This is a genomic window from Polaromonas sp. LjRoot131 (assembly GCF_964252805.1).
In the GTDB taxonomy this organism is placed as follows: domain Bacteria; phylum Pseudomonadota; class Gammaproteobacteria; order Burkholderiales; family Burkholderiaceae_C; genus Polaromonas.
Window position 1 is genome coordinate 2,019,585 of sequence record NZ_CAXUPF020000001.1, and the last position, 53,788, is coordinate 2,073,372.

At 65.5% G+C, this 53,788-nt stretch carries 56 protein-coding genes and 1 riboswitch (2 of these 57 only partly in view); of the genes, 33 read left to right on the top strand and 23 right to left on the bottom strand.

The window, feature by feature from the left end; translation table 11 throughout:
* The 3 genes from ACSQ27_RS09495 to ACSQ27_RS09505 form a co-directional block, all read left to right on the top strand.
* Positions 1-109, top strand: partial view of a tripartite tricarboxylate transporter substrate binding protein gene (locus ACSQ27_RS09495; protein ID WP_436155196.1) — the final stretch only. The gene continues 857 nt to the left of window position 1, outside the view; 109 of the gene's 966 nt are visible here — the last part of the coding sequence; its start codon lies beyond the left edge, outside the window; it ends in the stop codon at positions 107-109.
* A 115-nt stretch (positions 110-224) separates the two neighbouring features.
* Positions 225-677 carry a RidA family protein gene (locus ACSQ27_RS09500; RefSeq protein WP_436155197.1) on the top strand — a complete coding sequence of 151 codons (453 nt, stop codon included), beginning with the start codon at positions 225-227 and terminating at the stop codon, positions 675-677.
* Positions 678-789: 112 nt separating this feature from the next.
* Positions 790-1,035: riboswitch (FMN riboswitch) on the top strand.
* A 125-nt stretch (positions 1,036-1,160) separates the two neighbouring features.
* Positions 1,161-1,676, top strand: a complete 516-nt coding sequence (locus ACSQ27_RS09505; RefSeq protein WP_436155198.1) for a 6,7-dimethyl-8-ribityllumazine synthase — start codon at positions 1,161-1,163, stop codon at positions 1,674-1,676.
* A 39-nt stretch (positions 1,677-1,715) separates the two neighbouring features.
* On the opposite strand, the gene parC is transcribed toward ACSQ27_RS09505, so the two are convergent.
* The 4 genes from parC to ACSQ27_RS09525 all read right to left on the bottom strand — a co-directional run bounded on the left by parC (position 1,716) and on the right by ACSQ27_RS09525 (position 8,158).
* Entirely contained in the window at positions 1,716-4,073 is a 2,358-nt protein-coding gene (parC, locus tag ACSQ27_RS09510) for a DNA topoisomerase IV subunit A (RefSeq protein WP_436155199.1), read from the bottom strand.
* 141 nt (positions 4,074-4,214) lie between these two features.
* Entirely contained in the window at positions 4,215-5,012 is a 798-nt protein-coding gene (locus ACSQ27_RS09515) for a lytic transglycosylase domain-containing protein (RefSeq protein WP_436155200.1), read from the bottom strand.
* A gap of 72 nt (positions 5,013-5,084) precedes the next feature.
* Positions 5,085-6,182 (bottom strand): hypothetical protein, encoded by a 1,098-nt coding sequence (locus ACSQ27_RS09520; RefSeq protein ID WP_436155201.1) that lies wholly within the window; start codon positions 6,180-6,182, stop codon positions 5,085-5,087.
* A gap of 5 nt (positions 6,183-6,187) precedes the next feature.
* A complete protein-coding gene (locus ACSQ27_RS09525) occupies positions 6,188-8,158 on the bottom strand; it encodes a DNA topoisomerase IV subunit B (protein ID WP_436155202.1) in 1,971 nt (656 codons plus the stop codon).
* Positions 8,159-8,347: 189 nt separating this feature from the next.
* Between ACSQ27_RS09525 and ACSQ27_RS09530 the strand changes: the two genes are divergently transcribed.
* The 6 genes from ACSQ27_RS09530 to ACSQ27_RS09555 all read left to right on the top strand — a co-directional run bounded on the left by ACSQ27_RS09530 (position 8,348) and on the right by ACSQ27_RS09555 (position 14,130).
* Positions 8,348-9,568, top strand: coding sequence for an MFS transporter (locus ACSQ27_RS09530; protein ID WP_436155203.1), 1,221 nt, complete (start codon positions 8,348-8,350; stop codon positions 9,566-9,568).
* Positions 9,569-9,752: 184 nt separating this feature from the next.
* Complete coding sequence (locus ACSQ27_RS09535; RefSeq protein WP_436155204.1) at positions 9,753-10,565, top strand: SDR family oxidoreductase; 813 nt, start codon at positions 9,753-9,755, stop codon at positions 10,563-10,565.
* A 1-nt stretch (position 10,566) separates the two neighbouring features.
* Positions 10,567-11,145 (top strand): class I SAM-dependent methyltransferase, encoded by a 579-nt coding sequence (locus tag ACSQ27_RS09540; RefSeq protein WP_436155205.1) that lies wholly within the window; start codon positions 10,567-10,569, stop codon positions 11,143-11,145.
* 101 nt (positions 11,146-11,246) lie between these two features.
* Positions 11,247-12,131, top strand: coding sequence for a 4-hydroxy-tetrahydrodipicolinate synthase (dapA, locus tag ACSQ27_RS09545; protein WP_436155206.1), 885 nt, complete (start codon positions 11,247-11,249; stop codon positions 12,129-12,131).
* Positions 12,132-12,216: 85 nt separating this feature from the next.
* Positions 12,217-13,311 (top strand): outer membrane protein assembly factor BamC, encoded by a 1,095-nt coding sequence (gene bamC / locus ACSQ27_RS09550; protein ID WP_436155207.1) that lies wholly within the window; start codon positions 12,217-12,219, stop codon positions 13,309-13,311.
* Positions 13,312-13,356: 45 nt separating this feature from the next.
* Complete coding sequence (locus ACSQ27_RS09555) at positions 13,357-14,130, top strand: MBL fold metallo-hydrolase (protein WP_436155208.1); 774 nt, start codon at positions 13,357-13,359, stop codon at positions 14,128-14,130.
* 53 nt (positions 14,131-14,183) lie between these two features.
* Here ACSQ27_RS09555 and ACSQ27_RS09560 read toward each other — a convergent pair whose 3' ends face one another.
* From ACSQ27_RS09560 to ACSQ27_RS09570, 3 genes are all read right to left on the bottom strand, one after another.
* Positions 14,184-14,441: a hypothetical protein gene (locus ACSQ27_RS09560; protein ID WP_436155209.1), complete on the bottom strand. Its 258-nt coding sequence runs from the start codon at positions 14,439-14,441 to the stop codon at positions 14,184-14,186.
* Positions 14,442-14,649: 208 nt separating this feature from the next.
* Positions 14,650-15,162: a hypothetical protein gene (locus tag ACSQ27_RS09565; RefSeq protein WP_436155210.1), complete on the bottom strand. Its 513-nt coding sequence runs from the start codon at positions 15,160-15,162 to the stop codon at positions 14,650-14,652.
* Positions 15,163-15,201: 39 nt separating this feature from the next.
* On the bottom strand, positions 15,202-16,416 hold the full coding sequence (locus tag ACSQ27_RS09570) for a cupin domain-containing protein (RefSeq protein WP_436155211.1): 1,215 nt from the start codon (positions 16,414-16,416) through the stop codon (positions 15,202-15,204).
* 14 nt (positions 16,417-16,430) lie between these two features.
* Between ACSQ27_RS09570 and ACSQ27_RS09575 the strand changes: the two genes are divergently transcribed.
* Positions 16,431-16,955, top strand: a complete 525-nt coding sequence (locus ACSQ27_RS09575; protein WP_436155212.1) for an FKBP-type peptidyl-prolyl cis-trans isomerase — start codon at positions 16,431-16,433, stop codon at positions 16,953-16,955.
* 58 nt (positions 16,956-17,013) lie between these two features.
* Here the strand turns inward: ACSQ27_RS09575 and ACSQ27_RS09580 are convergent, their stop codons facing one another.
* The 4 genes from ACSQ27_RS09580 to coaBC form a co-directional block, all read right to left on the bottom strand.
* The gene (locus ACSQ27_RS09580; RefSeq protein WP_436155213.1) at positions 17,014-17,547 is read right to left on the bottom strand and encodes a glycine zipper 2TM domain-containing protein; all 534 of its coding nucleotides are present in this window, start codon (positions 17,545-17,547) and stop codon (positions 17,014-17,016) included.
* Between the two features lie 198 nt (positions 17,548-17,745).
* A complete protein-coding gene (dut, locus tag ACSQ27_RS09585) occupies positions 17,746-18,192 on the bottom strand; it encodes a dUTP diphosphatase (RefSeq protein WP_436155214.1) in 447 nt (148 codons plus the stop codon).
* A 3-nt stretch (positions 18,193-18,195) separates the two neighbouring features.
* A complete protein-coding gene (locus tag ACSQ27_RS09590) occupies positions 18,196-18,624 on the bottom strand; it encodes a hypothetical protein (RefSeq protein WP_436155215.1) in 429 nt (142 codons plus the stop codon).
* A complete protein-coding gene (coaBC, locus tag ACSQ27_RS09595) occupies positions 18,621-19,913 on the bottom strand; it encodes a bifunctional phosphopantothenoylcysteine decarboxylase/phosphopantothenate--cysteine ligase CoaBC (RefSeq protein ID WP_436155216.1) in 1,293 nt (430 codons plus the stop codon). Before coaBC ends, ACSQ27_RS09590 begins: the two co-directional genes overlap by 4 nt.
* A gap of 187 nt (positions 19,914-20,100) precedes the next feature.
* On the opposite strand from coaBC, the gene ACSQ27_RS09600 reads away from it, so the two are divergent.
* The 6 genes from ACSQ27_RS09600 (at position 20,101) to ACSQ27_RS09625 (ending at position 25,385) form a co-directional block, all read left to right on the top strand.
* A complete protein-coding gene (locus ACSQ27_RS09600) occupies positions 20,101-21,792 on the top strand; it encodes a CTP synthase (protein ID WP_436155217.1) in 1,692 nt (563 codons plus the stop codon).
* 2 nt (positions 21,793-21,794) lie between these two features.
* On the top strand, positions 21,795-22,652 hold the full coding sequence (gene kdsA, locus ACSQ27_RS09605) for a 3-deoxy-8-phosphooctulonate synthase (protein ID WP_436155218.1): 858 nt from the start codon (positions 21,795-21,797) through the stop codon (positions 22,650-22,652).
* A 112-nt stretch (positions 22,653-22,764) separates the two neighbouring features.
* Entirely contained in the window at positions 22,765-23,055 is a 291-nt protein-coding gene (locus ACSQ27_RS09610) for a DUF1330 domain-containing protein (protein WP_436155219.1), read from the top strand.
* 46 nt (positions 23,056-23,101) lie between these two features.
* Complete coding sequence (gene eno, locus ACSQ27_RS09615) at positions 23,102-24,385, top strand: phosphopyruvate hydratase (RefSeq protein ID WP_436155220.1); 1,284 nt, start codon at positions 23,102-23,104, stop codon at positions 24,383-24,385.
* Positions 24,386-24,605: 220 nt separating this feature from the next.
* Positions 24,606-24,881, top strand: a complete 276-nt coding sequence (locus tag ACSQ27_RS09620; protein WP_436155221.1) for a septum formation initiator family protein — start codon at positions 24,606-24,608, stop codon at positions 24,879-24,881.
* A gap of 45 nt (positions 24,882-24,926) precedes the next feature.
* Complete coding sequence (locus ACSQ27_RS09625; protein WP_436155222.1) at positions 24,927-25,385, top strand: hypothetical protein; 459 nt, start codon at positions 24,927-24,929, stop codon at positions 25,383-25,385.
* Between the two features lie 3 nt (positions 25,386-25,388).
* On the opposite strand, the gene ACSQ27_RS09630 is transcribed toward ACSQ27_RS09625, so the two are convergent.
* Both ACSQ27_RS09630 and ACSQ27_RS09635 read right to left on the bottom strand, forming a co-directional pair.
* Positions 25,389-26,357, bottom strand: coding sequence for an Hsp33 family molecular chaperone HslO (locus ACSQ27_RS09630; RefSeq protein WP_436155223.1), 969 nt, complete (start codon positions 26,355-26,357; stop codon positions 25,389-25,391).
* A gap of 47 nt (positions 26,358-26,404) precedes the next feature.
* A complete protein-coding gene (locus tag ACSQ27_RS09635; RefSeq protein ID WP_436155224.1) occupies positions 26,405-26,929 on the bottom strand; it encodes a gamma carbonic anhydrase family protein in 525 nt (174 codons plus the stop codon).
* Between the two features lie 112 nt (positions 26,930-27,041).
* On the opposite strand from ACSQ27_RS09635, the gene ACSQ27_RS09640 reads away from it, so the two are divergent.
* Both ACSQ27_RS09640 and ACSQ27_RS09645 read left to right on the top strand, forming a co-directional pair.
* Positions 27,042-27,860, top strand: coding sequence for a ferritin-like domain-containing protein (locus tag ACSQ27_RS09640; RefSeq protein ID WP_436155225.1), 819 nt, complete (start codon positions 27,042-27,044; stop codon positions 27,858-27,860).
* Between the two features lie 94 nt (positions 27,861-27,954).
* Positions 27,955-29,235 (top strand): class I SAM-dependent methyltransferase, encoded by a 1,281-nt coding sequence (locus ACSQ27_RS09645; protein WP_436155226.1) that lies wholly within the window; start codon positions 27,955-27,957, stop codon positions 29,233-29,235.
* Positions 29,236-29,575: 340 nt separating this feature from the next.
* On the opposite strand, the gene xerD is transcribed toward ACSQ27_RS09645, so the two are convergent.
* Positions 29,576-30,478 carry a site-specific tyrosine recombinase XerD gene (xerD, locus tag ACSQ27_RS09650; RefSeq protein ID WP_436155227.1) on the bottom strand — a complete coding sequence of 301 codons (903 nt, stop codon included), beginning with the start codon at positions 30,476-30,478 and terminating at the stop codon, positions 29,576-29,578.
* Positions 30,479-30,554: 76 nt separating this feature from the next.
* On the bottom strand, positions 30,555-31,535 hold the full coding sequence (locus ACSQ27_RS09655) for a tripartite tricarboxylate transporter substrate binding protein BugE (protein WP_436155228.1): 981 nt from the start codon (positions 31,533-31,535) through the stop codon (positions 30,555-30,557).
* Between the two features lie 112 nt (positions 31,536-31,647).
* On the opposite strand from ACSQ27_RS09655, the gene ACSQ27_RS09660 reads away from it, so the two are divergent.
* Positions 31,648-32,553: an AEC family transporter gene (locus ACSQ27_RS09660; protein ID WP_436155229.1), complete on the top strand. Its 906-nt coding sequence runs from the start codon at positions 31,648-31,650 to the stop codon at positions 32,551-32,553.
* Positions 32,554-33,204: 651 nt separating this feature from the next.
* Here the strand turns inward: ACSQ27_RS09660 and ACSQ27_RS09665 are convergent.
* Together ACSQ27_RS09665 and queG are read right to left on the bottom strand one after the other, a co-directional pair.
* The gene (locus ACSQ27_RS09665) at positions 33,205-33,558 is read right to left on the bottom strand and encodes a hypothetical protein (protein WP_436155230.1); all 354 of its coding nucleotides are present in this window, start codon (positions 33,556-33,558) and stop codon (positions 33,205-33,207) included.
* A gap of 45 nt (positions 33,559-33,603) precedes the next feature.
* Positions 33,604-34,656, bottom strand: a complete 1,053-nt coding sequence (gene queG, locus ACSQ27_RS09670; protein ID WP_436155427.1) for a tRNA epoxyqueuosine(34) reductase QueG — start codon at positions 34,654-34,656, stop codon at positions 33,604-33,606.
* 15 nt (positions 34,657-34,671) lie between these two features.
* Here queG and tsaE point away from each other — a divergent pair, with 15 nt between their 5' ends.
* The 3 genes from tsaE (at position 34,672) to ACSQ27_RS09685 (ending at position 37,118) form a co-directional block, all read left to right on the top strand.
* A complete protein-coding gene (gene tsaE, locus ACSQ27_RS09675) occupies positions 34,672-35,190 on the top strand; it encodes a tRNA (adenosine(37)-N6)-threonylcarbamoyltransferase complex ATPase subunit type 1 TsaE (protein ID WP_436155231.1) in 519 nt (172 codons plus the stop codon).
* Entirely contained in the window at positions 35,187-36,581 is a 1,395-nt protein-coding gene (locus ACSQ27_RS09680; RefSeq protein ID WP_436155232.1) for an N-acetylmuramoyl-L-alanine amidase, read from the top strand. The genes tsaE and ACSQ27_RS09680 overlap by 4 nt, the downstream gene beginning before the upstream one ends.
* Positions 36,582-36,905: 324 nt before the next feature.
* Positions 36,906-37,118: a glycine zipper 2TM domain-containing protein gene (locus ACSQ27_RS09685; protein WP_436155233.1), complete on the top strand. Its 213-nt coding sequence runs from the start codon at positions 36,906-36,908 to the stop codon at positions 37,116-37,118.
* Positions 37,119-37,249: 131 nt separating this feature from the next.
* Here the strand turns inward: ACSQ27_RS09685 and ACSQ27_RS09690 are convergent, their stop codons facing one another.
* The 3 genes from ACSQ27_RS09690 to ACSQ27_RS09700 form a co-directional block, all read right to left on the bottom strand.
* Positions 37,250-37,741, bottom strand: coding sequence for an aromatic-ring-hydroxylating dioxygenase subunit beta (locus ACSQ27_RS09690; protein WP_436155234.1), 492 nt, complete (start codon positions 37,739-37,741; stop codon positions 37,250-37,252).
* Positions 37,738-39,069 carry an aromatic ring-hydroxylating dioxygenase subunit alpha gene (locus ACSQ27_RS09695; RefSeq protein WP_436155235.1) on the bottom strand — a complete coding sequence of 444 codons (1,332 nt, stop codon included), beginning with the start codon at positions 39,067-39,069 and terminating at the stop codon, positions 37,738-37,740. The genes ACSQ27_RS09690 and ACSQ27_RS09695 overlap by 4 nt, the downstream gene beginning before the upstream one ends.
* 99 nt (positions 39,070-39,168) lie before the next feature.
* Positions 39,169-39,828, bottom strand: a complete 660-nt coding sequence (locus ACSQ27_RS09700) for a DedA family protein (protein ID WP_436155236.1) — start codon at positions 39,826-39,828, stop codon at positions 39,169-39,171.
* Positions 39,829-39,913: 85 nt separating this feature from the next.
* Here ACSQ27_RS09700 and mutL point away from each other — a divergent pair, with 85 nt between their 5' ends.
* The 7 genes from mutL to ACSQ27_RS09735 all read left to right on the top strand — a co-directional run bounded on the left by mutL (position 39,914) and on the right by ACSQ27_RS09735 (position 47,773).
* Entirely contained in the window at positions 39,914-41,842 is a 1,929-nt protein-coding gene (mutL, locus tag ACSQ27_RS09705; RefSeq protein WP_436155237.1) for a DNA mismatch repair endonuclease MutL, read from the top strand.
* Between the two features lie 265 nt (positions 41,843-42,107).
* Positions 42,108-42,950: an alpha/beta hydrolase gene (locus tag ACSQ27_RS09710; RefSeq protein ID WP_436155428.1), complete on the top strand. Its 843-nt coding sequence runs from the start codon at positions 42,108-42,110 to the stop codon at positions 42,948-42,950.
* Between the two features lie 189 nt (positions 42,951-43,139).
* On the top strand, positions 43,140-44,471 hold the full coding sequence (locus ACSQ27_RS09715; protein WP_436155238.1) for an ammonium transporter: 1,332 nt from the start codon (positions 43,140-43,142) through the stop codon (positions 44,469-44,471).
* 25 nt (positions 44,472-44,496) lie between these two features.
* Entirely contained in the window at positions 44,497-44,859 is a 363-nt protein-coding gene (locus tag ACSQ27_RS09720; RefSeq protein WP_436155239.1) for a hypothetical protein, read from the top strand.
* Between the two features lie 54 nt (positions 44,860-44,913).
* Complete coding sequence (locus ACSQ27_RS09725) at positions 44,914-46,158, top strand: multidrug effflux MFS transporter (protein ID WP_436155240.1); 1,245 nt, start codon at positions 44,914-44,916, stop codon at positions 46,156-46,158.
* A gap of 56 nt (positions 46,159-46,214) precedes the next feature.
* The gene (miaA, locus tag ACSQ27_RS09730; RefSeq protein WP_436155429.1) at positions 46,215-47,123 is read left to right on the top strand and encodes a tRNA (adenosine(37)-N6)-dimethylallyltransferase MiaA; all 909 of its coding nucleotides are present in this window, start codon (positions 46,215-46,217) and stop codon (positions 47,121-47,123) included.
* On the top strand, positions 47,120-47,773 hold the full coding sequence (locus ACSQ27_RS09735) for an ABC transporter ATP-binding protein (protein WP_436155241.1): 654 nt from the start codon (positions 47,120-47,122) through the stop codon (positions 47,771-47,773). Before miaA ends, ACSQ27_RS09735 begins: the two co-directional genes overlap by 4 nt.
* Positions 47,774-47,777: 4 nt before the next feature.
* Here ACSQ27_RS09735 and ACSQ27_RS09740 read toward each other — a convergent pair whose 3' ends face one another.
* Complete coding sequence (locus tag ACSQ27_RS09740) at positions 47,778-48,314, bottom strand: hypothetical protein (RefSeq protein ID WP_436155242.1); 537 nt, start codon at positions 48,312-48,314, stop codon at positions 47,778-47,780.
* 250 nt (positions 48,315-48,564) lie between these two features.
* Between ACSQ27_RS09740 and ACSQ27_RS09745 the strand changes: the two genes are divergently transcribed.
* Entirely contained in the window at positions 48,565-48,765 is a 201-nt protein-coding gene (locus ACSQ27_RS09745) for a YqaE/Pmp3 family membrane protein (RefSeq protein WP_436155243.1), read from the top strand.
* Positions 48,766-48,789: 24 nt separating this feature from the next.
* On the opposite strand, the gene ACSQ27_RS09750 is transcribed toward ACSQ27_RS09745, so the two are convergent.
* The gene (locus tag ACSQ27_RS09750) at positions 48,790-49,761 is read right to left on the bottom strand and encodes a threo-3-hydroxy-L-aspartate ammonia-lyase (RefSeq protein WP_436155430.1); all 972 of its coding nucleotides are present in this window, start codon (positions 49,759-49,761) and stop codon (positions 48,790-48,792) included.
* Positions 49,762-49,911: 150 nt separating this feature from the next.
* On the opposite strand from ACSQ27_RS09750, the gene ACSQ27_RS09755 reads away from it, so the two are divergent.
* The 3 genes from ACSQ27_RS09755 to ACSQ27_RS09765 all read left to right on the top strand — a co-directional run bounded on the left by ACSQ27_RS09755 (position 49,912) and on the right by ACSQ27_RS09765 (position 53,516).
* A complete protein-coding gene (locus ACSQ27_RS09755) occupies positions 49,912-52,461 on the top strand; it encodes an FtsX-like permease family protein (RefSeq protein ID WP_436155244.1) in 2,550 nt (849 codons plus the stop codon).
* A 170-nt stretch (positions 52,462-52,631) separates the two neighbouring features.
* Entirely contained in the window at positions 52,632-53,102 is a 471-nt protein-coding gene (locus ACSQ27_RS09760; RefSeq protein ID WP_436155245.1) for a hypothetical protein, read from the top strand.
* A gap of 186 nt (positions 53,103-53,288) precedes the next feature.
* Positions 53,289-53,516, top strand: coding sequence for a hypothetical protein (locus ACSQ27_RS09765; RefSeq protein ID WP_436155246.1), 228 nt, complete (start codon positions 53,289-53,291; stop codon positions 53,514-53,516).
* A gap of 23 nt (positions 53,517-53,539) precedes the next feature.
* Here the strand turns inward: ACSQ27_RS09765 and ACSQ27_RS09770 are convergent, their stop codons facing one another.
* Positions 53,540-53,788, bottom strand: the end of a protein-coding gene (locus ACSQ27_RS09770; RefSeq protein WP_436155247.1) for a LysR family transcriptional regulator. It continues 663 nt past the right edge of the window; 249 of the gene's 912 nt are visible here — the last part of the coding sequence; the start codon falls outside the window, past its right edge; it ends in the stop codon at positions 53,540-53,542.

The window sequence follows — 53,788 nt, forward strand, 5'->3', positions numbered from 1 at the left end:
GGGCATAGAGCTCAAGGGTTCAAGCCGCGACGAGCTGCGCGCCTTCATGCGCAGCGAGGTAGACCGCTGGGGCGCTGTGGTGCGCAAGGCCGGCATCAAGCCCGAATAAGCCCCCGCCCTGCATCACTTCCTTTCATGCCGCTACAGGCTCGCCCGCCGGCGGGCCCGCCCTACAATTCCCTGCACACCCCGCCTGCGGGAGCCTTCAACCAAAGGGAAACACCATGAGCGCCTACGACAAGCTGAAAGCACTGAACATCACCCTGCCCCCCGTCGCGATCCCCGTCGCCGCCTACCTGCCCTTTGTGCAGACCGGCAATCTGGTGTTCCTGAGCGGCCACATCGCCAAAAAAGACGGCAAGCCCCTGGTCGGCCAGCTCGGCAAAAACATGACGACCGAAGAGGGCAAGGCCGCCGCGCGTTCGGTCGCCATCGACCTGATGGGCACGCTGGAAGCCGCCGTCGGCCTGGGCAAGGTCAAGCGCATCGTCAAGCTCATGAGCCTGGTCAATTCGACCGGCGACTACACCGAGCAGCACCTGGTGACCAATGGCGCCAGCGAGCTGTTCGCCGAAGTCTTCGGCGACGCCGGCAAGCATGCGCGCAGCGCGTTTGGCGTGGCGCAGGTGCCCATGGGCGCTTGTGTCGAGATCGACCTGGTTGCTGAAGTCGAGTAAATCCCTGCAGCTGCGGCGAGCATCCGCAATCACCGTGGGGCCGGCAAACCGGCAGCAAGCACCGGTTCGCGCGGCAGCTTAAACTCATAACGCTCCGGCCATTTCGCCGGGGCAGCGTTCTCAGGGCGGGGTGAAATTCCCCACCGGCGGTGTTTGCAGGCGACTGCATCAGCCCGCGAGCGCCCGTTCTATGCCATTTCCAATTCAGCGCGAGATTAGGCGCGTCGCCGCAGGCAGTGCTACAGCACGACAAGGCGGCGCAACGACATATCGCGTTGAATTGGAATGGCATCCGGGGTCAGCAGATTTGGTTCAACTCCAAAGCCGACGGTCACAGTCCGGATGAAAGAGAGCGCGATGCAAACGGCTGTGCCGTGGGCGGCGTTTGCCGGTGTGGAGTTCTTCCGCCCCGGCGGCCATATGCCCGCGCGCCGGCCGCAGGCTCGTGCGCCCTGATTCTGGTAACACCTACAGAGGCCATCCATGAGTCAGACAAACAGTTCAGTTGCTTCCCCTTCCGCCATCCATTCCGGTGGCGCTCCCAAGGCGCGTTTCGCCTTTATCCAGTCGTCCTGGCACGAAGACATCGTGGACCAGGGGCGCGGCGCTTTCCTGGCCGAGATGGCCAGACAGGGCGTGGGCCCCGAATCCATAGACACGTTTGAAGTGCCGGGCGCTTTCGAAATCCCGCTACACGCCAAAAAGCTCGCGCAGTCGGGCCGCTACGCGGGCGTGGTCTGCTGCGGGCTCGTGGTGGACGGCGGCATCTACCGCCACGAGTTCGTGGCCGATGCGGTGATCAGCGCGCTGATGGGCATACAGCTGGAGACCGGCGTGCCGGTGTTTTCGGCAGTGCTGACGCCGCAGCATTTCCATGAGCATGAGGAACACCGTCAATTCTTCACCGCACACTTCCTGACCAAGGGCAAGGAAGTGGCGCAGGCCTGCCTGGAAACGGTGGCGGGCCTGAGGAAGCTCGAGTCGCTGCTGGCGGCCTGAGCCCGGCGCCCGCCCCTTCAAGGGAAGCGGGCGTCGCCCTTATTCGACGCGCGTGATGCCGGTGGGCTTGAAGCCCAGGTCGGCGGCCTTGCCCTTGCGCGCGCGTGCAGCGCGGGCATTGTTCAGCGTACGGATTTCCAGCGTTTCCTCGCGCGCCTTGCCGCCGCGGCCTATGCCTTCGATCTTGACGCTGCGGGTGTAGGCCGCCGCGCCGGCCAGGGTGTCCTTGGCTTCGAGGTCTATCAGCATCAGGCCGCGTCCGCCGGCGGCCTGCATCTTGAGTTCGCCGATTTCAAAGGTCAGGATGCGGCCGCCGGTGGACGCACAGGCCACGTGCGTGGCGGGCACCATCGGCGTCGTGCCGCTGTTGAAGGCGGCGTGCGACGGCCTGCAGATGGTTTCGCCTTCGGCGCAGCTGATGAAGGCCTTGCCAGCCTTGAGGCGGGACGTCATGTTCTCGACCGTGGCGAGGAAGCCGTAGCCGCCGCTGGCGCTGAGCAGCAATGCGGCATTGGACGGGCCCGCGAAGTAGTGCACCAGCTGCGTGCCGGATTCGAGGTCGATCATGGTGGTCAACGGCTGGCCGTCGCCGCGTGCACCGGGCAGCGATGACACCGGCACCGAATAAATGCGGCCGCGTGAACCGAAGGCCAGCAGCGTGTCCACCGTGCGGCATTCAAAGGTGCCATAAAGGCCGTCGCCGGACTTGAAGGCAAAGCCCGCCGGGTCATGGCCGTGGCCGCTGCGCGCACGCACCCAGCCCCGGTCGCTGATGACCACGGTCACCGGCTCGTCCAGCACCTTGACTTCGAGCACGGCTTTTTTCTCGGCCTGGATCAGGGTGCGGCGCGCATCGGCGAACTGCTTGGCGTCGGCTTCGATTTCCTTGATCAGCAGGCGCTTGAGCGCCGCCGGGCTGCCGAGGATTTCCTCGAGCCGGCCCTGCTCTTCGCGCAGGTTTTTCAGGTCCTGCTCGATCTTGATGGCTTCGAGCCGCGCGAGCTGGCGCAGGCGGATTTCGAGGATGTCCTCGGCCTGGATTTCACTGAGCTTGAAACGCTCGATCAGCGCAAGCTTGGGCTCATCCGACTGGCGGATGATGGCGATCACTTCGTCGATGTTGAGCAGCACCAGCTGCCGCCCTTCGAGGATGTGGATGCGGGCCAGCACCTTGTCGAGCCGGTGCTGCGAACGCCTTTGCACCGTGGTCTGGCGGAACTCGATCCATTCCGTCAGCATCTGGCGCAGGTTTTTCTGCGTGGGTTTGCCGTCCAGCCCGACCATGGTCAGGTTGATGGGCGCCGAGCTTTCCAGGCTGGTGTTGGCCAGCAGGGTGTTGATGAGTTCGGACTGGCTGATCTTGCTGGTCTTGGGCTCGAACACCAGGCGCACGGCAGCGTCCTTGCTGGACTCGTCGCGCACCACGTCGAGCACGGCCAGAATGGTCTGCTTGAGCTGCACCTGGTCCTGGCTCAGGGCTTTTTTGCCGGCCTTGATTTTCGGGTTGGTGAGTTCCTCGATCTCCTCGAGCACGCGCTGGGTGCTGACGCCGGGCGGCAGTTCCTGCACCACCAGCTGCCACTGGCCGCGCGCGAGTTCTTCGATCTTCCAGCGCGCGCGCACCTTGAGCGAGCCGCGGCCGGTGCTGTAGGCGGCCGCAATTTCGGCGTGGCTGGAGATGATCTGCCCACCGCCCGGGTAGTCGGGCCCGGCGATCAGCGTGAACAGCTCTTCGTCAGTGAGTTTTGGCGCCTTGATGAGCGCCACGCAGGCATCGGCCACCTCGCGCAGGTTGTGGCTGGGGATTTCGGTGGCCAGGCCGACGGCAATGCCGCTGGCGCCGTTGAGCAGCGTGAAGGGCAGGCGCGCGGGCAGCTGGCGGGGTTCTTCAAAGGATCCGTCGTAGTTGGGCACAAAGTCGACCGTGCCTTCGTCGAGCTCATCGAGCAGCAGGGTCGTGATGCGGGCCAGCCGTGCCTCGGTGTAGCGCATGGCCGCGGCGCCGTCACCGTCGCGCGAACCGAAGTTGCCCTGGCCGTCGACCAGCGGGTAGCGCTGGCTGAAGTCCTGGGCCATGCGCACCATGGCGTCATAAGCCGCCTGGTCGCCGTGCGGATGGTATTTGCCGAGCACGTCACCAACCACGCGGGCGCTCTTGACCGGCTTGGCCCCGCTCGCGCCGTTGGCGCCGCCGAAGCCCAGGCCCATGCGCGACATGCTGAAGAGGATGCGGCGCTGCACCGGCTTCTGGCCGTCGCAGACGTCGGGCAGGGCCCGGCCCTTGACGACGCTGAGCGCGTATTCAAGGTAAGCCCGCTGCGCGTACGCGGCCAGCGAATCCTGGTCGGCGGGTTCGGGAATCGGGGCGACTGCGTCCGGTGTGAAAAGATCATCCATCGTGATTTGGCTTGGGCTAGGTCAGGTTATGCCGGGCCGGCGCGCACAGGCGCGGCCGGTACAGGATTATGGAAAGAAAAAAAGGGACGGAGCCGCTTTCAGGCAGCCGGGCTTGCCGGCGGAACTCCGGTTGCATGGGCGTCAGTTCCGCTCGGGTGGGGCCTCTGGCGTGGCGGTGGACGCGACGGTGGTCGGCACCATGTTGCTGCGGCCCGTGGCGCCGCCCATCATCTCCATGCGCACGCGGCCGCCGGACGAGGTCATCATGCTGGGCGGCTTGAGGTGGTTGTAGAGCTGCATCACGGTCTTGACGTAGTTTTTGGTCTCGGGGTAGTTGGGGATTTTGTTGCCCGCGCGCTGCACGGCGCCTTCGCCGGCGTTGTAGGCGGCAATCGCCAGCTCAAGCTGGCCGGGGAACATGGCGATCAGGTCGCTGAGGTAGCTGGAGCCGGCCCGGATGTTGGTCTTGGGGTCGGTGAGCTTTTTGTGGACCGTGGAATCCTTGCTGGCCCGCACGCCGTAGCGCTCCGCCGTGGGCGGGATCAGCTGCATCAGCCCGACCGCACCCTTGGGCGAGACGGCCTGGGTGTTGAAGCCCGACTCGGTGGCGATCAGCGCCTGCAGCAGTTCGTAGTCGATGCCGTGCGTGGCGGAGGCCTCGCGCAACAGGTGCTTGACGGCCTTGTAGTTGGGCGACACGTCGAAGTAGGCCAGCAGCTTGGGGGGCGCGGCGGCCACGCCGGTGGCGCGGTTGGCACCGCTGCCGACGGCCTTGCCGCTTCGGCCCACGTTATCGCCGGCGCTGAAGCTTTCGCTGCCGCGGAAGAAGAGTTCATAGCGCTCGTCCAGCCGCACCGCCGAAAAATGCGCGATGCCGTCCTTGTCCACGTAGCCCCAGATGTCGGCGTGGGCGGGCCGCTGCGACAGCAGCATCAGCATGCCCAAAAGAAGTCCAAGCCAGAGCCTGGATTTGCCATAAAAAATATTCATAAAAAGAAACCCATCATTTCGTCACGCCCTTAGCGCGAACACGATTCTTGCAACAGCCGAGCCTATCGTGACCAACAGCAAAACCATCATGCCGCGGTAAACCCATTTCAAGGGCTTCAGGCGCTCATCCATCGCATCCCTGTTTTGCTTGAAAGCTTCGATCTGCGCGTCGGAAGCCGAACTCATGCGTTCGAATTCCATCTGCAGCTGCCGGTCAATTTCCGCCAGCCTTTTTTCATCCAGGGAATCTGCGCGGTCCATCTTTTGCAATTCAGCCATCAACAGGCTGGTCTTGCGTTCGGATTCCTCCCGCAGCCCGGCAGCTTGCTCCCGCTGCCGCGCCACGTCAATTCCTTCAAGGTAGTGCCAGCTCCGGGCCCTTGGCGCGCCGGCTTTATCCGCTATGGCTCGAACCGCCTGGAGGACAAACTCCGGCTCTTCCTTTAAAAAATCGCATCCGATTTCCAGCACTGCGGATTTCACCCTCAGTTTCGGGCCGTGCCAATGAAGCCCTCCAAGCACCGAGGCGGGTTTCAACCCGTTCAACGCCACCGGGTCCAATGCAATCATCAGGATCCATGTCGTTGCTCCCTCGACGTCAAACTGCTTGAGATCGACCCCCCGAACATGTTTCCAGGCGATAGCGGGTAAATCGCTGTGCATGAAACCTTGCGAATCCACCTTCAACGCGCCGCCAGCCTGCCACGCCGCATAGGCAGAAGCAAGCAGGCTGCAGGTGTACACCAATAACAAAACCCCAAAGCTGGCCAAAAAAGCCGTAGGTGTCAATTTTCCGTCCTGCCAGCTTTCCTTGGCCAGGAACCCGGTACCCCACAACATCAACAAAAACGCCGCAAGAAAGCAACTCCAGCGAAACCAGCGGAAGGGAACCGTCAGCGAGCTTTCGCCAAAACGAAGCGCCGCCTGCCTGGCCGCTTTCTCCCTATGCTTTCTCCTGCCAATCGCTTGTTCCGAAAAAACGGCCCAGCACAAACCACCGGTAGCCACCGCAAAACCCAAGCCAGCACTTGCAAACTGGTGGGTCGCCAGCGCGATCGTCGCCCAGGATGCGGCAATCACCAGCACCACCATGCCTGCCACACGGCTGATCGACAGCAAAAACCTCAAACATCCACCTCAACGCTGTCGCCGTGCAATTCCATCAGTTCGCGGCGGGCCGCGGCCTCGCCCTTGCCCATCAGCTTGGTGATCAGGCTCTCGGTTTGCAGAAAATCCTGGTTGCCCAGCTGCACGGGCAACAAACGGCGGGTATCCGGATTGAGTGTGGTTTCCCACAGTTGTTCCGCACTCATTTCGCCCAGGCCCTTGAAGCGGCTGATGCTCCAGGCGCCTTCGCGCACCCCGTCCTTGCGCAATTTATCCAATATGGCGGTCAATTCGCCTTCGTCAAGGGCATAGACCTTGGACGCAGGCTTTTTGCCCCGCGCGGGCGCATCCACCCGGAAAAGCGGCGGCCGCGCGACATACACGTTACCCGATTCGATCAGTTTGGGGAAATGGCGGAAAAACAGCGTGAGCAGCAGCACCTGGATGTGGGAGCCGTCGACGTCGGCATCGCTCAGGATGCAGACCTTGCCGTAGCGCAGGCCGGAGAGGTCGGGCGTGTCGTTCGGGCCGTGCGGATCGACGCCGATGGCGACCGCGATGTCGTGGATTTCGGTGTTGGCGAACAGGCGGTCGCGCTCGACCTCCCAGGTGTTGAGCACCTTGCCGCGCAGCGGCAGGATGGCCTGGCTTTCCTTGTCGCGGCCCATTTTGGCGCTGCCGCCGGCCGAATCGCCCTCGACCAGGAAGACTTCGTTATGCGCCAGGTCGCGGCTTTCGCAGTCGGTCAGCTTGCCGGGCAGCACGGCCACGCCTGAGCCCTTGCGTTTTTCGACCTTCTGGCCGGCCTTCTGGCGGGTCTGCGCGGCCTTGATGGCGAGTTCGGCCAGCTTGCGGCCGTAGTCGACGTGCTGGTTGAGCCACAGTTCCAGCGTCGGGCGCACAAAGCTGGACACCAGCCGCACGGCGTCGCGGGAATTGAGGCGCTCCTTGATCTGGCCCTGGAACTGCGGGTCCAGCACCTTGGCGCTCAGCACGTAGCTGGCGCGGGCGAAAACGTCTTCGGGCAGCAGCTTGACGCCCTTGGGCAGCAGCGAATGCAGGTCGATAAAACTCTTGACGGCGTTGAAGAGGCCGTCGCGCAGGCCGCTTTCGTGGGTGCCGCCGGCGCTGGTGGGAATCAGGTTGACGTAGCTCTCGCGCACCGGCTGGCCGTCCTCGGTGAAGGCCACACACCACTGCGCGCCCTCGCCTTCGGCAAAGCTGTCGTGCTGGGAATCGGCAAAACCTTCGCCTTCGAACATCGGGATGACGGGGTCGCCGTTCAGCGTCTGCATCAGGTAGTCGCGCAGGCCGCCTTTATAGGACCAGGTCTGGGTGTCCTTGGTTTTCTCGTTGGTCAGCGTGACGGTAACGCCGGGCATGAGCACGGCCTTGCTGCGCAGCAGGTGCGTGAGTTCGGCCATGGGCAGCGCGGCCGACTCGAAGTATTTGGCGTCGGGCCAGGCGCGTACGGTGGTGCCGGTCTTGCGGTCGCCTTCGCCGTTTTTGCGCAGGTGCAGCTTTTCAATGACGTCGCCGCCCGAAAACACCAGCCGGGCCACCATGCCTTCGCGGTAGGACGTGACTTCCAGGCGTTTGGACAGCGCGTTGGTCACGCTGACGCCGACGCCGTGCAGGCCGCCCGAGAAGCTGTAGGCGCCGCCCTTGCCCTTGTCGAACTTGCCGCCGGCGTGCAGCCGGGTGTAGACGATCTCGATGACCGGCACCTGTTCTTCCGGGTGCAGGCCGAAGGGGATGCCGCGGCCGTCGTCGTCGACGCTGACCGAGCCGTCGGTGTGCAGCGTGACCTTGATCTTCTTGCCGTGGCCGGCCAGGGCCTCGTCGGCGGAGTTGTCCAGCACTTCCTGGATGACGTGCAGGGGGTTGTCGGTGCGGGTGTACATGCCCGGGCGCTGCTTGACGGGCTCCAGGCCCTTGAGCACGCGGATCGAGCCTTCGGAATATTCGGTGGGTAGTTTGTCGGCCATGGCAGATGAAAGAATTGCCGCAATTGTAGTCCGGGCCGGGAAAGTCACTGTACAAACATACAGCCCACCCGATTCGGGCGCGGGAACGAAGGGCGGTCGCGGCAGCGTTTCGCCATTTTCGTTACAGTCGGCGGATAGCTTTCCTGCCGCCCCGGGCCCTTCCTTTTTCGCCGCTCACGGCGACCGTCCATGACCACCGACACCAAAAAACTCTCCATGCTGCAGGTGCTGATCTGCGGCGCCACCATCGTCACGCTGTCCATGGGTATACGCCACGGTTTCGGGCTGTGGCTGCAGCCCATCACCCAGGCCCAGGGCTGGACGCGCGAGACCTTTGCCTTCGCGCTGGCGGTGCAGAACCTGTCCTGGGGCGTGTTCGGCATCTTCGCCGGCATGGCGGCCGACCGCTTCGGCGCTTTCCGCGTGATCGTGGGCGGCGCCCTGCTGTACGGGCTGGGCCTGGTGGGCATGGCGCTGTCGCCCACGGGCTTTCTGTTCACCATGACGGCCGGGGTGCTGATAGGCGCGGCGCAGGCCGGCACCACCTATGCCGTCATCTACGGCGTGATAGGCCGCAACATCCCGGCGGAAAAGCGCTCCTGGGCCATGGGCGTGGCCGCGGCGGCGGGCTCCTTCGGCCAGTTCCTGATGGTGCCGGTCGAAGGCCTGCTGATCAGCGGCCTGGGCTGGAAAGAGGCCTTGCTGGTCCTCAGCGGCGCCGTGCTGCTGATCGCGCCGCTGGCGCTGGGCCTGCGCGAAGGCGGCTTTGCCGGCGGGCAGCCGGCCAAACGCGAGCAGACCATAGGCCAGGCGCTGCGCGAAGCCTTCAAGTACCCGAGCTTCCAGCTGCTGATGGCGGGCTACTTCGTCTGCGGCTTCCAGGTGGTGTTCATCGGCGTGCACATGCCGAGCTACCTCAAGGACAAGGGCCTGTCGCCCGAGGTGGCCAGCTACGCGCTGGCGCTGATCGGGCTGTGCAATGTCTTCGGCACCTACATCGCCGGTTCGCTGGGCCAGAAAATCGCCAAGCGGAAAATCCTGGCGACGATTTACCTCTCCCGCGCGGTGGTGATCGCCGTGTTCCTGGCGGCGCCGCTGAGCCCGCTGAGCGTCTACATCTTCGCCAGCCTGATGGGCCTGCTGTGGCTGTCGACCATCCCGCCGACCAACGCCGTGGTGGCGCAGATCTTCGGCATCCAGCACCTGTCGATGCTGGGCGGCTTTATATTCTTCAGCCACCAGATCGGCTCCTTCCTGGGCGTCTGGCTGGGCGGCTATTTATATGACCGCACCGGCAGCTACGACATCGTCTGGTACATCGCCATCGCGCTCGGTGTGTTTGCCGCTCTGGTGAACCTGCCGGTGCGCGAAGCGCCGATTGCACGCGCCGGCGTGCCGCAAGGGGCCTGAGATGGCCAAAAAAGCCGGCCTGTGGGCGCTCGCGGTCATCGCGTCGCTGGGGGTGTTTGCCCTCTACACACGGCCGGAATTTCTTCTCACACTCGCCAATCAGATCTGGGCTTGTTTTTAGAACCTGCCCGGCGGTTTTTCGAGTGACGGGGGAATGCCCCCATAAGGCGGGGGAGCAAACACCATGAAAACCATCATCATCACCGGCGCCTCCGACGGCATAGGCGCCGAAATGGCGCGGCAGCTGGCCAAAACACATGGCGGCGGCGTCGCGCTGGTGCTGGCGGCGCGCAATGAAACACTGCTGGGCGAGGTCGCCGGCCAATGCGCCGCGCACGGCGCGCAGACCCTGGTCGTGAAGACCGACGTGTCCATCGAGGCCCAATGCCGCCACCTGGTGGATGCCGCCATCGGGCGCTTCGGGCACATCGATGCCCTGGTCAACAACGCCGGCATGTCGGCGCAGGCCCTGTTCGAGGACGTCAAGGCCCAGGACCTGGGCTGGTATGAGCAGCTGATGCGCATCAACCTCTGGGGCAGCGTCTGGTGCACCCACGCCGCCCTGCCCCACCTGAAGCTGCGCCACGGCAGCATCGTGGCAGTTTCCAGCCTGGCCGGGCTGATCGGCGTGCCGGGCCGCACGGCCTACAGCGCCACCAAATTCGCCATGGTGGGATTTTTTGAGGCGCTGCGCGCCGAAATGAAGAGCGCCGGGGTCAGCGTCACCACCGCCTACCCGGGCGTAGTCGCCACCCATATCCGCCACCGCGGCTTCAACGCGGCGGGCGTGGCGGCGGGATCCAGCGGGCTCAAGGAAGACGACGCGATGAGCGTGGAAGAATGCGCCCGGTTGATCCTGCAAGGCATGGAACGCCGCAACCGCGAGGTCGTCATGACGGCCAAGGGCAAGCTGGGCCGCTGGCTCAAGCTGATCGCGCCGGGCCGGGTCGAGTCCATGGCGCTGGCCGCGCTCAAGGACGACGTGAAACCCCTCTAATATGAGCAGCACTCCGCACGGCATGGAGCCGCCCTCCGCCTGGGTGCAGCGCTGGTCGCACCTGGTGCGCGAGCGCGGCGTGGTGCTGGACGTCGCCTGCGGCCACGGCCGCCACGCCCGCTGGTTTCATCAGCGAAACCACCCTGTGGTCCTGGTGGACCGTTCCCAGGAAGCGATGGACGCCATCGCCGGCGCCATCCCCGCATCCGCCCGCGAGGCCGTGGTGGCCGACATTGAAGCCGGCCCCTGGCCTTTCGCGGGCCGGCAATTCGACGCGGTCGTGGTGACCAACTACCTGTGGCGACCCCTGCTGCCCACGCTGCTGGCCGCGCTGGCGCCCGGCGGGGTGCTGATTTACGAAACTTTTACGCAAGGCAATGAGACGGTGGGCAAGCCTTCCCGGCCGGATTTTTTGCTGCGCACCGGCGAGTTGCTGGAAACCTGCCGGGCACTGCGGGTGGTGGCCTTCGAGGAGGGCTTCCACGAAAGCCCGCCACGGTTTGTCCAGCGCATTGCCGCGGTCCGCGAAGTGCCCGCGACTGCGGGTTTGCCCGCCCCGCCGCGCTATGGACTGCCCTAGGCTCTGGGTAGAATGCAGGATTGGCCGTTTTGGGCCGGCCTGGCGGTATTCCGGCCAGTCCCCTTCCCAAGCTCCCGGCCGCGAACGTTTACAAGCAAAGCATGAAACCCATTACTGGCAGCATCGTTGCACTGGCAACACCCTTGCATGATGACGGCAGCGTAGATTACCCCACCCTGCGCAAACTGGTGGACTGGCACATCGCCGAAGGCACGGACTGCATAGGCGTGGTCGGCACCACCGGCGAATCCCCCACCGTCAACGTTGAAGAGCACTGCGAAATCATCCGCGTCTCGGTGGAACAGGCGAAAAAGCGCGTGCCTATCATGGCCGGCTGCGGCGCCAACTCCACCGCCGAAGCGATCGAACTCGCCCGCTTCGCCAAGCAGGTGGGCGCCGACTGCCAGCTGCAGGTCGTTCCCTATTACAACAAGCCCACGCAGGAAGGCCAGTACCGGCACTTCAAGGCGATCGCCGAAGCCGTCGGCGACCTGCCCACCGTGCTGTACAACGTGCCCGGCCGCAGTGTGGCCGATATGGCGCATGCCACCGTGCTGCGCCTGGCCCAGGTGCCCGGCATCGTCGGCATCAAGGAAGCCACCGGCAACATCGAGCGCGCGCAGTGGCTGATCAAGGAAGTACCCAAGGGCTTTGCCGTGTATTCGGGCGACGACCCGACCGCCGTGGCGCTCATGCTGTGCGGCGGCCAGGGCAACGTCAGCGTGACGGCCAATGTGGCGCCCCGGCTCATGCACGAGCTGTGCGTGGCCGCCGTGGCCGGCGACACCCGCCGTGCCATGGAACTGCAGTTCAAGCTGCTGCCGCTGCACAGAAACCTGTTCATCGAAGCCAACCCGATTCCCGTCAAATGGGCCATGGCCCGGATGGGGCTTTGCGGCGGCACCCTGCGGCTGCCCATGACGCCGCTGGAGACATCGAACGAAGCGGCCGTGGAAAGCGCCCTGCGCGCCTGCGGCCTGGTTTGATTTGCCTGATCTGATTTTTAAGGGAACCCAAGTGAAGATATCGCCAACACGTCCTGCATTTTCAAAAGCCCGGAGCGCCGCAGCCGTGTCCGCGCTGCTGGCTCTCGCCCTGCTCGCCGGCTGCTCCTCCATCAGGGATGTGATGGACGGCGAACGCGTCGACTACAAATCCAGCGGCGCCAAGGGCCCCTCGCTCGACATTCCTCCCGACCTGACCCAGCTCAGCCGCGAAACCCGCTACGTGGTGCCCGGCACGGCGGTGTCCGCCAACAGCTACCAGGTCGGCCAGCCGACACAGGCCGTGCAGACGGCCGCCACCGCCGTCGGCGACGTGCGCATTGAACGCGCAGGCAGCCAGCGCTGGCTGGTCGTGAACCGGCCCGCCGACAAGCTCTGGGGCCCCGTCCGCGATTTCTGGCTCGAAAGCGGCTTCCTGCTGGCGCAGGACCAGGAAAACCTCGGCATCATGGAAACCGACTTCGCCGAGAACCGCGCCAAGCTGCCGCAGGACTTCATCCGCAGCGCGATCGGCAAGGTCTTCGACGGCCTGTATTCCACCGGCGAGCGCGACAAGTTCCGCACGCGCCTGGAGCGCCGCCCCGACGGTGGCACCGAGATTTACGTGAGCCACCGCGGCATGATCGAAGTGGTTACCGGTGGAAAGACCGGCAACGCCGCCTCCGGCGACAGCACGGTCTGGCAGCCCCGTCCCGCCGACCCGGAACTCGAAGCCGAATTCCTGCGCCGCATGATGGTCAAGCTGGGCGTGTCGCAAGAACAGTCCAGGGCCCTGGTGGCCGCCGGCGCCGCCAAGCAGACTTCGCGCATCGCCACGGTGAACAACGTGCCCGTCGTGCAGATCGACGAAGGCTTTGAACGCGCCTGGCGCCGGGTCGGCCTGGCGCTGGACCGCACCGGCTTCACTGTTGAAGACCGCGACCGCAGCCAGGGCACCTACTTCGTCCGCTACGTCGAGCCCACCACCAACAAGGCCGAACCCGGCTTCTTCAGCAAGTTGTTCAGCGGCTCGCCGGCCGCTACGCCGCCCTTGAAGTACCGCATCGCCGTCAAGAGCCAGGGCGAAAGCACCACGGTCTCCGTCCTCAATGCCCAGGGCGCCGCTGAATCATCGGCCAATGCCCAGCGCATCGTGCAGGTGATCGCCGACGACCTCAAGTAATCCGGGCCTGCCGCCCGACTGCCCAGACCGCGAATTGCCGCGCCCATGTTGAGGTTCAAAAGCCTGGGCAGCGGCAGTTCGGGCAATGCCGCCGTCATCGAAGCAACAGGCATCGCGCCTTCGCGGGTGCTCGTCGATTGCGGGCTGGGCCTCAAGCATTTGCTCTACCGGCTTGGCGAGGCCGGGCTGCAGCCCGAGGACATTCATGGCGTGTTCGTCACGCATGAACACGGCGACCACATCGGCTGCGCCCGCTCGCTCGCGCTGCGCTACCGCATCCCGGTCTGGATGAGCCACGGCACGCATGCCGCCATCGGTTCGCCGGATTTTGACGGCCTGCTGCACGTCGCGCGCGACGGCAAGGCTATCGAGGTGGGAGGCCTGCAATTGACGCCTTTCACGGTGCCGCACGATGCCAGGGAGCCCTTGCAGCTCAGTTGCACCGACGGCTCGGCCAAGCTGGGCATTCTGACCGACCTGGGCCATGCCACCGCGCATGTCATGGCGCATTTGACGGCGTGCGACGCGCTGATGCTGGAGTGCAACCATGACACCGGGATGCTGGCCCAATCGTCGTATCCGCCTTTTTTAAAGCGGCGCGTGGGCGGCCAGTACGGCCATCTCTCCAATGCCGCGGCGGTGGAAATTGCCCGCGGCCTCATTCACGGGCGGTTCAAGCACCTGGTGGCCGCGCACCTGAGCGCGCAGAACAACCGGCCCGCGCTGGTGCAGGCGCTGATGGCCGAGGCGCTGTCTTGCGGCGCGGACGATATCGTAGTGGCCAGACCCGACACCGGCACACCCTGGCTTTCGGTCTGACGCGGCCATAAAAAAAGCCGCCTTGCGGCGGCTTTTTTACACTCGCTGAAGAATTACTTCTTGGCGGCGCTGGCAGCAGCGGTGGTAGCGGCGGCGGCAGCAGCGTCAGCGGAAGGAGCTGCGGATGCGGCGGCGGCTGGTGCGGATGCATCAGCAGCAGGTGCCGATGCGGCAGCGGCTGGTGCGGAAGCTTCAGCAGCAGGTGCAGGAGCAGAAGCGGCTGGAGCAGGAGCTGCGGCTTCTTCTTTCTTGCCGCAAGCAGCCAGTGCAACAGCGGCGACGATAGCTGCCAAAACGAGTGACTTGTTCATTTTTACGATCCTTGGTGATATTTAAGAAAACAATTTCCGGAAATTGCCAAAAGAAAACCCAAACCGGAATTCAAGTAATTTTTGACCGGGGAAAGGACTCGAGCTCTTTCTACCCAGCTTTAAATTATATGCTGGATATTACAAGTCCGAAAACCCTTAGTCAGCGAACTATGGCCGTATGGCGCCTGCGGCCTGCGGGTTATTGCGCCTACAGCCCCAGGGTTGTGGCCGGAAAAGCCGGTGAGCTTTTCAGCAGGCGCTCGTGGATGCGCTCCCTCAACGCCACCCGGCGGGCCGGTTCGGACCCGGCCATGCCCGTGCAGCGCTGCAGGTCCAGGCGCTCAAAGACCCAGCCCGGGCCCAGCAAGGCGCTGGGCATGTCGTCGGCCGGGGCGGAGGGGATGGCGCGGCATTCCACGATGTGCGCCCAGGTCCGCCGCCAGGTGACGAAGCGCGCATGCCGGCGAAGCACTTCGTCGTAATTCCCGGCCAGCATCGTGAAGGTACGGCCGGTTTTGGACCAGTCGTTCAAGGCCTGCGCCACCGCGCGCTCGCCCAGGGGCCAGTCTTCGAAATCCGGGTCGCAGACGATGATTTCACGCCAGCCCTGCTGCGCCGCCGCGGTAAAAGCCTGGCGAATCATCTCCGTGAAATCCGTGCGCCCGGTGAAACGGCCTTCCGGCAGGGCTTGCGGCGGGGTGGAGGAGGTTTCAGTGTCCATGGAGCATCTCCTTGATGGCAAACAGCTGAGGGGATCGAATCAAGACTTCGCGGGCGGCTCCTGCCGCAGCCAGCCGGCATCATGCCAGTCGCCCAGCAGCGCCAGCGCGGAGGCGCCGGCTTTGCGCAGCTCATGCGGCGCCAGGCCGCGACCGTCGGCCAGGCGCCGCATCAGCTTGGCGTCGGCACCTTTGGCGCGGTAGCTCTCTCCGTTGATGAACACGTGGTCGGCGTCGTACATCATCCGGGTGCGCGCATCCAGCCTGACCGCCGCGCGACCGGCCTTGGCGGCGTCGGCATCCCATTCATCCGCGGCTTCGTCAAACCACACGGAAGGCTTGGGCTCGGTCATGTACTCGCCCAGGACACAGGCCAGCGCCAGAGGATCTTTCAGCGCGTCCTGCACGGCCTGGCTCGCGAAGGCGGCCAGGTCCGCGGGCAAGGCCGCCGGCGTGGCCGTGGCTTCCTGGCCGGGATCGCGGTACATGTCGGGTGCCTTGGATGCGCGGCCTGCCGGGGCCTCCGCGCCGTCGCCATCCTCGTTGAATTCCGCCAGGCGCTGCAGCAGTTCCGCCGCCAGTTCGCCGCGTCCCGGCGACCTGAAGCCTATCGAATAGGTCATGCAGTCGGCCGTTTTGCCTTCGCCAGAGGCCGCCGCTTCGGCGATGCCGTCATGCGCATAGCGCGGGGGCAGGTAGAGCATGTCGCCGGCTTCCAACACGAACTCCTGCTCGGGCTCGAAGTTCTGCAGGATTTTCAGCGGCACGCCCTCCTGCAGGCTCAGGTCTTTTTGCCGTCCTATCTTCCAGCGCCGCCGCCCGCTGGCCTGCAGCAAAAAGACGTCGTAGCTGTCAAAGTGCGGGCCCACGCCGCCGCCCGGCGTGGCGAAGGAGACCATCAGGTCATCAAGCCGCGCATCGGGCACAAACCTGAACTGCTGCAGCAATTCGTGCGCCCCGGCGTCATGCAGGTCCACGCCCTGCACCAGCAGGGTCCAGGCTTTCTGGCTCAGCGGCGGCAGGCTGCGCGGCGCCAAAGGCCCCTGCTTCATGCGCCAGCCCTTGGCCTGCTGGACGATCAGCCGCGATTCCACCTGTTCGCTCGCGGCCAGCTTGAACAAGGCCGCGCGGCTCAGCAGCGGCTGGAATCCGGGCAGGGCCTGGCGCACGAGGAGCGGCTTTTTTTGCCAGTGCCGGCGCATGAATTGCGCCGGGCTCAGGCCGGCAAGGAGCGCTAGAGATTGGTTTACATCCATGGGACAATTGTCGGATGAAAATCACCCCGCAATGCGTCGTAGCCCTGACATGGACGCTGAAAGACACCCTGGGCGATGTACTGGACGAACTGGATGAGCCCATCGAGTTCCTGCTGGGCGGCGATGACCTCCTCGCCAAGGTCGAGGAAGCCCTGCAAGGCCATGAAGCCGGCGACAAACTGGAGTTGCACCTGGAGCCCGAAAACGCCTTCGGCGACTATGACGAAAGCCTGGTGTTCCTGGAGCCCCGCAAGGTTTTCCCCGCCGAGCTCGAAGAAGGCATGACCTTCGACGGCGCCGCCCTTCCGCAAGGCGTCAGCGGCACCGCGCCGCATCAGCATATTTACACAGTCACCGAAATCTATCCCGACCACGTGGTGCTGGATGGCAACCATCCGCTGGCGGGCATCGCCATCCGCCTGGGCCTCAAGGTCGAATCGGTGCGCGAAGCCAGCGAAGATGAGATCGGCCAGGGCTCCCTGGGGACCGGCTTTTTCAAGCTGGAGCCGCTCACACCCGGCAGCGGTACCCTGCACTAAGGCAAAAGCGCAAGGGCGGCACGAAGCCGCCCTTTACGCATTCCCTGCGACTGCTTACTTACATCCGGTACAGCAGGCCGTTCTCAATCCTCACACGGTCGCCGACACGCAGGTCGCCGGTCGACGGCACGTCATAGGCGCGGCCGGTACCGTTGTCGAGCTGCACGGAGACGCGGTAGGTTTCACGCACCGTGGTGTTGCGGTTTCTTTCGATCGCATTGCCGGCCACGGCGCCACCCACAGCACCGGCGACCGTCGCCACGTCCTTGCCGGTGCCGCCGCCGATCTGGTGGCCCACCACTGCGCCGGCCACACCGCCGAGGATGGCGCCTATGCCGGAACTCCTGGCTTGCTCCGGGGTACGAAACACTTCGACGTTGCTGACCCGTCCGTACTCGATATAACGGTTCTGCTGGTTGGTGGGATAGGTTCCGGCCGGGTAGGTCTGGTTGGGGTAGCTGGCGGTGTTCGGATAGGCCGGCGGGTAATTCGCATCGGACACCGGCGGCGGGTTCATGGGCGCGCAGGCTGCCAGGGCGGCCAGTGCCAGCACCACGGAAGCGGACGAAATAAAGCGGGATGTGTTTCGCATGAGTCTCTCCTTTTGATGGTTCATGAGATTCCGGCATCAACATGCACATGCACGGGGACTCTCATGACCCATTAAGGACGGGACCCAGGCCATCCCGGGTGGGGATTGGGCCTGTGGCAGCGTGGGAGGCTTGTTGCAGGGGTTGTAGGAAAACCCCCACCACCCTTCCCGCGCGGTCGCGCGGAGCGCGCCGGGGGCTCAGGCCTTGCCGGTGGAGCCATAGCCGCCCTCCCCGCGCTCGCTGGCGGGGAATTCGGACACCACATTGAACTGCGCCTGCACCACGGGCACGATCATCAGCTGCGCGATGCGCTCCATGGGTTCGATGGTGAAAGGCACGTCACTGCGGTTCCAGGCGCTGACCATCAATTGCCCCTGGTAGTCGCTGTCGATCAGGCCCACCAGGTTGCCCAGCACGATGCCGTGTTTGTGGCCCAGGCCGGAGCGCGGCAGGATCAGCGCGGCATAACCCGGGTTGTGCAGGTAGATGGCGATGCCGGTGGGCACCAGTTGCCAGGCGTTGGCGGCCAGAGTGAGAGGCGCATCCAGGCAGGCGCGCAGGTCCAGGCCGGCGCTGCCGGGCGTGGCGTAGGCGGGAAGGTTGTCCTGGAGGCGCGGGTCGAGAATCTTGACGTCGATGTGCATGAACTATTTTTTCTTCGGTGGTTGATGTTTCTGGGCCTCTTCGGCGGCTTGCCGCGCCAGTTCGCGCAGGCGCTGGACCAGCGCGCCGGATGACTGGCGGTTGGCCTGGAAAATCGCCCACGCCCCATAGGCCAGCAACGCGGGCAGAAACAGGAAACCGGCGCCGGGCAGCACCGCCGACAGCGCCTGGGTGGCGATCCACAGGACGACCACCCATTTGACGTGGGTCAAAAAGGCCGCGCCGGTGGCAACCGCAGAGGCGGGCTTGACGGGAGGCGTAACGGCGCTTGCCGCAGAGGGGGCGCGAAGCGAAGCCTTTTCCTCGGGCTTGAGCAGGTCTTCACGGGGGCCGGCCGACGCATTCGCATGCGTCAGGCGTTCCACATAGCTGGCGAAATCGCCGTCCGGCGGCGTGTTCGAGGGAAGGTTCATGGTGCGGCCGCCTTTGCTTGGGAAGGAGCAGCCGCCATCCGGGCCGCGATCTCCCTGACCAGTTGCCGCGCCAGCGAGAGCTTGGAGGCCCGGGGCAGCGCCGTGCTGCCCTGCGCATCCACCAGCAGCAGCGCGTTATGGTCCTGGCCGAAGGTGTCGGGGCCGATGTTGCCGACCAGCAGCGGCACTTTTTTGCGCAGGCGCTTGGCCTCGGCATTTTCCGCGAGGTCCTGGCTTTCCGCCGCGAAACCCACGCAGAAAAGCCGGCCGGCCTGGGCCGCGGCCGACTGGGCGACGGTGGCCAGGATGTCGGGGTTCTCGGTGAACGCCAGCTGCGGCGCCTGCCCGGAGCCGTCTTTCTTTATTTTCTGGGCCGAAGGCGCGGCGGGCCGCCAGTCGGCCACCGCCGCCGTGGCGACAAACACGCTGGCGGCCTGGGCGCGCGCAGACACCGCCTCCAGCATCTGCTGCGCGGACCGCACGTCGATGCGGCTCACGCCGCGCGGCGTGGGCTGGGTCACCGGGCCGGCAACCAGCGTCACCTCGGCGCCCGCCTCGCGCGCCGCGCGGGCGATGGCAAAGCCCATCTTGCCGCTGGACAGGTTGGTGATGCCGCGCACCGGGTCTATGGCTTCATACGTCGGGCCGGCGGTAACCAGCACGCGCTGGCCGGCCAGCACCTTGGGCGCGAAAAAGGCGACCAGGTCTTCGAGGATCTGCTCGGGCTCCAGCATGCGCCCGTCGCCGGTCTCGCCGCAAGCCTGGAAACCGCTGCCCACGCCCAGCACCGTGGCGCCGTCCGCGTCCAGCTGCACAAAATTGCGCTGCGTGGCCGGGTGCGCATACATCTCGCGGTTCATGGCCGGCGCCACCAGCAGCGGCACCTTGTCGATGGGGCGGGCCAGGCACATCAGGCTCAGCAGGTCGTCGGCGCGGCCGTGCAGCAGTTTGGCCATGAAGTCGGCGCTCATGGGCGCGACCAGGATGGCGTCGGACTCGCGCGACAGGTTGATGTGCGCCATGTTGTTGTCTTCGCGGCTGTCCCACTGGCTGGTATAGACCGGCCGGCCGCTCAGGGCCTGCAGGGTGACGGCCGTGATGAACTGTTCGGCCGCCTCGGTCATGACCACCTGCACCGTCGCGCCCGCCTTGATCAGGGCCCGGCACAGCTCGGCCGCCTTGTAACAGGCGATCCCGCCCGACAGGCCCAGCACGATGTGTTTGCCGGCCAGGTCCAGGGCTTCACCACCGTCCGGGCCGCTTCCCAGGGGATTCACTTGATTCGTCATGTTCCGCAATGTATCAGCTAGACAAGCCCCCACACGCTTAACGGCCGGCCATGCGCGGCCTGAGAGCCGCCATGCAAGCCTGGAATGGCTTTGCCTCGAAATTCAATGGCCTTGCGGCCGGTATCCCGGCGGGCAACCCGTATAATCTCCGTTTACCACCTCTACGAACTTGCGGTTCGTACCTGACATGACCAAATTTGTCTTCGTCACCGGCGGTGTGGTGTCTTCCCTGGGCAAGGGAATCGCCTCAGCCTCCTTAGCTGCGATCCTGGAATCGCGAGGCCTCAAAGTCACTTTAATCAAGCTCGATCCCTACCTCAACGTGGATCCGGGCACGATGTCGCCCTTCCAGCACGGCGAGGTTTTCGTGACCGACGACGGTGCCGAAACCGACCTGGACCTCGGCCACTATGAGCGTTTCATCGAAACGCGCATGCGCAAGGCCAACAACTTCACCACCGGCCAGATCTACAAAAGCGTGCTCGAAAAAGAGCGCCGCGGCGACTACCTCGGCAAGACCGTGCAGGTCATCCCGCACGTCACCAACGAAATCCAGGAGTTCGTCAAACGCGGCGCGGGTTATGAAACCCCCGACGCGGTCGACGTCGCCATTGTCGAAATCGGCGGCACCGTGGGTGACATCGAGTCCCTGCCCTTCCTGGAAGCCGTGCGCCAGATGAGCCTGCGCCTGGGCGCCAACAACACCGCTTTCGTGCACCTGAGCTACGTCCCCTGGATCGCCGCCGCCGGCGAACTCAAGACCAAGCCGACCCAGCACACCGCCAAGCAGTTGCGTGAGATCGGCATCCAGGCCGACGTGCTGCTGTGCCGCGCCGACCGCCGCATCCCCAACGAAGAGCGCGAGAAAATTTCCTTGTTCTCCAACGTCCCCGAATGGGGCGTGATCTCCATGTGGGACGTCGACACGATTTACAAGGTCCCGCGCATGCTGCACGAGCAGGGCCTGGACGGCCTGATCTGCGACAAGCTGCGCCTGAACACGCCGCCGGCCAACCTCCGGCGCTGGGACGACCTGGTCTACGAGACCGAGCACCCGCAAACCGAAGTCCACATCGCCATGGTCGGCAAGTACGTCGACCTCTCCGACAGCTACAAATCGCTCAACGAGGCCCTGCGCCACGCCGGCATGAAAAACCATGCCAAGGTGGTCATCGAGTACGTCGATTCCGAAACCATCACGCCGGACAACGTCTCGCGCCTGGCGCGGTTTGACGGCATCCTGGTGCCCGGCGGCTTCGGCGTGCGCGGTGTCGAAGGCAAGATCTGCGCGGCCCGCTTCGCGCGCGAGAACAAGATGCCCTACCTCGGCATCTGCCTGGGCATGCAGGTCGCCACCATCGAGTTCGCGCGCCACGTCGCGGGCCTGAAGGACGCCAACAGCACCGAGTTCGACCCCGCCACCCCGCACCCGGTCATCGCGCTGATCACCGAATGGAAAGACGCCGACGGCACCATCAAGACGCGCGACGCCAAGTCCGACCTGGGCGGCACCATGCGCCTGGGCGCGCAAAGCTCCGACGTCGCCACCGGCACGCTGGCGCACAAGATCTACGGCGACGTGGTGACCGAACGCCACCGCCACCGCTATGAAGCCAACGTCAACTACCTCGACGCCCTGCGCGCCTCGGGCCTGGTCATCTCCGCGCTGACGCAGCGCGAGCAGCTCACCGAGATCGTCGAGCTGCCGCAGGACGTCCACCCCTGGTTTGTCGGCGTGCAGTTCCACCCCGAGTTCAAGTCCACGCCCTGGGACGGCCACCCGCTGTTCAATGCCTACATCGCCGCAGTGCTCCAGCACCGCGCCACCGCGGGCCAGGACGGCAAGCCCGCCGCCAAACCCCTGAAAGCGGTAGCCTGACCATGAAACTCTGCGGATTCGACGTCGGCCTGGACCAACCCTTTTTCCTGATCGCCGGCCCCTGCGTGGTGGAGTCCGAGCAATTGCAGATGGACACCGCCGGCACGCTCAAGGAAATCACGTCCTCGCTGGGCATTCCCTTCATCTTCAAAAGCAGCTTCGACAAGGCCAATCGCACCAGCGAGACGGCCTTCCGCGGACTGGGCACGGAGAAAGGGCTGGAGATCCTGGCCAAGGTCAAAAAGGAAATCGGCGTGCCGGTGCTGACCGACATCCACTCCGAAGACCAGATCGCCCAGGTCGCCAAGGTCGTCGATGTGCTGCAAACACCGGCCCTGCTGTGCCGCCAGACCGACTTCATCCACGCCGTCGCGCTGGCCGGCCTGCCGGTCAACATCAAGAAGGGCCAGTTCATGGCCCCGGGCGACATGAAGAACGTCATCGTCAAGGCGCGCGCGGCCGCCAAGGCGGCCGGCCTGCCGGAAGACAACTTCATGGCCTGCGAACGCGGCGCCAGCTTTGGCTACAACAACCTGGTCAGCGACATGCGCAGCCTGGCCATCATGCGCGAGACCCACGCGCCGGTCGTGTTTGACGCCACCCACTCGGTGCAGCTGCCCGGCGGCCAGGGCACCAGCAGCGGTGGCGTGCGCGAGATGGTGCCGGTGCTGGCGCGTGCCGCAGTCGCCGTCGGCGTCGCCGGCCTGTTCATGGAAACCCACCCGGACCCGGCCAAGGCCTTGTGCGACGGCCCCAACGCCGTGCCGCTCAAGCACATGAAGGCGCTTCTGGAAACGCTGCTGGCGCTGGACAGAATCACCAAACGCAACGGATTCCTTGAAAACGACTTCGCCGCCTGAAAACGGGCAAGCCCATCAAGGGCGCGGGACTCCGCGCCCTGCCCCGCCGGCTCCACTGCGCCACTCGACCGGATCAAGATAACCAGCGTCCCCAACCCGTTTCGGAATCCCCATGCCCAGCGCCTACATCATCGCCAACGTCACAGTTACGAACCCCGAACAATACGAACAGTACAAAAAACTGTCTAGCATCGCCATGCAGGCGCACGGCGCCGAGGTGTGCGTGCGCGGCGGCAAGATCGAGGTGCTGGAAGGCGACTGGACTCCCAGCCGCATCGTGGTGCTGAAGTTCCCCAGCGTGGAGCAGGCACGCGCCTTCAACGAGTCCGCCGAATACGACGCGGCGCGCCGGTCGCGCCAGGGCATTGCCGTGATGCGCATGGTGCTGGTCGAAGGCGTGTAACAGGTCTGGTTTTTATTCTTTGTTTTTTTGATTTGAAAGAGCCCCAATGAGCGCAATTGTTGATATCGTCGGCCGCGAAATTCTCGACAGCCGTGGCAACCCTACCGTCGAATGCGACGTGCTGCTGGAGTCCGGCGTCATGGGCCGCGCGGCGGTACCTTCGGGCGCCTCCACCGGTTCGCGCGAAGCGATTGAACTGCGCGACGGCGACAAGTCGCGCTACCTCGGCAAGGGCGTGCTCAAGGCCGTCGAACACATCAACACCGAAATCTCCGAAGCCGTGCTGGGCCTGGACGCCAGCGAGCAGGCCTTCCTGGACCGCACCCTGATCGACCTGGACGGCACCGACAACAAGTCGCGCCTGGGCGCCAACGCCACGCTGGCCGTCAGCATGGCCGTGGCCCGCGCCGCAGCCGAGGAAGCCGGCCTGCCCCTGTACCGCTACTTCGGCGGCAGCGGCGCCATGCAGATGCCCGTGCCCATGATGAACGTGGTCAACGGCGGCGCGCACGCCAACAACAACCTGGACCTGCAGGAACTGATGATCATCCCCGTGGGCGCACCGAGTTTTCGCGAAGCCGTGCGTTACGGCGCGGAGGTCTTCCATGCGCTCAAGAAAATCCTGCACGACAAGGGCATGAGCGTGGCCGTCGGCGACGAGGGCGGCTTTGCCCCCAACGTGGCCAACCACGAATCCGCCATCCAGATGATCCTGGAAGCCATCGACGCAGCCGGTTATGTGGCCGGCGAACAGATCGCCCTGGGCCTCGATTGCGCAGCCTCCGAGTTCTACAAGGACGGCAAATACGTCCTGGGCGCCGAAGGCCTGAGCCTGGACGCCACCGAATGGACCAACATCCTGGCGACCTGGGTCGACAAATACCCCATCATCAGCATCGAGGACGGCATGGCCGAAGGCGACTGGGACGGCTGGAAGATCCTGACCGAACGGCTCGGTAAAAAGGTGCAGCTGGTCGGCGACGACCTGTTCGTCACCAACACCAAGATCCTCAAGGAAGGCATCGACAAGCAGATCGCCAACTCCATCCTGATCAAGATCAACCAGATCGGCACGCTGACGGAAACCTTCGCCGCCATCGAGATGGCCAAGCGCGCCGGCTACACCGCCGTGATCTCGCACCGCTCCGGTGAGACCGAAGACTCCACCATTGCCGACATCGCCGTGGGCACCAACGCCGGCCAGATCAAGACCGGATCGCTCTCGCGCTCGGACCGCATGGCCAAGTACAACCAGCTGCTGCGTATCGAAGAAGACCTGGGTGACATTGCGTCCTACCCCGGCCGCGCGGCCTTCTACAACCTGAAGTAATGGCCCCCACGCTCGTCGCTGTGTGTAATTCGCGAGGCCTTGCAGGCCGCCGCTCGCCAGAGGCTTCGCTTCTGTCGCCTGTCCAAACCTGCTCAAGCAGGTTCGGAGCCGCAGGCTCCAGCCCCTCGGGGGCCGCTGCGCCTGCGGCCCGGCAAAGCCGGTTCCGCGGCCCCTGCTGGTGTGGAGAGCCGGCGACGAAACATCATCCTCTGGCGTAAACGTGGGAAAACGACTCGTCCCCGCCGTCCTGATTGCGCTGCTGGTGATCTTCCATGCGCAACTCTGGATAGGCCGGGGCAGCATTCCCAGCGTGCGCGAGATGCAGCACCGGCTGACCGAGCAGCTCGCCAAAAACGTCCAGGCCCAGGCCGCCAACGATCAACTCACGGCGGAAGTCAGGGACCTCAAGGAAGGCCTGGAGATGGTCGAGGAAAAAGCCCGCAGTGAGCTGGGCATGGTCAAGCCCAATGAAATCTTCGTGCAGGTCACCAAGTAGGCCTGGCAAGTCCGCGGGTCCGGCTCGCTGATTGATTAATTCGTCGTGCTGAAAATCGCCATCACCGGCGCCCCCTCCACCGGAAAACACCAGCTGGCATCAGCCCTGGGCCGCGCCCTCAAGGACGCGGGCCGGGATGCGCTGGTGGCTGTGGCGGACCCGTCTGCCTCGCCAGGCGACACTGCGGGCCTGACACTGCTGTGCGGGCTGGAGTCCGCCGCGCAAGCCCATCAGCAGGCGGCAGACCAGTCCATACGCGCGGCCCTGGCAGCCGGCGGGATGGCCTACTGTGTCCTGTATGGAAGCGCCCCGCAGCGTCTTGCGCAGGCGCTGGGCGCCGTTGAACGCCTGCTGCCTGGGCTCGCGCAGCAAAAGCCGGCGCCTGTTCGCAGGGAGGGCAACAAAGCCTGGGTATGGGTTTGCGACAAATGCAGCGACCCCGTCTGCGAGCACCGCCTGCTCAGCGACCTGCTGGCGCAGCGCGCCGTTTCCGCCGCGCCCTGATTCTTATTGGACCGTGGAGGTCGGCGGCTGCTGGTTGGTCTGGCTGGTGAACAGCTGCGCCGCGTCCACCGGGTCGAACTCGTACTGCGCGCCGCAAAACTCGCAGCCGACCGCCACCTTGCCGCGCTCGGAAATAATGCTTTCAATTTCGCCCGTGCCCAGGCTGCGCAGCATGCCGCCCACACGCTCGCGCGAGCAGCTGCAGGCAAAGCTCGGCGTCACCGGCTCAAAGCGCGTGACCTGCTCTTCCCAGAACAAGCGCCGCAGGATGGTGTCGGCGTCCAGGCCCAACAGCTCTTCGCGCTTGAGCGTGCCGGCCAGCATGGCGATGCGCTTGTAGTCTTCATTCACGCCGATCTGGTCTTCATTGGCGTCGCGGTCTATCTGGCCTTCAAGGTTGCCCTGGCCCTTGACCGGCAAGCGCTGGATCAGCAGGCCCGCGGCAACCTTGCCGTCGGCCGCCAGGATCAGCTTGGTGTCCAGCTGCTCGCTCTGCAGCATGTAGTGTTCCAGCACTTCCGCGAGGTTTTCAATCTTCTCGCGCTGGTCGCCGTAGAGCGGCACCACGCCCTGGTAGGCCTGCTGCCCCGGCAGTTTGTCCTTGGGGTCCAGCGTGATCGCGCAGCGCCCCTGGTTGCTCACATTGACCAGCTGGCTCAGCGTGCTGCCCGGGTCGACCGTGCCGGTTACCGTGGCGGTGGCGCGCAGGGTCAGGTCGGGCTGGACCTCGGCCACCGCCAGCTTGACCGGGCCGTCGCCGAAGATCTGCAAAATCAGCGCGCCGTTGAACTTGATGTTGCTCTGCATCAGGGCACCGGCCGCCGTCATTTCTCCCAGCAGCTGCATGACCTCGGCCGGATAGCCGCCGCCCGCCTGCCTGCGTTTGAGGATTTCCTGCCAGGAGCCGGTCAGGCGCACCAGCATGCCGCGCACCGGGAGGCCGTCGAAAATAAATTTGTGAAGTTCGGACATAGCGGAAAGGGGTAAGGATGGCAGGTCAATAAAAAAGAAAGCGGGCCTCAGCCCACCTTCTTGAGCCCGGTCTTGTAACGCCGGGCATTGTCTACATAGTGCTTCGCGCTCATTTTTAAACCCTCGATCTGCTCCGGGGACAGCTGCCTGACAGCCTTGGCCGGGCTTCCGAGGATCATGGAGCCGTCCGGGAATTCCTTGCCCTCGGTGACCAGCGAGCCGGCGCCGACCAGGCAGTTCTTGCCGATTTTTGCGCCGTTGAGCACCACCGCCTGGATGCCGATCAGTGAGCCGTCGCCTATGGTGCAGCCGTGCAGCATGACCTGGTGGCCGACCGTGACGTTCTCGCCTATCGTCAGCGGCAGGCCCATGTCGGCGTGCAGCACGCTGTTGTCCTGGATGTTGGAGCCCCGGCCCACGGAAATGGTTTCGGTGTCACCCCGTATCACCACCCCAAACCAGACGCTGCTGTCCTCCGCGAGATGCACATTGCCCATGACCTGGGCGTTGTCGGCCACCCAGGCAGATTCGTGAACGGTGGGGGTCAGCTTGTCCAGTTGGTAGAGGGCCATGGTTTTGCGCTTTGATTCAGGGGGAAGACGGTCGGGAGTCAGGGCCAGCCCGGGGCTGCCTGGATACCCCGATTGTAAGGAGGCCCCCAGGCGTATCGCCGACAATTCCCCCATGACCCCAGAGCCGCCTCCCGCCGAACTGCGCCAGCTGGCACTGCGGGCGCTGCTGGAAACCGATCCCGCGCAAAAAGTCCGCTTGGCCGGGGAAGCCATGGCCCAGGCGGACACGCTGGCGGTTGCGGCCGAAGGGGCGCTCCAGCCCCCGGCCGGCCTGCCCGGCTGCCCCGAACGGCCCGAGTTGCGCTCCCACCTCGATGTCCCCAAGCGCTCGCCCTTCACGCGCGAAGGCCTGGCCGCCCTGCTCCATGCCGTGACCCATATCGAGTTCAACGCAATCAACCTGGCCCTGGACGCCGTCTGGCGCTTTCCCGGCATGCCGCGCGCCTACTACCTGGACTGGCTCAAGGTCGCCGCCGAGGAGGCCCGGCACTTCAGCCTGCTGCGCGCCCACCTGCAGTCCATGGGCTACGACTACGGCGACTTTCCGGCCCACACCGGCCTCTGGGACATGACCCACAAGACCGAGGGCGACCTGCTGGCGCGCATGGCCCTGGTGCCGCGCACCCTGGAAGCCCGCGGCCTGGACGCCACCCCGCCCATGCAGGCCAAGCTGCGCAAAGTCGGCACGCCCGAAGCGCTGCGGGCCGTGGACATCCTGGACATCATCCTGCGCGACGAGATCGGCCATGTCGCCATCGGCAACCACTGGTACCGCGCGCTGTGCGCCCAGCGCGGGCTGGAGCCGGTCGCCACCTATGCGCTGCTCGCCCAGCAATACGAGGCGCCCCGCCTCAAGGGGCCGCTGAACCTGGATGCCAGGCGGCGGGCGGGATTTGACGAACAGGAACTCGCGCTCCTGGGGCCTGCCTAGGCTCAAAACGCGGCGAAGTCCTACACATACGATCCCGGCAGGGATTTTCGAACGGCGCTAGACTGCGAAACCCTCTTGAAAAGGAGTTTGCGCAATGATCCGGCACCTGGTTCCAGACATCCCCTCGCAAATGCCGCGCTTGCCCGCGGACGTAGCCCTCCAGCTGCCGCAAGGCCAGCGCCTGGGGTCGGCCAACGCTCCCGTCAAGCTGGCTTTTTCCCATTGGTCCAGCATCGCCCGCCTCAAGGCCGGCCAGATAGGCGCGCTGGCCGAGGATTACGTCGAAGGCAAGCTGCAGCTCGAGGGTGCCATGCGCGACGTGATGCGCGCGGTGACCAAGCTGCTGCCCGGCAACCCGGTGGAAAGCGACACCGGCTGGTGGTCCGGCCTGCTGCACCGCGCCAAGTCCCTGGCGGCCCACACCCATGTCCGTGACGCGGCGCAGATCCAGTTCCACTATGACGTTTCGGACGCGTTCTATGCGCTGTGGCTGGACCCGAGGCGGGTGTATTCCTGCGCCTATTACCGCGATGAGGCCATGACGCTGGCCCAGGCGCAGGAAGCCAAGCTGGACCACATCTGCCGCAAGCTCATGCTCAAGCCGGGCGAGCGCTTCCTGGACATCGGCGCCGGCTGGGGCGGACTGCTGATGTGGGCCGCCGAGCACTACGGCGTCGACGCCACCGGCATCACCCTGTCGAAAAACCAGCATGCGCACGTGCAGCGGCTGATCGAGGAAAAAGGCCTGGGCGGCCGCGTGCGCATGGAGCTGCGCGACTACCGCGACATGCCGGAAGACCAACCCTTCGACAAGATTTCCTCCGTCGGCATGTTCGAGCATGTGGGCCACGCGAAGATGACGGGCTACTTCCAGAAAATCATGCGCCTGCTGGCCCCCGGCGGACTGGTGATGAACCACGGCATCACCGCCGGGGGCCTGGAGAACCGCCAGCTCGGCGCCGGCATGGGTGATTTCATCGAAAAATACATCTTCCCCGGCGGGGAGCTCATGCACGTCAGCGCCGTGCTGGAGCACATGTCGCGCGCCGGGCTGGAGATGGTGGACACCGAAAACCTGCGGCCGCACTATGCGCGCACGCTGTGGAACTGGTCGGATTCGCTGGAAGCCAGGCTGGACGAGGCGCGTGAAGTATTGGCCCGCGACGGCGGCGCCGACCGCGCCGAAAAAACCCTGCGCGCCTACCGCCTCTACCTGGCCGGCAGCGCCATGAGCTTCGAGCAAGGCTGGATCTCGCTGCACCAGATGCTGGCCGCCAAGCCCTCCGGTGAAGTGCACGACACCCCCGTGGCCGGCGCGCAGTCCAGCTACCCCTTTAATCGAAACTATATGTACACCCCCGTCCAGGTGGATTAGCTCACCCCTGTCCAGGCTCACTTCGTGTAGCCTGTTCCCCCCTCAAGGGGGCGGCGCCTGGGGCCGGCAAAGCCGGACCCTCGGCCCCCACTGGTGTGAAATACCCCTCCACTGGGTTACGCCCGCTGAACTCTTCAACCAAGCCTGGGCCGCGGAACCGGCTTTGCCGGGCTGCAGGCGCAGCGGCCCCCGAGGGGCTGGAGCCCGCGGCTCCAAGCCTGCCTGCGCAGGCTTGGACGGGCGACAGAGGCGAAGCGTCTCGCGAGCCGCGGCCTGCAAGGCCTCGGGAGCGACACGAAGTGCGCGACCATGGGGGCTCTACTTCACCGTGGGGGCTACATCATCCTCTTGGGTGGTGCTGCGCATGCAGCGCCTTGAGCCGCTCGCGCGCCACATGGGTATAGATGGTGGTGGTGGAGATGTCGGCATGGCCCAGCAGCATCTGCACCGCGCGCAGGTCGGCGCCGTGGTTCAGCAGGTGCGTGGCGAAGGCATGGCGCAGGGTATGCGGCGACAGCGGCGAATGGATGCCGGCCAGCCGCGCGTACTTTTTGACCAGCATCCAGAACATCACGCGGCTCATGCCCTTGCCATGGCCGGTGACGAACAGGTCGTCGGTCTGCTGACCACCCAGGATGGCCGGCCGCGCCTCGGCGAGGTAGCTGACGATCCATTCCCGCGCCACCTGGCCGAAAGGCACCAGGCGCTCCTTGCTGCCCTTGCCCATGACGCGCAGCACGCCTTCATTGAGGCTGAGGTGAAAGGTCTTGAGGCCCACCAGCTCGCTGACACGCAGGCCGCTGGCATAGAGCAGCTCCAGCATGGCGCGGTCGCGCAGCCCCAGCGGCGCGCCTTCGTCGGGCGCGGCCAACAGGGACTCGACCTGGGCTTCCGTCAGGGTCTTGGGAACCCGCAGCGCCTGTTTGGCCGACTGCAGCTTGAGCGTCGGGTCCGCGTCTATCAGGCGCTCGCGCAGCGCCCAGCGGAAATAGCGCTTGAACACCGTGAGCCGCCGGTTGGCCGAGGTCGCCTTGGTCGCGGCATGCCGGGCCGAAAAATAGCTGTTGAGGTCGGTCTCGGCGGTGGCGTCCAGCACGCGCCCGCCCTGCCTGGCCGCGCCCAGCCATTCGGCGTACAGCGACAGGTCCCGGCGGTAGGCCGCCAGCGTGTTTTTGGAGAGGCCGTCTTCCAGCCACAGCGCGTCGATGAACGCGTCGATGCTGGACTGGCTTTGTGCTTGCATGGGCCAACCATAACAAAAAAAGCCGCCGCGCAATTCCTCGCGCGGCGGCTTGATGGGAGGCTAGGCCCTGGCGGCTTCAGTCAAGCTTGAGCTTGGCGGTGTCGACCACCTTTTTGTAGACCTCGAACTCGGCCTTGATCTGGGCCGTGAACTGCTCGGGCGTGTTGGCGATGATCAGCGAGCCGGTGTCCTCGATGCGCTTGCGCACGGCCGGGTCTTCCAGCGATTTCTTCACGCCGGCGCTGACCTTGTCGACCACTTCCTTGGGCAGGTTCTTGGGACCGATGATGCCGTAGTAGGCCATGCGGTTCACCGGCTCCAGGCCGACTTCCTTGAAGGTCGGCACGTCCGGCAGCACGGCCAGGCGCTGCGGCGCGGCCACCACGATGGGGATCAGGCGCTTTTGCTGGATGAAGGGCAGCGCCGAAGGCAGGTTGTCAAAAATCATGGGGACCTGGCCGGCCACCGTGTCGTTGAGGGCCGGGCCCGCGCCGCGGTAGGGGATGTGCGTCACAAAAGTGCCCGACATGCTCTTGAAAAGCTCCATTTGCAGGTGGCCTATGCCGCCCGTGCCCGAGGACGAATAGGAATACTTGCCGGGGTTCTTCTTGAGCTCGGCCACGAACTCCTTGTAGTTGCGGGCCGGAAAGCTCGGGTGCACCGCGATGATGTTGGGTGTGGCCGCGATATTGATGATGGGCGTGAAGTCCGTCAAGGTGTTGTAAGGGATCTTGGCGTTGATGGCCGGGTTGGCGGCCGTGGTCGACACCGTGGCCACCCCCAGCGCATAACCGTCGGGCGCCGCGCGCGAGGTCTCCAGCGCCCCCACCACGCCGCCGCCGCCGGCCCGGTTTTCGACAATGACGCTCTGGCCCAGCGCCTTGCCCAGCGGCTCAGAGATGACGCGGGCGACGATGTCGGTGGTGCCGCCCGGTGCGAAGGGCACCACGAGCTTGACCACTTTGTTGGGGTAGCCCTGCGCCAGCGCGGGGGCTGCGGCGCTGCCCAGCACGAGCGCGGACACCACGGAGTAGGCAAAGAGATAACGACGTTGCATGTTCAGGTCCTTCCGATAAAAACAGCTGAGATGGTAATCGCTGGAGCCGGTCCCGCCAGTGTGGATTACGCATAAGGGCAAACCCGCAGGGATTGCGGTTATTCTCGGCGGGGTGAACTACGCCCAGCTTCTTTTCCCCGACTTTTCCCTTATTGTTTGCGGCTACCTGGTGTGCCGCTACACCGCCCTCAACCGCACGGTCTGGGAGAAGGTGGAAAGCCTGGTCTATTACTTTTTGTTTCCGGTCCTGCTGTTCCACTCCATCGTGAAGAGCCCGCTGGACCTGGGCGCCGCCTCCAGCCTGATAGGCGCCGGCCTGCTGATGGGCGTGGCCGGCATCGCCATGGCCTACAGCCTGCCCTACCTGCCCTGGCTGCGCCGCCACATCGACCCACGCGAACACGCGGCCAGCGCACAGGTGGCCTTTCGCTTCAACTCCTTCATCGCCCTGGCCCTGGCCGAGCGCCTGGCCGGCGCCCAGGGCCTGCAGCTGATCGCGGTGCTGATCGGCGTCTGCGTACCGCTCTTCAACGTCGCCGCGGTATGGCCCATGGCCAAGCATGCCCAGCGCGGCTTCCTGGGCGAGCTGGTGCGCAACCCGCTCATCGTGGCAACGGCCACCGGCCTCATCGCCAACCTGCTGGGTTTCAGCATCCCCTTCTGGCTGGAACCCACCGTCAACCGCATAGGCGCAGCCTCCCTGGCCCTGGGCCTGATGTCGGCCGGCGCCGGCATGCAGTTCGCCCACCTGGCGCAATCCAGGACGCTGACCGTGGCGGTGCTGTCGATACGCCACTTCCTGCTGCCCATCGTGGCGCTCGGCCTGGCCAAGGCCTTTGGCCTGTCGCCGGTGCAGACCACCATACTGCTGGCCTTCTCCGCCCTGCCGACGGCCTCCAGTGCTTATGTGCTTGCGGCGCGGATGGGGTACAACGGGGCTTATGTTGCCGGGTTGGTTACTCTTTCGACGATGTTGGGGGTGGTTAGTTTGCCGTTTGCGTTGGCGGTGCTGAGGTAGGTTTTTTGGGCCGGGTCTTGCTCCCGGCCTTTGCGCTTTTTGCTGAGGGCTGCTGGCCGGGGGTTGCCCGGCAGCAAGTAACTTTCTTTTGCTTCGCCAAAAGAAAGTCACCAAAGAAAAGGCGACCCGCAGTCTGGGTCCCTACGCTTCGCTTCGGGCAACCTGCGGTGCTCGACTACGGCGGGGTCTCGCGCAAACTCGCTTCGCTCAAACAAGCGCGATCCCTGATCCGCCTACGTCTGCGCTCCTCGGCCCAGCCAGGACGGGGCAATCGGGAACGGGAACAGAAGACAAATACCAAAGAACAAACCAAAACAAACAAGGACTCGCCAAGGCGAGTCCTTGTGGTTTTCAGTATTTGAATTTGGTATTCCTTCCCCACCCCTTGTGGATGCGCCGAGGAGCGCAGGTTCAGGCGGATCAGGGATCGCGTTGTCTGAGCGAAGCGCAGCGTAGCGAGTTTAGCGAGACCCCGCCTGAACCGAGCACCGCAGGTTGCCCGTAGCGCAGCGGAGGGACGCAGCAACCAGGGTCGCCTTTTCTTTTGCTTACTTTTCTTTTGGCGAAGCAAAAGAAAAGTGAGTAGCCGCCGGGCTACCCCCGGCCAGCAAACCTCAGAGGAGAACGCAAAGGCCAGGACAAGACCCGGCCTCAAGAAGCATTTTTCTTCTCAATGAATTCCCCCATACGACTAAGCAATCTCCACCACTCCGACCCATCCTCCCGATAAACCCGTATCGCCCCCGCCCGGACAAGAATCTTCCGCAACTCATCCTCCTCAAACCCACCCAAATGCATCTGCAGGGTTTCAAAGGAACGGTCGGTATAGCCCTTGTGGCCCAGGAAATGGCGAGCCGTGTCCTCGGCCATGAACTCGGTCTTGTGTTGTTCATGGGCCAGCGCCAGCTGGTGTTTGTGAAGCTGCCGGTTCAGGAAAAACGTGATGCCGCCGCCAACGGCCGCGCCGAACAGCGAAGCCAGCGCGCCTGAGATCGTGGGGTCCATGTAGGTGTCCTTTCATGCACGGGGCATATTACAAGCTGAAGGAGGTCATTGGGCCAGGGCCCATTCAATGTGTTCCGCGACCAGTTCACCGCCCTCTGCGGCGCGCGCGCGCAGGGCCTCGCGCAGGGGCCGCCCGGCGGGTTCATCGAGCACGCGCAGGGCATTGCCCATGGCCACCGCGATGTTGCGCAGCCAGCGTTCGTGGCCTATGCGCCGTATCGGGCTGCCTTCGGTGAAGCGCAAAAACGCCTCTTCGGTCCAGCCGAACAGGGTCACCAGTTGCTGCCCTGTCAGGCCCAGGCGTTCGTCGAAATCGGGCAAGGCACTGCGCTGGGCGAATTTGTTCCAGGGGCAAATCAGCTGGCAGTCATCGCAGCCGTAGATGCGGTTGCCGATCAGCGGCCGCAGCTCCAGCGGGATGGGCCCGGCGTGTTCTATGGTCAGGTAGGAGATGCAGCGCCGTGCGTCGAGCTTGTGCGGCGCAATGATGGCCTGTGTGGGACACACCTCTATGCAGGCCTGGCAGGTTCCGCAATGCGGCGCCACCGGCTCGCTGGGCGGCAAGGCGAGGTCCACATAGATTTCCCCCAGGAAGAACATGGAGCCGGCCTCGCGATTCAGCAGCAAGGTGTGCTTGCCGCGCCAGCCCTGCCCGCTGCGGGCCGCCAGTTCGGCCTCCAGGACCGGCGCGGAATCGGTGAAGGCGCGGTGGCCCAGTTGTTCCACGTGCGCCGAGATGCGCTCGCCGAGTTTTTGCAGGCGGCTGCGCATGATCTTGTGGTAGTCGCGGCCGCGCGCATAAACCGACACAATGCCCTCGGCGGGCCGCTCCAGGCGGCTGAATTCCAGGGCCTGCCACTCGCCGGGGGCGGCGGAGGTGGCGGCCGGCAGGTAGTTCATGCGTGCCGTGATGACACTCACCGTGCCCGGGATCAGTTCGGCCGGCCGGGCGCGTTTGAGGCCGTGCGCGGCCATGTAGTGCATGTCGCCATGAAAACCCGCCGCCAGCCAGGCCGATAATCCGGGTTCGGCCGACGACAGGTCGACACCGGCAATGCCGATTTGCGAAAATCCAAGCTCGCGCGCCCAAGCCTGAATTTGAGAAACGAACTGATGACTGTTCAAAGAGTTGCTGGCGGACACCCGCTGATTGTAAAAAACATTGCCTGGCACGACGAGGAGGCCACGGCAGCCTTCGCGCGGACCCTGGCCGGCCACTCCGCGATAGGCCGCGCGCTGATCGAGCTACAGGGCGACCTGGGTGCGGGCAAAACCACCTTTGTGCGCCACCTGCTCAAGAGCCTGGGCGTGCAGGGCCGCATCAAGAGTCCCACCTATGCGGTGGTCGAACCTTACACACTGGCGGACGCCGGCCCGGATGCAGGCCAAAATGGCGCCATGAACATCTGGCACTTCGATTTCTACCGCTTCAACGATCCGCGCGAATGGGAAGAAGCCGGCTTTCGCGACATCTTCGCCGCCCCAGGGCTCAAGCTCGTCGAATGGCCGGAAAAAGCCGGCCCCCACCTGCCGCAGCCCGACCTGCTGCTGCGCCTGGAAGTGCTGCCGGACGACACGCGCGCCGTCACCCTGACGGCCCACACGGCCACCGGCGCGGAACTGATCGCATGAAGCGCCCCGCCCTGAACCGCCGCAGCGCCCTGCAACTGGGCAGCGTGGTGCTGCTGCTGGGTGTGCAGCACATCGCACGCGGCGCCACCATCGTGGCGGTGCGCGTCTGGCCGTCCAAGGACTACACGCGGCTGACCATCGAGTCGGACGGCGAAATCAAGGCGCGGCAGTTTTTTGTCGCCGAACCGCCGCGCCTGGCCGTCGACATCGAAGGCATAGACCTGATCCCGGCCTTGCGCGAACTTGTCGCCAAGGTCAAATCCGACGACCCCAACATCTCCGGCATACGCGTGGGGCAAAACGCCCCCGGCGTGGTGCGGCTGGTGATAGACCTCAAGCAGCCGATACAGCCGCAGGTGTTCACGCTGCCGCCCGTCGCCGCCTACCAGTACCGGCTGGTGTTCGATCTCTACCCGACGCAGGTGGCCGACCCGCTCGAAGTCCTGATCGCCGAGAAGCTCGCCGACCGGCAGCCCGGCGCCGCGCCCGCGCCTGCCGGCAGCGACCCGATCGCCGACCTGATTGCGCGGCAATCGGGAAAGCCGGCCGACAGCAGCAAACCGCCACCGGCCGTCATTGCGGAAAAAGAAAAGGAAAAAGAAAAACCCACAGGGCCCGCGCCCGGCCCGGGCAGTGCCAAGCCGTCGCCCGAAGCGGCGATCATCGCCAAGAACAAAACCGACCGCCTTGTCATCGTGGCGCTGGATCCGGGCCATGGCGGCGAAGACCCGGGCGCCGTCGGTCCCGGCGGCACGCGCGAAAAAGACGTGGTACTGCAGATCGCGCACCGCCTGCGCGACCGCATCAACCAGCAGCCCAATATGCGCGCCTACCTCACGCGCGATGCCGACTTCTTCGTGCCGCTGCACATCCGCGTGCAAAAAGCCAGGCGCGTGCAGGCCGACCTGTTCATCAGCATCCATGCCGACGCCTTCTTCACGGCGCGGCCCCAAGGCGCCAGTATCTTCGCGCTCAGCGAGAAAGGCGCTTCCAGCAGCGCCGCGCGCTGGATCGCCGACAAGGAAAACTCGGCCGACCTGGTGGGCGGCGTCAACGTCAAGGCCAAGGACGCGCAGGTGCAGAAAGCCCTGCTGGACATGAGCACCACGGCTCAGATCAACGACAGCCTCAAGCTCGGCAGCGCCATGCTGGGAGAGATCGGCAACGTCGGCAAGCTGCACAAGCCCAAAGTGGAACAAGCCGGCTTCGCCGTCCTGAAAGCGCCCGACATCCCGAGCGTGCTGGTGGAGACCGCCTTCATCAGCAACCCCGACGAAGAAGCCAAGCTGCGCAGCGACGACTACCAGATACAGCTGGCCGATGCCTTGATGCGCGGCATCACACGCTACTTCGCGCGCAATCCGCCGCTGGCGCGCAACCGCGCTGTTTAAGCCGCTTCCACCTGTCTGTGTTGCTGAAGTGCAGGCAGTGGGCTTGCAATGTTTAGAGTCGTTCACAAAACCCAGCGAAGCGGTCCTGGCTAGGCGCGTCGCCGCAGACAGTGCTACAGCACGGCAAGGCGGCGCAACAACGCCAGGAGGGTTTTTGAGCGACTCTTTACTACGAAAGACCGCAGGGAGCCGACAGTTCCCGGCGACCTTCTCCTACAGTCCCCGCACACCTGCCCACCTACATTGAGGTCACAGGCAAAGCCGGGGCATCACGATGTGAATGCCCACAGCAAGAGCCTGAAACTCTTAGCAAAGGTACACAAGATGAACACGAAATTAATGATCGCAGCAGCGGCGGCAGCACTGATAGGCCTGGGCGGTTGCAGCACCAGCCCGACCAATGCACAAATCGGCACCGGCGTTGGCGCCGTGGCCGGCGGCCTGGTGGGTAATGCCGTCTTCGGCAGCACCCTGGGCACCGTGGGCGGCGCAGCCGCCGGTGCGGTGATCGGTAACGAGGTCGGCAAGAAGCGCTGACCCCGCGCCCCACCTGATTTAGCCGTTCACAAAGCCCAGCGCAGCGGTCCTGGCTAGGCGCGTCGCCGCAGACAGTACACCAGTACGGCAAGGCGGCGCAACAACGCCAGGAGGGGTTTTTGAACGGCTCCTTAGATCGGGTAGATCAGCGAGTTGAGAATCATCTCGCTGTCGTAAACACAAAGACGGCTCCTGAATTTCAGTGAGCCGTCTTTTTGCGTGAGCTCGTCGATATAGCGTCCCACGTTGTAGACCTCGCTGACGCCGCCCGGCTTGGTGCGGAACACCGCGTAGTTGGCTTCGGCCGTGATGGCATCGCCCTCGTGCGAGAGAATGCGCGCCGGGCTGACGATGTGGCGCATGTAATACGGCCCGTGGTAAATCGTCTGCGTGACGCCGTACACCCGGTCTTTCATCATGCCGCGGCTTTCCAGCGCCATCAGCGCCAGCGGCAGGCCGCGGTCGAAGTTCTCGCGGGCCTGTACCTTGTAGCGGCCGTCCTCCACGAAGAATTCAGGCCATTCCTCAAAGCGTTTTTCGTCGAGCGCCGCCGCGTAATCGGCGTTGAGCCGGTCCACCTGCAGTTGCAGCAGCAGGCGTTGAGTTTGTTCGATCTCCGTCATAGGCCCATGACTTTCTTCCAGTAGGCATACATGCTGCGGATCAGGGTTTCGGTGACCATGTGCTCGGTCATCTCGTTGCCGGTGCCGCCCAGTTCGCACAGCGTGGCGCCCTCGCCGGCCTGCTCGAACCCGGCCTGGCTGAACTCGATCACCTCGCCGTCGTCCGCACTCACAAACCCCGCCGGCCCGAACAGGTTGGCCTGGCGCAGGCGGCGCTGCGTCATCTCGGGCGTGTCGTCGGCAAAGCCGAAATGCGTCCAGATGAAATCGAACTCGCCCTGGCCGCGCGGCACGATGTGGCGGGTGCTCAGCGAATTGACCTGCTGCTGGATGATCAGGCTGGGAAACAGCGTGATCATGGTGACGGTGGGCGTGATGTCGCTGCCGGGATTGGACGGGTCGGGTACCGTCCACCAGGGCTCGGGCACCACGTCCAGCAGCCGGTCGTCGTGCAGCGCCATGTTCGCCTTGAAGGAGGTCACGCCCTCGGTCACCGCGGCGTTTTGCCCGCCTTCGTTGCGGCGCGAGATCATCACCGCGTGGCGGCCCTCCTCGTCCATCACCATGCGGCTTTTCTGGTCGGCACGCCACAGGCCGAAGGTCACGAACCAGGTGTGCAGCAAGCCCGGGTGGTAAGGATCCTTGATGTTTTCCATCATCAGCTTCCAGTTGCCCGGAATGCGCTGGCGGTTGTAGCCCAGCAGGGTCAGCTTGCGCGCGCCTTCCGGGCCCTTGAAGATGCGGTCCAGCCAGGGCATGAGCTGCGGGCCCAGGTAGTCCTTCAGCGGCTCGGTCTCCTCGCTGAAAGTGGCGAACACCAGGCCGTGCAGCAGCGCCACGCGCAGCTTGGTCAGGCCGTGGTCCTTGAGGTCAAAGCCTTCGGGCATGCCGCCGTTGACGCAGTCGCCCTCCTTCACCCCGTCCTTGAAGGGAAGGCCCGCGAGGTCGCCGTTGAGCTTGTAGGTCCACTGGTGGTAGGGGCAGACAAAGCTGCGCGCATTGCCTTGCGGGTTCTGGCAAAAGCGCACGCCGCGATGCGCGCAGCGGTTTTCCACCACGCGTATGCCGTGGTCGGTGGCGCGGTCCTTGGGCGCGATGCGGTCGCGCACCATCAGCACCTGGCGCTCGCCCACGTGGCTAAGCTTGTAGTCGCCGACATTCGGGATCTCGGCCTCCAGCCCCACATAACACCAGTGCGCGCCGTAAAAGATTTTCTCGAGTTCGCGCTGGTAGAGCTGGGCGTCGGTGTAAGCCCAGAATGGGACGCGGCTGGAACCGGGCTGGGTCCAGCGGGAGAGTTCTGTGCTTGAAAGGGGCGGCGCGTTCATGGGTCCTCGCACGGGAATGGGGATGCTGTCGAAATAATGATACGCTTACTTATCAATTGCCATCCCCCGGGTTTTACCCACCCCTGTCGCCCATGCGCGTCAGGATGAGGAAGCGGCGGATCCGGCCTTGCGCCTGGCTTTCCAGGCGCCGAAGATCACCAGCAGGCCGGGCACCAGGATCAAGGCCCAGATGATTTTGTCGAGATGGGTTTTGACAAACGGGATGTTGCCGAAGAAGTAGCCCACGGTGACAATGCCGCCCACCCACAGGGCGCCGCCCACGAGGTTGAACAACGTGAACTTGCTGCGCGTCATCTCCGACACGCCCGCGACAAAGGGAGCGAAGGTGCGCAGGAAAGGCATGAAACGCGCCGCGATGATGGTGACGCCGCCATAGCGCTCATAAAACGCGTGGGCCTGGTCAAACGCCTTTTTGTTGAACCAGCGCGAGTTTTCCCACTGGAAAACCTTGGGCCCCAGGAAGCGGCCTATGCTGTAGTTGCACTGGTCGCCCAGCACGGCCGCCACAAACAGCAACCCCACCGCGAGCGGAAAACTCATCAGGCCCACGCCGCACATCGCGCCCACCACGAAGAGCAGCGAATCGCCCGGCAGGAAGGGCATGACGACTACGCCGGTTTCCACAAAAATGATGATGAACAACAGGGCATAGACCCAGGCACCGTAGCTGGTGACAAAGGCCTCGAGGTGCTTGTCGACGTGGAGGATGAAATCGATGAGAAAAGCGGCTAGTTCCATGGCCTTGATTCTGACACGCCCAAAATCCCGGCCACGGGTACGGTCAAGCACGCCAACCGGGCCCTGAGCCTAAAATTGGCCGCACATGACTTCCCTGACATCCCCCTCCCGCCGTCCCATTCGCGAGCTGCCCGATGAACTGATCAGCCAGATTGCCGCCGGTGAGGTTGTGGAGCGCCCCGCCTCGGTGGTGCGCGAGCTGGTCGACAACGCCCTGGACGCGGGCGCGACCCAGGTCACGGTGCGGCTGCTGGCCGGCGGCGTCCGGCTGATCCTGGTCGAAGATGACGGCTTCGGCATTCCGCGCGAAGAACTGCCGGTGGCGCTGAGGCGCCATGCGACCAGCAAGATCGCCTCGCTGCAGGACCTTGAAGCCGTGGGCACCATGGGCTTTCGCGGCGAGGCGCTGGCCGCCATCAATTCGATCGCCGACATGAGCCTGCTGTCCAGGACCGAGGGCAACGAGCACGCCTGGCAACTGGACGGCCGCACCGGCGAACTCAAGCCCGCCGCGCGCAGCCGCGGCACCAGCGTGGAAGTGCGCGAGCTGTTTTACGCCACGCCGGCGCGCCGCAAGTTTTTGAAAACCGACGCCACCGAACTGGCCCACTGCATCGAAGCCGTGCGCCGCCATGCGCTGGTGCGCCCCGACGTCGGCTTTGCCATCTGGCACGAGGGCAAGCTGGTTGAGCAATGGCGCGCCGCCAGCGGCGACAAAGCCCACCAGCAGCGCCTGGCCGACGTGCTGGGCAGCGAATTCGTCGAGCAGTCGGTCGCCGTGAACTACGAAAGCTCGGCCCTGCGCCACGACGGGCAGCCCGCCGTGCGCGTCTGGGGCGTGGCCGGCATCCCGGATGCCGCCCGTTCGCGCGCCGACCAGCAGTTCGCCTATGTCAACGGCCGCTACGTGCGCGACAAGGTGCTGACCCACGCGGCGCGCAGCGCCTATGAGGACGTGCTGCACGGCCACCGCCAGCCGGTGTATGCGCTGTATGTCGAGATCGACCCCAGCCGCGTGGATGTGAACGTGCACCCGACCAAGATCGAAGTGCGCTTTCGCGACAGCCGCGAGGTGCACCAGGCAGTGCGCCATGCCACGGAAAACGCGCTTGCGATTCCGCGTTCCACGTCAACCGTCGCGGCAAATGAGGGACTTGCCGGCGTGGCCACGGAGGCCGCCCCCGAATCAAGCCTCGCGTTTTCGCGCCAGGGATGGGCGCAACCGGCCATGAATTTCACCAGCAACGGCGGCAGCCGGGTGTCCGACTTTGAAGCCATGTGGCCGTCGCCGTCACGGCCCGCCGAGGGCCGCATGGAAACAGGCGGCAGTTTTGCGCCCGCGCCTTCGTATGCACCAGCGCCCGCCACGCCCCCAAACGGTGCGGCAGGCCCCGCCGATGCCACGCCTCTCCCCCCGGGCGACTGGCCGCTGGGCCGCGCGATTGCCCAGTTGCAGGGCATCTACGTGCTGGCCGAAAACACCCAGGGCCTGGTCATCGTGGACATGCACGCGGCCCATGAGCGCATTGTTTACGAGCGCCTGAAGACCCAGATGGACGGCGGTGAAGGCGCCAGCCTGGCCAGCCAGCCGCTGCTGATTCCCGCGACCTTTGCCGCGAGTCCGCAGGAAGTCGCCACGGCCGAAGCCAGCGCCCAGACCCTGGCAACGCTGGGCCTGGAAATCACGCCGTTTTCGCCCAAGACCCTGGCGGTGCGCGCCGTGCCCACCAGCCTGGCCCAGGGCGACGCGGTGGAACTGGCGCGCAGTGTGCTGGCCGAACTGGCCCAGCACGACGCCAGCACCGTGATCCAGCGCGCGCAGAACGAGCTGCTGTCGACCATGGCCTGCCACGGCGCGGTGCGCGCCAACCGCAAGCTCACGCTGGACGAGATGAACGCCCTGCTGCGCCAGATGGAAGCCACCGAGCGCTCCGACCAGTGCAACCACGGCCGGCCGACCTGGCGGCAGGTCAGCATCAAGGAGCTTGACTCGCTCTTCCTGCGCGGGCGTTAGGACCTTTCAAAAAATCCCTCCTGGCGTTGTTGCGCCGCCTTGCCGTGCTGGAGCACTGTCTGCGGCGCCGCGCCTGGCCAGGACCGCTTCGCCGGGTTTTGTGAAAGGCCCTAGGGTTCACTCTGCTTGCCCGACTTTTCCAAAACTTCACCGTGAAGTAAGAGCCTGGTGGCGCACGGGCGTGAAAATTGCGCGCTGGGAGCTGTTACATAAGGGAAACACCCGCCGCCAGAACTTTTGGGGCAAGATGGACTCAGTCATGACCATGAAACGCTGGCACCTTTTCGCAAGCTTCGGAACGGCGCTGGCCCTGCTGGCAGGCTGCGCCACCCTCGACGAAAAGCAGCGTGCCTGGATTTTCCAGCCCAGCGACCGCACGTGGGGCGGCGCCGCCGCCGCCGCGGTGGGCATGGATGACGTCTGGATTGACTACACCGCCGCCAACGAGCACCCGATCCGCCTGCACGGGCTGTGGCTGGGCAGCGACAGGCCGGATGACGCCAAGGCACCGGTGCTGCTCTACCTGCATGGCGCGCGCTACAACGTCACCGGCTCCGCGCCGCGCATGCGCCGCATGCAGGAACTCGGGTTCTCGGTGCTGGCCATCGACTACCGCGGCTTCGGCAAAAGCACGCAGGAACTGCCCTCCGAAAAATCCGCCTACGAAGACGCCCGTGCCGCCTGGGACTGGCTGGCGAAAAAATACCCGGACCGGCCGCGCTACATCTTCGGCCACTCGCTGGGCGGGACCATCGCCATCAACCTGGCGACCGAAGTCGGCGACGAACGGGGCACCATCGTCGAGAGCACTTTCACCTCCATCGCCGACGTGGTGAGCAGCTCCCAGTGGGGCTGGATGCCGGTGTCGCTGCTGATCACCCAACGCTTTGAAGCCGTGCGCAAAGTCGACAAGATAGGCTCACCGCTGCTGGTGGTGCACGGCGACGAAGACCGGCTGATACTGCCCGACCTGGGGCGCAAGCTCTACGACGCCGCCGTGCAGCCCAAGCAGTTCGTGCTGGTGCCGGGCGGGTCCCACCACAACGCCAACCTGGTCGGCCTGCCGCAGTACCGGCAGGCACTGACCCAGCTTTTTGACCTGAAATAAGGTCACGGGGTAGAGGGGAGTGGCTGCATGCGTCGCGCGCAGCCGCAGCCCAGGTCAGCCCAAAAAAGCGGTACTACTGCCGCATTCCAGCCAACAATTTCTCACAAATGGGTATTTTTTACTTACCTGTGACATGTAGCCGGATGTAACATCCCTTTTCGAATAACACTAAAAATCGAGAGGGATTCCATGAGCCAAGTCTTGCCAACCCGCAGGCTGCCCGCCTTCACCTTGCTGGCTCTTGCCCTGCCGCTGCTGGCATCGGCACCCCTGCATGCCCAGACAGCTGCCACCGCCGCAGTGCCGGCGCTTGCAAAATTCAACGGGGCGGACACGGCCTGGATGCTGATCTCGACCGTGCTGGTGCTGCTGATGACCATTCCCGGCATCATGCTGTTCTACAGCGGCATGATGCGGGCCAAAAACGCCCTCTCCATCGTGGCGCATACCTTTGCGGCCACAGCCGTGGTCACGCTGGTATGGGCGGGCATTGCCTACTCGCTCGCCTTCACGCCCGGCAGTCCCTGGATCGGGGACATGAGCCGGGCGCTCAGCGACGGGCTGCTGGGTGCCAAAGTCGGCGCGCACCCTTCGGCGCCCACCGTGCCGGAATCGGCTTTTTTCATGTTCCAGCTGGCATTCGCCATCATCACCTTCGCGCTGATCATCGGCGCCACCGTGGAGCGCATGCGCCTGAGCGCCACCATTTTCTTCGCGGCCTTCTGGACCATCCTGGTCTATGCCCCCGTGGCGCACTGGATCTGGCAGCCCACCGGCTGGCTCGCCAGCATGGGGCACATGGATTTTGCGGGCGGCACGGTGGTGCACATCGCCGCGGGTGCCAGTGGCCTGGTGGCGGCCAAGGTCGTGGGTCCGCGCAAGGGCTTCGGCACCGAGCCCATGGTGCCGCACAACCTGCTGGTGACCATCATCGGCGCGGGGCTGTTGTGGGCCGGCTGGTTTGGCTTCAATGCAGGCTCGGCCTTTGAGGCCAGTTCACGCGCCGTCGGCGCCTTGCTGGCCACCCAGGTGGCAGCCTGCGTCGGCGCCTTCGTGTGGGGCATCTGCGAATACGTCCAGCGCGGCAAATTCAGCGTGCTGGGCATGGCAACCGGCGCCATTGCCGGCCTGGTCGCCATCACGCCGGCCTCCGGCTTTGTCGGCGTCCTCGGCGCATCGGCGCTGGGCGCGGCGGCGGGTGTCGGCTGTTTCCTCGCGGTGACCCGCTTCAAGCGCACGACGGGCATCGACGATTCGCTCGACGTGTTTGCACTGCATGGCGTGGGCGGTTTCATAGGCACGGTCCTGACCCCCGTGTTTGCGCTCAAGGAAATTGCACCGGTCACGGCGACCGTGCTGACCAATCTCATGGGAGCCTGTGCCGTCGCGGCTTACGCCGGCGTCATGACCTGGCTGATCTTGCTGGTGGTCAAGCCCCTGGCCGGCCTTCGCGTGACCGCGGAAGAGGAACAACTGGGGCTTGACCTTGCCCAGCATGGCGAAATGATTTCAGGCGCCTGAGCGCCTGGCGATCCATACGCACACCATGCAGCTGACCATGAATCCGCCCGATTCCGACCTCATGACCTATGCAGTGCGCATGGTCATTCCCATGAAGCGGGAATTCGGGCGCTCACTGAACGTCCACCAATTCCTGCACGACCTGCCCTACGCCACGGAAGTCATCCAGGAGGCGCTGAAAAGCAAGGACGAGCGCCTGCGCGGCTATGCCGCTTATGCGCAGACCAAAATTTTCGGCCCTCGCAGCAGTGAACCCCTGCCGCCGAAGGCTTCCACCACGGCCGAACCTTTACCGGCCGCAGCGGTCCCCTCCGCGGCCAGTGAAACGGAAATCAGCGAAGACCTGCGCGCCAAGGCCATCGCCCGGTACAAGTCGGGCCTGCGCTGAAAACCCCGGCGGCGGCGCGCCGCCGCCGGGCGTTTGTCTGATACGCTCAGTTGGATGGATGTTTCCGTTTCGAAGACCGTGGCGCCCGCCATGCCGGCCGGCATGGTCGTATTGATCCTCTCAATGCTGCTGGGCATCCAGCCCGTCACCACCGACCTCTACCTGCCGGCCCTGCCCGCGCTCACCGAAGGCTTCGGCGCGCCCATGTCGCAGGCCCAGCTCACGCTCAGCGCTCTGCTGCTGGCCTTCGGCACCTCGCAACTGATCTGGGGCCCGATGTCCGACCGCTTCGGGCGCAGGCCCATCCTGCTGTGGGGCCTGGCGGCCTACACCCTGGCCTCGATAGGCAGCACTTTCGCGCCTTCGATGGCAATGCTGATCGCCTGGCGCGTGGTCCAGGGCGCGGCCATGGGCGCGGCGGTCATGTGCGCGCGCGCCATCGTGCGCGACCTGTACCAGCCGCTCGAAGGCGCGCGTGTCATGTCCAAGGGCCTGAGCGGCCTGGGTGTGCTGGCCTGCATCTGCGCGCCGCTGGGCGGCCTGCTGTCGGAGTTCTACGGCTGGCGCATCGCGCTGGCGGCGCTGGCCGTGTTCGGCGCGGCCACGCTGGCGCTGGTCGGCCTGCGCTTTGAAGAGTCCCTCGCGCTGAAAAACCCGCAGGCCCTGAGGCCCGGCACGCTGCTGCGCACCTGGGGGCAGATCCTGCGCAACCCCACCTTCCTGGCCTTCTCGGCGCTCACGGCGGCCTCCTACGGCGGGCTGTTCACCTTCCTGGCGACCTCCTCCTTCGTCTTCATCCGGGTGCTGGGCCTGAGCAAGACGGGCTACGGCCTGGTGATGTTTTCGATGTGTTTTTGCTACCTTGCCGGCACCTTCATCTGCCGCCGCCTGCTGCCGCGTTTCGGCGTGCGGCGCTCCGTCGCGATCGCCGCCTGCCTGAGCCTGACCGGCGGCACCACCATGGGCGTGCTGGCCTGGGCCGGCGTGCAGAACGTCTGGGCCATCATGCTGCCCTACTACCTCTTCATGCTGGGCCACGGCGTGCACCAGCCCTGCGGCCAGAGCGGCGCCGTCGGCCCCTTTCCGCAGGCGGCCGGCGCGGCCTCGGCACTCAACGGTTTTCTGATGATGCTGGTGGCCTTCGGCATGGGCGGCTGGCTGGGCACCCACATGGACGGCACGGTGCGGCCGCTGACCAACGGCCTGTGGTTCTGGAGCGTGCTGATCGCGGCCACGGCCTGGACCGTGGTGCGCAAATACGGCGAACCCGCGCATGAGGCGGCAGCGAGAAACCCGTGAGCCCCTCCTGCATCTGCATCGCCGGCCCCACCGCCTCCGGCAAGACCGCCGCCGCGATGGCGATCGCCCAGCGCCATGCGGTCGAGATCATCAGCGTCGACTCGGCCCTGGTCTACCGCGGCATGGACATAGGCACGGCCAAACCCACGCCGGACGAACTCGCGGCCGTGCCGCACCACCTGATCGACATTCGCGACCCGCTGCAGGCCTACAGTGCCGCCGAGTTCGTGGCCGATGCCGACCGCCTCATCCAGGACATCAGCGCGCGCGGCAAGCTGCCGCTGCTGGTGGGCGGCACCATGCTCTACTTCAAGGCCTTGTTCGACGGCCTGGACGACATGCCCAAGGCCGACCCCGCGGTGCGCGCCACGCTGGCCGATGAAGCGGCCGCGCAGGGCTGGCCCGCGCTGCACGCTGAACTCGCGCGCGTGGACCCGGCCACGGCCGCGCGGCTGGCACCCAACGATTCGCAGCGCATCTCGCGCGCGCTGGAAGTGTTTCGCGTATCCGGCCAGCCCCTGTCTTTTTTCCATGCCCAAGGCGCGGCCAAAAAGGCCGCCACCGGCAGCGGCAACAATGCGGCGCCGGCCCTGGTCTCCCTGGAGCCGCAAGACCGCGCCTGGCTGCATGAACGCATCGCCCTGCGCTTTGACGCCATGCTCGCGGCGGGCTTCATCGATGAAGTCAAAACCCTGCGTGCGCGCGGCGACCTGAACCCGGACCTCCCCTCCATGCGCTGCGTCGGCTACCGCCAGGCCTGGGAAGCGCTGGACGGCGACTACCCGATGGCGGAGTTGCGCGACAGGGGCATCTTCGCCACACGCCAGCTCGCCAAACGCCAGATCACCTGGCTGCGCTCCATGCCGTGGCGCCAGGTGGTGGCTTGCGATGGGCCCGAAGCTTTGCAGCAGGTCCTGGAACTCGTCAACACGCAAACACAGATGCAAGGGCAGGGCCGGGCATGAACAACCTGCAGGTCCGCGAACTGGCCAAGCGCTACGGCGACGCGGTGGTCTTCAGCCATGTCTCGCTGGACGTCGCGCCCGGCGAGTTCGTCGCCATCGTCGGCGAGTCGGGCGTGGGCAAATCAACGCTGCTCAACTGCATGGCCGGGCTGGACAGCTGGGATGAAGGCTCGGTGCAGCTCAAGGGCCAGGACCTGGGCGCGCTCAGCGACGACCAGCGCGCATTGCTGCGCCGCCGCCACGTGGGTTTTGTCTTCCAGGCTTTCCATGTGCTGCCTCACCTGGACGTGGCGCAAAACGTGGCGCTGCCCTTGCTGCTGCTGGAGCAGCCCGATGCGGCCAGGGTGGAGGCCATGCTCGAAGCCGTCGGCCTGGGCGGCCTGGGCGGGCGGCTGCCGCAGCAGCTCAGCGGCGGGCAACTGCAACGCGTGGCCATCGCGCGGGCTCTGGTGCACAAGCCCGGCCTGCTGCTGGCCGACGAGCCCACCGGCAACCTGGACCCGGCCACGGCCGCCCTGGTGATGGACGCGCTGATCGCCCAGACGCGCGGGCAAGGCGCCTCGCTGGTACTGGTCACCCACTCGGAAGCCGCCGCCGCGCGCGCCGACCGCACGCTGCACCTGAGCGCGGGCGGCATCCGGGCTGATTGAAACTTCAAGGCCGCAGTGACTCGGCGGCAAACGCGGCCGCAAACAGCAGGGGCTCGTGTTCTTTGCCAAGCCGGGGGATTTGCTGCTCCAGCAAGGCATTGCGCTGGAGGGCGGCATGCGCCTCGGCCAGGCCTTGGGCATAGGCCTCCCGGGCGAGGCGCTTGGCCTTCCTCTCGCCATGGACTCCCACCCGAAAGTTTTTGCGCTGGCGCTTGCCCCACGCATCCAGCCAAAAGGCCTGCCAGTAGGGTGCGGGCATGCCGCCCTGTTTTTTGGAGGCGGCCAGGTAGCGCGCCACGCCCACCGTTCCCGAGGAATTGCCCCTGGTTTTTTGCGCACGGCGCCACAGGCGATGGTCCGCGTCAAACGTGGCGATGTGCGCCTCCAGTGCATTCCTGTAGATCTTTGCGGCGGCCAGCGACTTGCGTTTGCCGCCGTAGCACAGGTCGGTGAATGCCTTGGTCACGCTCTGCCCATAGCGCCGGACACAGACTCGCCAACTTCTCTCGCGGTCGGACTCGACGCGGGTGATGCGGCGCAAGGGATTTTGGTAATCGGTTCTGAACATGGTTTTAAAAAACCTGAACCGTATTCGAATTCACCCGGCACACCCACGAAGATTGTCTTGGTGCGGGTATTGTTTGTTGGATTTCCCGGAACCAGGCTGTTTTCAAGCCTGAACGCCGGCGGAAAAGTCACAGTAAAGTAGGCTCATGCGCGGCGACGCGAGTGCGTGGCGGATGCCGGCCGTGGCCGGCGGGCATGATCTGAAAACCGAAAGGGAGAAAAAAATGAGACTGTTGATTGCGCTGATTCTTCCGTGGCTGACCTTCTTCACGATAGGACGGCCGTTCGCGGGCATCTTCTGCCTGGTGCTGCAGCTGACGCTGATCGGCTGGCTGCCGGCCACGATCTGGGCCGTCTATGCGCTGAGCCAGTACAAGACGGACCAGAAAATCAAGGCGGCGCTGGCCGGCCAGGGCAAAGCCTGACACAGCCTGGGCCCTTGCGCCGGATCAGCGCGGTGCCAGCAACTCCGCGTAGCGCCCCAGGTCGACGTTGCCGCCGCTCACGATGACGCCTATGCGTTCACCCTTCGCGGGCGGATTCGCTTCCAGCGCCTTGCAGGCGCCGGCGAAAGACAGGCAGCCGGTGGGCTCGACCACCATCTTCATGCGTTCGGCGAAAAAGCGCAGGGTGTCCACCAGCTGTGCGTCACTCACCGTGAGGATGTCGTCGACATCGCGGCGGATGATGCCGAAGGTGTAGTCGCCCAGGTACTGGGTCTGCGCGCCGTCGGCAATGGTCTTGGGTGTGGCGATGCGCACGATGCGGCCGGCGCGCAGCGACTGCAGGCCGTCGTCGCCGGCTTCCGGCTCGACGCCGTAGACCTTGCACTTCGGCGCCAATGCGCGCGCGGCCAGCGCCGAACCGCTGGTGAGCCCGCCGCCGCCCAGGCAGATGTAGAGGCGGTCCAGCGCGCCGGCCTCTTCGAACAGTTCCTTGGCGGCCGTACCCTGGCCCGCGATCACGTCGGGATGGTCGTAGGGCGGGATCAGCGTCATGCCGCGGTCGGCGGCCAGCCCCTTGGTCAGGGCTTCGCGGTCTTCGGTGAAGCGGTCGTAGAGCACCACTTCGGCGCCGTAGCCGCGCGTGGCGGCCAGCTTGGCGGCGGGCGCGTCCTGCGGCATCACGATCACCGCGGGCATGCCCAGCATGCGCGCCGACAGCGCCACCGCCTGCGCATGGTTGCCCGACGAGAAGGCGATCGCGCCGGCCTTGCGCTGCGCGGCATCGAATTTCGAGAGTGCGTTAAAAGCGCCGCGAAACTTGAAGGCGCCCATGCGCTGGAAGTTTTCGCACTTGAAGAAAAATTCGGCGCCCCAGCGCGCCTCGGCGGTGGCCGATTTCAGCACCGGCGTGCGGTGTGCATGGCCTTCAATGCGCGCGGCGGCGGCGATCACGTCGTCATAGGTCGGGAGTTGCATGGCGGAAGAGGCTTTCATGGCGGGACGGAAAATTCAGGGCCTAGCTTAAACGAAGGCGGGGTTTTCCCGGCAGCAGCAGACCGGCCTTTTCTGTACCGATACAGATGCCTGATTTCGCCTTGGCTGCGGCGCTGAAGGCACAATGAGGCGATGCGCGCCCTGCTCTCTAGTTTCTCCTGGCGGGAATTGCAACACCACCCCTGGCGCAACGCCGCGGCGGTGGCGGCCGTGATGCTGGGTGTGGCGCTGGCGTTTTCGGTGCAGCTGATCAACGCCTCGGCGCTCAGCGAATTCTCCCAGGCGGTGCGCGCCGTCAACGGCCAGCCCGACCTGGAGCTGCGCGCCGTGCAGGGCGGCTTTGACGAGAACCTGTACCGCCGCGCGGCTGCCGACCCGCAGGTGGCCCTGGCCAGCCCGGTGCTCGAGCTCAGCACCTATGCGCTCACCGCGTCTGCGAGCGGCAAGGCCGAACGCCAGCCGCTGCGCATCATCGGCGTGGATGCCCTGGCGGTGGCCGCCATGGCGCCGGCCCTGATGCCCGTGCCGGCTACCGATGCAGGGCGCTTCGCGCTGTTCGCGCCGGGCCAGGTGTTCCTGAACCCGGCCGCGCGGCAGCTGTTCAACGGCCCTTCGCTGCGCCTGCAAAGCGGCCTCGAACTGCGCGAGGTGAGCGTGGCCGGCAGCGTGGGAGCGGGCGGCGGGCCGCTGGCCGTGATGGACATCGCTGCCGCGCAAGACCTGTTCGGCAGGGGCGGCCAGCTTTCGCGCATAGACCTGCGGCTCAAGCCGGGCGCCGAGGCGCGGCGTTTCATCGCATCGCTGCAACTGCCGCCCGGCATCACGGCTACCGCGCCGGGCGACGCGGCCGAGCGCGTCAGCAACCTCTCGCGCGCCTACCGCGTCAACCTCACAGTACTCGCATTGGTGGCGCTGTTCACCGGCGCCTTCCTGGTCTTTTCGGTGCTCTCGCTCAGCGTGGCCAAGCGCGCGCAGCAGTTCGCCTTGCTGGGTGTGCTGGGACTGACGGGGCGCGAGCGCCTGCAGCTGGTGCTGGCCGAGTCGGTGCTGCTGGGCCTGGCCGGCAGCGTGCTGGGCATCACATTGGGCACGGCGCTGGCCGCGCTGGCGCTGCGGTTGCTGGGCGGCGACCTGGGCGGCGGCTATTTTTCCGGCGTCGCGCCCAGCCTGCAGTGGAACGGCGCGGCGGCTTTCACCTACGGCGCGCTGGGCGTGCTGGCCGCGGCGGTGGGCGGCTGGTGGCCGGCGCGGGCCGCGCAGAAGCTGCCGCCCGCGCAAACGCTTAAAGGCCTGGGCGCGAGCGCCGGCGGCGGCAAGGGCCACTGGCTCAGCATCGCGCTGATCGCGGCGGGCGGCCTGCTGGCGCTGGTCCCGCCGCTGTTCGGCATTCCGCTGGCGGCCTATGTGTCCGTGGGCTTGCTGCTGGTGGGCGGCATCACGGCCCTGCCCTGGCTGATCGCGCTGCTCTACGACAGGCTCAGCCCGCATGTCACCAACCGCCTCCTGCCGCTGTTGGCGGTGGAGCGCGCGCGCCGCGTGCGCGAAAGCGCGGCCGTGGCCGTGAGCGGCGTGGTGGCCTCGCTGAGCCTGGCGGTGGCGCTGACGGTGATGGTGGCGAGCTTTCGCGAATCGGTCACGCGCTGGCTGGACGTGGTGCTGCCGGCCGACCTCTATGTGCGCACGGCACTGGGCAGCTCGGCCAGCGACACCGCGTATTTCTCGCCCGAGTTCGTGCAGGCCCTGGCCGGCCTGCCCGGCGTGGCGCGCGTGGGCGCGGCGCGCACCGTCCAGTTGTTGCTCGACCCGGCGAGGCCGGCCGTCACGCTGGTCGCGCGCCCGCTGGAAGACCCTGCCACCGCACTGCCTCTTGTAGGGCGGCTGTTGCCGGTGCCGCCCGGGCATGTGGGCATCTATGTGAGCGAGCCCATGGTGGACCTGTATGGCGCGCGCCCAGGCAGCGTCTTTCAGCCACTGTCGCAGTCCTTGCAGGCCGGCGCCGGCACGGCGGCGGCACCGCCGTTTTACGTGGCCGGCGTCTGGCGCGACTACGCACGCCAGTTCGGCGCCATCGCGATGGACCGGAAGGACTTCGAGCGCCTGACCGGCGACCGCCGCGCCAACGACCTGGCACTGTGGCTGGACGGCAGCGCGGGCGATGCCCAGGTGCAGCAGGCGGTGCGCGCGCTGGCTGAACGGCAGTCGGGCGCGGGCGCGATGCTGGAGCTGGCCTCGGTCAGCGAGCTGCGCGCGACCTCGCTGAAAATTTTCGACCGCAGCTTCGCGGTGACCTATTGGCTGCAGGGGGTAGCAATCGCCATCGGCCTCTTCGGTGTGGCGGCCAGCTTCAGCGCGCAAGTGCTGGCGCGCCGCAAGGAGTTCGGCCTGCTGGCCCACCTGGGCCTGACGCGTCGGCAGATCCTGGCCGTGGTGGCCGGCGAAGGCGCGGCCTGGACGCTGACCGGCGCGCTGGCCGGCCTGGCGCTGGGGCTGGCGGTTTCCACCGTGCTGGTCTATGTGGTGAACCCGCAAAGCTTTCACTGGACCATGGACCTGATGCTGCCCTGGCTGCGCCTGGGCCTGCTCTGCGCAGCCGTGGTGGTGGCGGGCACGCTGACCGCCTGGCTGGCCGGACGCGCCGCGGCCGGCAAGGATGCGGTGCTGGCGGTCAAGGAAGACTGGTAGGCCTCGGCGCCTATACGCGGAGCCATCAGGGAACGGCTGGGTACACACTCCCGTGCCGTCCTACAGCGGGCAAGGCCGGTCTCCCACGCTGCCCGGGCACCCCGCGCCGCACACTGGCTCCCATGAGGACCTCGCCTCTTCTTTTATCCCTTCACGCATGGGAGCACGCGATGACCACCCCCACAACCGTCAATTCCCCGCCCCACGCCAATGCCCGCCCCGGCATGGCCGGCCCCTTACCGGCCCCTGCGCACTCCGCCACACGGCTGGCCCGCGGCCTGCTGGCCACCCGTAACGGGGACGGCAGCGTGACGCTGTCGCTCGAGCAACCGCTGACCCTGCAGGCCGAAGAACTCGAAGACCTGGTGACCAACATGGCCGGCTTGCGTGCCGAGCTGAACCCTCCCTACCCGCTGGACTGCCCGCCGCTGTGCGCACTGGAGCCCTGCTACACGCCGCGCCACTGGGTCGCCTGCGACCCGCTGACCGGCAAGATCCTGCTGTTCCTGCGCCACCACCTTTTCGGCTGGCTGGGCATCGTGCAGACGCCCGAGGCCGCGCTGGAAATGCTCAAGTCGGTGGCCGTCGAAATGAAGAAGCTGGAACTGTCGGAGCGCGACCCGAGCCAGGGCCTGCACTGAAAACCAAGCGATCAACAGAACCAAAGTTTTAGTTTTTTCCAATGCCGGCGCCTTCCTGTGAAGGCGCTTTCTTTTGCTTACTCAAACTCACGCTTTTGACCCGCAATTGTCATCACAGCGCCCCTCTGCGCTTCTACCATGGAGAACCAGCCAAGAAATCGAAATCACGTCAAAGAGGTCTTCACCATGGCATTCGTCAAAGCACCGCCACATGACTACCGCATTGAAAACGTCGACCCTGTGCAGGGCAGCCTGTTGCACGCCAATTCCCAGCATCTCTACGCCGACTACTCGCTGGCAGTCGCCGTCGCCGTCAAAAGTGTCGCCGACCCCACCCGACAGGAAGTGCGCGTGGTCCATATTCCCAGCGGCGAAGTGGTCTTCAGGACGTCCGGCGCGGGCCGCTCGTTTTGAGTTTTTTGAATTTGCCGAACAGCTCAGGCCAGGCGCACGCTGGCCGCGAAATGGTCGTAGACCACTGCAATGCGGCGCAGGTGGCGCGATTCGGCGTGCGCCAGCAGCCACAGGTCTGACTCGCAGTCGGTCAGCGTCTCGCCCAGCGGCACCAACGACGGCTCGCCGGCCAGCATGAACACGGGCACGATGCCCACCCCCAACCCCGCCTTGATCGCGTCCATCACCGCCACAATGCCATCGGCGTAATGGCGCGGCGTGACCTTGGGCAG

What these genes read in the sequence shown, in the direction of transcription:
- ACSQ27_RS09540 (WP_436155205.1), top strand. Translation starts at nt 10,567, where the DNA reads ATGAGCAGCACTCCGCACGGCATGGAGCCGCCCTCCGCCTGGGTGCAG.
- ACSQ27_RS09695 (WP_436155235.1), bottom strand. Translation starts at nt 39,069, where the DNA reads ATGAACGCGCCGCCCCTTTCAAGCACAGAACTCTCCCGCTGGACCCAG.
- ACSQ27_RS09525 (WP_436155202.1), bottom strand. Translation starts at nt 8,158, where the DNA reads ATGGCCGACAAACTACCCACCGAATATTCCGAAGGCTCGATCCGCGTG.
- coaBC (WP_436155216.1), bottom strand. Translation starts at nt 19,913, where the DNA reads ATGACGAATCAAGTGAATCCCCTGGGAAGCGGCCCGGACGGTGGTGAA.
- ACSQ27_RS09610 (WP_436155219.1), top strand. Translation starts at nt 22,765, where the DNA reads ATGCCCAGCGCCTACATCATCGCCAACGTCACAGTTACGAACCCCGAA.
- ACSQ27_RS09515 (WP_436155200.1), bottom strand. Translation starts at nt 5,012, where the DNA reads ATGCTGATGCTGCTGTCGCAGCGGCCCGCCCACGCCGACATCTGGGGC.
- ACSQ27_RS09765 (WP_436155246.1), top strand. Translation starts at nt 53,289, where the DNA reads ATGGCATTCGTCAAAGCACCGCCACATGACTACCGCATTGAAAACGTC.
- ACSQ27_RS09640 (WP_436155225.1), top strand. Translation starts at nt 27,042, where the DNA reads ATGACCCCAGAGCCGCCTCCCGCCGAACTGCGCCAGCTGGCACTGCGG.
- ACSQ27_RS09570 (WP_436155211.1), bottom strand. Translation starts at nt 16,416, where the DNA reads ATGGATGTAAACCAATCTCTAGCGCTCCTTGCCGGCCTGAGCCCGGCG.
- ACSQ27_RS09735 (WP_436155241.1), top strand. Translation starts at nt 47,120, where the DNA reads ATGAACAACCTGCAGGTCCGCGAACTGGCCAAGCGCTACGGCGACGCG.
- ACSQ27_RS09555 (WP_436155208.1), top strand. Translation starts at nt 13,357, where the DNA reads ATGTTGAGGTTCAAAAGCCTGGGCAGCGGCAGTTCGGGCAATGCCGCC.
- ACSQ27_RS09645 (WP_436155226.1), top strand. Translation starts at nt 27,955, where the DNA reads ATGATCCGGCACCTGGTTCCAGACATCCCCTCGCAAATGCCGCGCTTG.
- ACSQ27_RS09720 (WP_436155239.1), top strand. Translation starts at nt 44,497, where the DNA reads ATGCAGCTGACCATGAATCCGCCCGATTCCGACCTCATGACCTATGCA.
- ACSQ27_RS09745 (WP_436155243.1), top strand. Translation starts at nt 48,565, where the DNA reads ATGAGACTGTTGATTGCGCTGATTCTTCCGTGGCTGACCTTCTTCACG.
- ACSQ27_RS09535 (WP_436155204.1), top strand. Translation starts at nt 9,753, where the DNA reads ATGAAAACCATCATCATCACCGGCGCCTCCGACGGCATAGGCGCCGAA.
- mutL (WP_436155237.1), top strand. Translation starts at nt 39,914, where the DNA reads ATGACTTCCCTGACATCCCCCTCCCGCCGTCCCATTCGCGAGCTGCCC.
- ACSQ27_RS09500 (WP_436155197.1), top strand. Translation starts at nt 225, where the DNA reads ATGAGCGCCTACGACAAGCTGAAAGCACTGAACATCACCCTGCCCCCC.
- ACSQ27_RS09680 (WP_436155232.1), top strand. Translation starts at nt 35,187, where the DNA reads ATGAAGCGCCCCGCCCTGAACCGCCGCAGCGCCCTGCAACTGGGCAGC.
- ACSQ27_RS09530 (WP_436155203.1), top strand. Translation starts at nt 8,348, where the DNA reads ATGACCACCGACACCAAAAAACTCTCCATGCTGCAGGTGCTGATCTGC.
- ACSQ27_RS09685 (WP_436155233.1), top strand. Translation starts at nt 36,906, where the DNA reads ATGAACACGAAATTAATGATCGCAGCAGCGGCGGCAGCACTGATAGGC.
- ACSQ27_RS09725 (WP_436155240.1), top strand. Translation starts at nt 44,914, where the DNA reads ATGGATGTTTCCGTTTCGAAGACCGTGGCGCCCGCCATGCCGGCCGGC.
- eno (WP_436155220.1), top strand. Translation starts at nt 23,102, where the DNA reads ATGAGCGCAATTGTTGATATCGTCGGCCGCGAAATTCTCGACAGCCGT.
- kdsA (WP_436155218.1), top strand. Translation starts at nt 21,795, where the DNA reads ATGAAACTCTGCGGATTCGACGTCGGCCTGGACCAACCCTTTTTCCTG.
- ACSQ27_RS09690 (WP_436155234.1), bottom strand. Translation starts at nt 37,741, where the DNA reads ATGACGGAGATCGAACAAACTCAACGCCTGCTGCTGCAACTGCAGGTG.
- ACSQ27_RS09580 (WP_436155213.1), bottom strand. Translation starts at nt 17,547, where the DNA reads ATGCGAAACACATCCCGCTTTATTTCGTCCGCTTCCGTGGTGCTGGCA.
- ACSQ27_RS09750 (WP_436155430.1), bottom strand. Translation starts at nt 49,761, where the DNA reads ATGCAACTCCCGACCTATGACGACGTGATCGCCGCCGCCGCGCGCATT.
- parC (WP_436155199.1), bottom strand. Translation starts at nt 4,073, where the DNA reads ATGGATGATCTTTTCACACCGGACGCAGTCGCCCCGATTCCCGAACCC.
- ACSQ27_RS09575 (WP_436155212.1), top strand. Translation starts at nt 16,431, where the DNA reads ATGAAAATCACCCCGCAATGCGTCGTAGCCCTGACATGGACGCTGAAA.
- dut (WP_436155214.1), bottom strand. Translation starts at nt 18,192, where the DNA reads ATGCACATCGACGTCAAGATTCTCGACCCGCGCCTCCAGGACAACCTT.
- ACSQ27_RS09755 (WP_436155244.1), top strand. Translation starts at nt 49,912, where the DNA reads ATGCGCGCCCTGCTCTCTAGTTTCTCCTGGCGGGAATTGCAACACCAC.
- dapA (WP_436155206.1), top strand. Translation starts at nt 11,247, where the DNA reads ATGAAACCCATTACTGGCAGCATCGTTGCACTGGCAACACCCTTGCAT.
- ACSQ27_RS09505 (WP_436155198.1), top strand. Translation starts at nt 1,161, where the DNA reads ATGAGTCAGACAAACAGTTCAGTTGCTTCCCCTTCCGCCATCCATTCC.
- ACSQ27_RS09630 (WP_436155223.1), bottom strand. Translation starts at nt 26,357, where the DNA reads ATGTCCGAACTTCACAAATTTATTTTCGACGGCCTCCCGGTGCGCGGC.
- ACSQ27_RS09760 (WP_436155245.1), top strand. Translation starts at nt 52,632, where the DNA reads ATGACCACCCCCACAACCGTCAATTCCCCGCCCCACGCCAATGCCCGC.
- ACSQ27_RS09700 (WP_436155236.1), bottom strand. Translation starts at nt 39,828, where the DNA reads ATGGAACTAGCCGCTTTTCTCATCGATTTCATCCTCCACGTCGACAAG.
- ACSQ27_RS09560 (WP_436155209.1), bottom strand. Translation starts at nt 14,441, where the DNA reads ATGAACAAGTCACTCGTTTTGGCAGCTATCGTCGCCGCTGTTGCACTG.
- tsaE (WP_436155231.1), top strand. Translation starts at nt 34,672, where the DNA reads ATGACTGTTCAAAGAGTTGCTGGCGGACACCCGCTGATTGTAAAAAAC.
- miaA (WP_436155429.1), top strand. Translation starts at nt 46,215, where the DNA reads ATGGCGATCGCCCAGCGCCATGCGGTCGAGATCATCAGCGTCGACTCG.
- ACSQ27_RS09715 (WP_436155238.1), top strand. Translation starts at nt 43,140, where the DNA reads ATGAGCCAAGTCTTGCCAACCCGCAGGCTGCCCGCCTTCACCTTGCTG.
- xerD (WP_436155227.1), bottom strand. Translation starts at nt 30,478, where the DNA reads ATGCAAGCACAAAGCCAGTCCAGCATCGACGCGTTCATCGACGCGCTG.
- ACSQ27_RS09565 (WP_436155210.1), bottom strand. Translation starts at nt 15,162, where the DNA reads ATGGACACTGAAACCTCCTCCACCCCGCCGCAAGCCCTGCCGGAAGGC.
- ACSQ27_RS09655 (WP_436155228.1), bottom strand. Translation starts at nt 31,535, where the DNA reads ATGCAACGTCGTTATCTCTTTGCCTACTCCGTGGTGTCCGCGCTCGTG.
- ACSQ27_RS09710 (WP_436155428.1), top strand. Translation starts at nt 42,108, where the DNA reads ATGAAACGCTGGCACCTTTTCGCAAGCTTCGGAACGGCGCTGGCCCTG.
- ACSQ27_RS09600 (WP_436155217.1), top strand. Translation starts at nt 20,101, where the DNA reads ATGACCAAATTTGTCTTCGTCACCGGCGGTGTGGTGTCTTCCCTGGGC.
- ACSQ27_RS09665 (WP_436155230.1), bottom strand. Translation starts at nt 33,558, where the DNA reads ATGGACCCCACGATCTCAGGCGCGCTGGCTTCGCTGTTCGGCGCGGCC.
- ACSQ27_RS09590 (WP_436155215.1), bottom strand. Translation starts at nt 18,624, where the DNA reads ATGAACCTTCCCTCGAACACGCCGCCGGACGGCGATTTCGCCAGCTAT.
- ACSQ27_RS09635 (WP_436155224.1), bottom strand. Translation starts at nt 26,929, where the DNA reads ATGGCCCTCTACCAACTGGACAAGCTGACCCCCACCGTTCACGAATCT.